The sequence below is a fragment of the Streptomyces sp. NPDC048211 genome (genome assembly GCF_043202315.1).
GTDB lineage: Bacteria > Actinomycetota > Actinomycetes > Streptomycetales > Streptomycetaceae > Streptomyces.
On record NZ_JBIDAD010000006.1, the window covers coordinates 399,596 to 456,100 of the forward strand.

Annotated in this window: 48 protein-coding genes, 3 tRNA genes and 1 pseudogene (2 of these 52 only partly in view); 25 read left to right on the forward strand and 27 right to left on the reverse strand. The window is 71.2% G+C overall.

All coding sequences use genetic code 11. From position 1 onward, the window contains the following. From serS to ACGFZA_RS24095, 8 genes are all read right to left on the reverse strand, one after another. Positions 1-665 carry the 5' portion of a serine--tRNA ligase gene (gene serS / locus ACGFZA_RS24060; protein ID WP_385277681.1) on the reverse strand. Its footprint begins 625 nt before the window's first position, so only the first 665 of its 1,290 coding nucleotides appear in the window; the start codon lies at positions 663-665; its stop codon lies beyond the left edge, outside the window. An 881-nt stretch (positions 666-1,546) separates the two neighbouring features. Next, the gene (gene pheA / locus ACGFZA_RS24065; protein ID WP_393681772.1) at positions 1,547-2,482 is read right to left on the reverse strand and encodes a prephenate dehydratase; all 936 of its coding nucleotides are present in this window, start codon (positions 2,480-2,482) and stop codon (positions 1,547-1,549) included. Between the two features lie 27 nt (positions 2,483-2,509). Beyond that, positions 2,510-3,766 (reverse strand): iron uptake transporter deferrochelatase/peroxidase subunit, encoded by a 1,257-nt coding sequence (gene efeB, locus ACGFZA_RS24070; protein WP_393681936.1) that lies wholly within the window; start codon positions 3,764-3,766, stop codon positions 2,510-2,512. Between the two features lie 92 nt (positions 3,767-3,858). Further along, a complete protein-coding gene (locus ACGFZA_RS24075) occupies positions 3,859-5,847 on the reverse strand; it encodes a copper resistance CopC/CopD family protein (RefSeq protein ID WP_393681774.1) in 1,989 nt (662 codons plus the stop codon). 14 nt (positions 5,848-5,861) lie between these two features. Beyond that, positions 5,862-6,311, reverse strand: a complete 450-nt coding sequence (locus ACGFZA_RS24080) for a copper chaperone PCu(A)C (protein ID WP_385277687.1) — start codon at positions 6,309-6,311, stop codon at positions 5,862-5,864. Then, a complete protein-coding gene (locus ACGFZA_RS24085; RefSeq protein ID WP_385277689.1) occupies positions 6,308-6,961 on the reverse strand; it encodes an SCO family protein in 654 nt (217 codons plus the stop codon). The genes ACGFZA_RS24080 and ACGFZA_RS24085 overlap by 4 nt, the downstream gene beginning before the upstream one ends. Positions 6,962-7,009: 48 nt before the next feature. Beyond that, positions 7,010-7,753, reverse strand: coding sequence for a YcnI family protein (locus tag ACGFZA_RS24090; RefSeq protein WP_385277691.1), 744 nt, complete (start codon positions 7,751-7,753; stop codon positions 7,010-7,012). A gap of 167 nt (positions 7,754-7,920) precedes the next feature. Further along, positions 7,921-8,709 (reverse strand): hypothetical protein, encoded by a 789-nt coding sequence (locus tag ACGFZA_RS24095; RefSeq protein WP_385277693.1) that lies wholly within the window; start codon positions 8,707-8,709, stop codon positions 7,921-7,923. A 257-nt stretch (positions 8,710-8,966) separates the two neighbouring features. Here ACGFZA_RS24095 and ACGFZA_RS24100 point away from each other — a divergent pair, with 257 nt between their 5' ends. After that, positions 8,967-9,584 carry an ATP-binding protein gene (locus ACGFZA_RS24100; protein ID WP_393681778.1) on the forward strand — a complete coding sequence of 206 codons (618 nt, stop codon included), beginning with the start codon at positions 8,967-8,969 and terminating at the stop codon, positions 9,582-9,584. Between the two features lie 37 nt (positions 9,585-9,621). Here the strand turns inward: ACGFZA_RS24100 and ACGFZA_RS24105 are convergent, their stop codons facing one another. Further along, positions 9,622-11,085: an aminopeptidase P family protein gene (locus ACGFZA_RS24105; RefSeq protein WP_393681780.1), complete on the reverse strand. Its 1,464-nt coding sequence runs from the start codon at positions 11,083-11,085 to the stop codon at positions 9,622-9,624. 123 nt (positions 11,086-11,208) lie between these two features. Then, the gene (locus tag ACGFZA_RS24110; protein ID WP_393681939.1) at positions 11,209-12,696 is read right to left on the reverse strand and encodes a PP2C family protein-serine/threonine phosphatase; all 1,488 of its coding nucleotides are present in this window, start codon (positions 12,694-12,696) and stop codon (positions 11,209-11,211) included. Between the two features lie 511 nt (positions 12,697-13,207). Between ACGFZA_RS24110 and ACGFZA_RS24115 the strand changes: the two genes are divergently transcribed. Beyond that, complete coding sequence (locus ACGFZA_RS24115) at positions 13,208-13,951, forward strand: bifunctional DNA primase/polymerase (protein WP_393681941.1); 744 nt, start codon at positions 13,208-13,210, stop codon at positions 13,949-13,951. 968 nt (positions 13,952-14,919) lie between these two features. Here the strand turns inward: ACGFZA_RS24115 and ACGFZA_RS24120 are convergent. The 3 genes from ACGFZA_RS24120 to ACGFZA_RS24130 all read right to left on the reverse strand — a co-directional run bounded on the left by ACGFZA_RS24120 (position 14,920) and on the right by ACGFZA_RS24130 (position 17,959). Beyond that, a complete protein-coding gene (locus ACGFZA_RS24120; protein WP_385277701.1) occupies positions 14,920-15,885 on the reverse strand; it encodes a DUF5926 family protein in 966 nt (321 codons plus the stop codon). A 470-nt stretch (positions 15,886-16,355) separates the two neighbouring features. Then, on the reverse strand, positions 16,356-17,027 hold the full coding sequence (locus tag ACGFZA_RS24125) for an ATP-binding protein (protein WP_385277702.1): 672 nt from the start codon (positions 17,025-17,027) through the stop codon (positions 16,356-16,358). Between the two features lie 86 nt (positions 17,028-17,113). Beyond that, positions 17,114-17,959, reverse strand: a complete 846-nt coding sequence (locus ACGFZA_RS24130; RefSeq protein WP_385277704.1) for a glycerophosphodiester phosphodiesterase — start codon at positions 17,957-17,959, stop codon at positions 17,114-17,116. Between the two features lie 190 nt (positions 17,960-18,149). Here ACGFZA_RS24130 and ACGFZA_RS24135 point away from each other — a divergent pair, with 190 nt between their 5' ends. After that, the gene (locus ACGFZA_RS24135) at positions 18,150-19,643 is read left to right on the forward strand and encodes a S1C family serine protease (RefSeq protein ID WP_385277706.1); all 1,494 of its coding nucleotides are present in this window, start codon (positions 18,150-18,152) and stop codon (positions 19,641-19,643) included. Positions 19,644-19,696: 53 nt separating this feature from the next. Further along, positions 19,697-19,783, forward strand: a tRNA-Ser gene (locus ACGFZA_RS24140). Between the two features lie 151 nt (positions 19,784-19,934). Here the strand turns inward: ACGFZA_RS24140 and ACGFZA_RS24145 are convergent. From ACGFZA_RS24145 to ACGFZA_RS24155, 3 genes and pseudogenes are all read right to left on the reverse strand, one after another. Then, positions 19,935-20,185: pseudogene (locus ACGFZA_RS24145) on the reverse strand (UTRA domain-containing protein); the annotation flags it as partial. A gap of 519 nt (positions 20,186-20,704) precedes the next feature. Beyond that, positions 20,705-21,163, reverse strand: coding sequence for a hypothetical protein (locus ACGFZA_RS24150; protein WP_393681784.1), 459 nt, complete (start codon positions 21,161-21,163; stop codon positions 20,705-20,707). Between the two features lie 124 nt (positions 21,164-21,287). After that, a complete protein-coding gene (locus tag ACGFZA_RS24155) occupies positions 21,288-22,154 on the reverse strand; it encodes a bifunctional DNA primase/polymerase (RefSeq protein ID WP_393681786.1) in 867 nt (288 codons plus the stop codon). Positions 22,155-22,465: 311 nt separating this feature from the next. On the opposite strand from ACGFZA_RS24155, the gene ACGFZA_RS24160 reads away from it, so the two are divergent. The 8 genes from ACGFZA_RS24160 (at position 22,466) to ACGFZA_RS24195 (ending at position 31,291) form a co-directional block, all read left to right on the forward strand. Continuing rightward, complete coding sequence (locus ACGFZA_RS24160) at positions 22,466-22,768, forward strand: hypothetical protein (RefSeq protein ID WP_385277712.1); 303 nt, start codon at positions 22,466-22,468, stop codon at positions 22,766-22,768. Between the two features lie 496 nt (positions 22,769-23,264). Then, positions 23,265-24,494, forward strand: a complete 1,230-nt coding sequence (locus ACGFZA_RS24165; RefSeq protein WP_393681788.1) for an acyl-CoA dehydrogenase family protein — start codon at positions 23,265-23,267, stop codon at positions 24,492-24,494. After that, a complete protein-coding gene (locus ACGFZA_RS24170) occupies positions 24,491-25,669 on the forward strand; it encodes an OB-fold domain-containing protein (RefSeq protein ID WP_393681791.1) in 1,179 nt (392 codons plus the stop codon). The genes ACGFZA_RS24165 and ACGFZA_RS24170 overlap by 4 nt, the downstream gene beginning before the upstream one ends. 1 nt (position 25,670) lies before the next feature. Then, entirely contained in the window at positions 25,671-26,741 is a 1,071-nt protein-coding gene (locus ACGFZA_RS24175; RefSeq protein ID WP_393681793.1) for an acyl-CoA dehydrogenase family protein, read from the forward strand. Next, positions 26,738-27,133 carry a MaoC family dehydratase gene (locus tag ACGFZA_RS24180; protein WP_385277720.1) on the forward strand — a complete coding sequence of 132 codons (396 nt, stop codon included), beginning with the start codon at positions 26,738-26,740 and terminating at the stop codon, positions 27,131-27,133. The genes ACGFZA_RS24175 and ACGFZA_RS24180 overlap by 4 nt, the downstream gene beginning before the upstream one ends. Continuing rightward, a complete protein-coding gene (locus ACGFZA_RS24185; protein WP_385277722.1) occupies positions 27,130-28,296 on the forward strand; it encodes a lipid-transfer protein in 1,167 nt (388 codons plus the stop codon). Before ACGFZA_RS24180 ends, ACGFZA_RS24185 begins: the two co-directional genes overlap by 4 nt. A 520-nt stretch (positions 28,297-28,816) precedes the next feature. Continuing rightward, entirely contained in the window at positions 28,817-29,329 is a 513-nt protein-coding gene (locus ACGFZA_RS24190) for a SigE family RNA polymerase sigma factor (RefSeq protein WP_385277744.1), read from the forward strand. A 312-nt stretch (positions 29,330-29,641) separates the two neighbouring features. Beyond that, positions 29,642-31,291: a long-chain fatty acid--CoA ligase gene (locus tag ACGFZA_RS24195; RefSeq protein WP_393681796.1), complete on the forward strand. Its 1,650-nt coding sequence runs from the start codon at positions 29,642-29,644 to the stop codon at positions 31,289-31,291. 200 nt (positions 31,292-31,491) lie between these two features. On the opposite strand, the gene ACGFZA_RS24200 is transcribed toward ACGFZA_RS24195, so the two are convergent. Beyond that, a complete protein-coding gene (locus tag ACGFZA_RS24200) occupies positions 31,492-36,009 on the reverse strand; it encodes a PAS domain-containing protein (RefSeq protein WP_393681798.1) in 4,518 nt (1,505 codons plus the stop codon). A 213-nt stretch (positions 36,010-36,222) separates the two neighbouring features. Then, positions 36,223-36,687, reverse strand: coding sequence for an SSI family serine proteinase inhibitor (locus ACGFZA_RS24205; protein WP_385282280.1), 465 nt, complete (start codon positions 36,685-36,687; stop codon positions 36,223-36,225). Positions 36,688-36,911: 224 nt separating this feature from the next. On the opposite strand from ACGFZA_RS24205, the gene ACGFZA_RS24210 reads away from it, so the two are divergent. Together ACGFZA_RS24210 and ACGFZA_RS24215 are read left to right on the forward strand one after the other, a co-directional pair. After that, positions 36,912-37,002 (forward strand) — tRNA-Ser (locus ACGFZA_RS24210). A gap of 286 nt (positions 37,003-37,288) precedes the next feature. Next, a tRNA-Arg gene (locus ACGFZA_RS24215) sits at positions 37,289-37,361 on the forward strand. Positions 37,362-37,513: 152 nt separating this feature from the next. On the opposite strand, the gene ACGFZA_RS24220 is transcribed toward ACGFZA_RS24215, so the two are convergent. After that, entirely contained in the window at positions 37,514-37,924 is a 411-nt protein-coding gene (locus tag ACGFZA_RS24220; protein ID WP_385282226.1) for a hypothetical protein, read from the reverse strand. A gap of 299 nt (positions 37,925-38,223) precedes the next feature. On the opposite strand from ACGFZA_RS24220, the gene ACGFZA_RS24225 reads away from it, so the two are divergent. Then, positions 38,224-38,661 carry a hypothetical protein gene (locus ACGFZA_RS24225; protein WP_393681801.1) on the forward strand — a complete coding sequence of 146 codons (438 nt, stop codon included), beginning with the start codon at positions 38,224-38,226 and terminating at the stop codon, positions 38,659-38,661. A 53-nt stretch (positions 38,662-38,714) separates the two neighbouring features. Here the strand turns inward: ACGFZA_RS24225 and ACGFZA_RS24230 are convergent, their stop codons facing one another. The 3 genes from ACGFZA_RS24230 to ACGFZA_RS24240 form a co-directional block, all read right to left on the reverse strand. After that, the gene (locus ACGFZA_RS24230; protein WP_385282221.1) at positions 38,715-39,155 is read right to left on the reverse strand and encodes a VOC family protein; all 441 of its coding nucleotides are present in this window, start codon (positions 39,153-39,155) and stop codon (positions 38,715-38,717) included. Positions 39,156-39,319: 164 nt separating this feature from the next. Next, positions 39,320-39,463: a hypothetical protein gene (locus ACGFZA_RS24235; RefSeq protein ID WP_385282219.1), complete on the reverse strand. Its 144-nt coding sequence runs from the start codon at positions 39,461-39,463 to the stop codon at positions 39,320-39,322. Continuing rightward, positions 39,454-39,690: a hypothetical protein gene (locus ACGFZA_RS24240; RefSeq protein ID WP_393681804.1), complete on the reverse strand. Its 237-nt coding sequence runs from the start codon at positions 39,688-39,690 to the stop codon at positions 39,454-39,456. The genes ACGFZA_RS24235 and ACGFZA_RS24240 overlap by 10 nt, the downstream gene beginning before the upstream one ends. Before the next feature lie 164 nt (positions 39,691-39,854). On the opposite strand from ACGFZA_RS24240, the gene ACGFZA_RS24245 reads away from it, so the two are divergent. The 3 genes from ACGFZA_RS24245 to ACGFZA_RS24255 all read left to right on the forward strand — a co-directional run bounded on the left by ACGFZA_RS24245 (position 39,855) and on the right by ACGFZA_RS24255 (position 41,900). Then, on the forward strand, positions 39,855-40,172 hold the full coding sequence (locus tag ACGFZA_RS24245; RefSeq protein WP_385282213.1) for a helix-turn-helix domain-containing protein: 318 nt from the start codon (positions 39,855-39,857) through the stop codon (positions 40,170-40,172). Between the two features lie 364 nt (positions 40,173-40,536). Beyond that, positions 40,537-41,625 carry a cell wall protein gene (locus tag ACGFZA_RS24250; RefSeq protein ID WP_393681806.1) on the forward strand — a complete coding sequence of 363 codons (1,089 nt, stop codon included), beginning with the start codon at positions 40,537-40,539 and terminating at the stop codon, positions 41,623-41,625. Positions 41,626-41,711: 86 nt separating this feature from the next. Further along, the gene (locus tag ACGFZA_RS24255) at positions 41,712-41,900 is read left to right on the forward strand and encodes a hypothetical protein (RefSeq protein WP_385282209.1); all 189 of its coding nucleotides are present in this window, start codon (positions 41,712-41,714) and stop codon (positions 41,898-41,900) included. A gap of 28 nt (positions 41,901-41,928) precedes the next feature. Here the strand turns inward: ACGFZA_RS24255 and ACGFZA_RS24260 are convergent, their stop codons facing one another. The 4 genes from ACGFZA_RS24260 to ACGFZA_RS24275 all read right to left on the reverse strand — a co-directional run bounded on the left by ACGFZA_RS24260 (position 41,929) and on the right by ACGFZA_RS24275 (position 46,803). Further along, positions 41,929-43,173, reverse strand: a complete 1,245-nt coding sequence (locus ACGFZA_RS24260) for an NAD(P)/FAD-dependent oxidoreductase (RefSeq protein ID WP_393681808.1) — start codon at positions 43,171-43,173, stop codon at positions 41,929-41,931. A 105-nt stretch (positions 43,174-43,278) separates the two neighbouring features. Next, entirely contained in the window at positions 43,279-44,223 is a 945-nt protein-coding gene (locus ACGFZA_RS24265; RefSeq protein ID WP_393681810.1) for an RNA polymerase sigma-70 factor, read from the reverse strand. Between the two features lie 155 nt (positions 44,224-44,378). Next, on the reverse strand, positions 44,379-45,359 hold the full coding sequence (locus ACGFZA_RS24270; RefSeq protein WP_393681812.1) for a tetratricopeptide repeat protein: 981 nt from the start codon (positions 45,357-45,359) through the stop codon (positions 44,379-44,381). 46 nt (positions 45,360-45,405) lie between these two features. Beyond that, complete coding sequence (locus tag ACGFZA_RS24275; RefSeq protein WP_393681814.1) at positions 45,406-46,803, reverse strand: FAD-binding oxidoreductase; 1,398 nt, start codon at positions 46,801-46,803, stop codon at positions 45,406-45,408. A gap of 211 nt (positions 46,804-47,014) precedes the next feature. On the opposite strand from ACGFZA_RS24275, the gene ACGFZA_RS24280 reads away from it, so the two are divergent. From ACGFZA_RS24280 to ACGFZA_RS24305, 6 genes are all read left to right on the forward strand, one after another. Beyond that, the gene (locus tag ACGFZA_RS24280) at positions 47,015-47,950 is read left to right on the forward strand and encodes a DUF2797 domain-containing protein (protein WP_393681943.1); all 936 of its coding nucleotides are present in this window, start codon (positions 47,015-47,017) and stop codon (positions 47,948-47,950) included. Positions 47,951-47,983: 33 nt separating this feature from the next. After that, complete coding sequence (locus tag ACGFZA_RS24285) at positions 47,984-48,859, forward strand: amidohydrolase family protein (protein ID WP_393681816.1); 876 nt, start codon at positions 47,984-47,986, stop codon at positions 48,857-48,859. Between the two features lie 178 nt (positions 48,860-49,037). Then, positions 49,038-49,778, forward strand: a complete 741-nt coding sequence (locus ACGFZA_RS24290; protein ID WP_393681818.1) for a response regulator transcription factor — start codon at positions 49,038-49,040, stop codon at positions 49,776-49,778. A 64-nt stretch (positions 49,779-49,842) separates the two neighbouring features. Continuing rightward, entirely contained in the window at positions 49,843-51,402 is a 1,560-nt protein-coding gene (locus ACGFZA_RS24295) for an ATP-binding protein (RefSeq protein WP_393681945.1), read from the forward strand. Between the two features lie 26 nt (positions 51,403-51,428). Then, the gene (locus tag ACGFZA_RS24300; protein ID WP_385282185.1) at positions 51,429-52,796 is read left to right on the forward strand and encodes a glycosyltransferase; all 1,368 of its coding nucleotides are present in this window, start codon (positions 51,429-51,431) and stop codon (positions 52,794-52,796) included. Beyond that, positions 52,793-54,970 (forward strand): ArnT family glycosyltransferase, encoded by a 2,178-nt coding sequence (locus tag ACGFZA_RS24305; protein WP_393681821.1) that lies wholly within the window; start codon positions 52,793-52,795, stop codon positions 54,968-54,970. Before ACGFZA_RS24300 ends, ACGFZA_RS24305 begins: the two co-directional genes overlap by 4 nt. A gap of 24 nt (positions 54,971-54,994) precedes the next feature. Here the strand turns inward: ACGFZA_RS24305 and ACGFZA_RS24310 are convergent, their stop codons facing one another. Then, positions 54,995-55,858 (reverse strand): endonuclease/exonuclease/phosphatase family protein, encoded by an 864-nt coding sequence (locus ACGFZA_RS24310; protein ID WP_385282181.1) that lies wholly within the window; start codon positions 55,856-55,858, stop codon positions 54,995-54,997. A 160-nt stretch (positions 55,859-56,018) separates the two neighbouring features. On the opposite strand from ACGFZA_RS24310, the gene ACGFZA_RS24315 reads away from it, so the two are divergent. Then, positions 56,019-56,505, forward strand: the 5' end (the start) of a protein-coding gene (locus ACGFZA_RS24315) for an MFS transporter (protein WP_393681824.1). Its footprint extends 1,040 nt past the window's final position; 487 of the gene's 1,527 nt are visible here — the first part of the coding sequence; the start codon lies at positions 56,019-56,021; its stop codon lies off the right edge, out of view.

Sequence of the window (56,505 nt, forward strand, 5' to 3'; positions counted from 1 at the left end):
TTCTCCAGGTGGTACACGTTCTCCGCGGCCTGGCCGAGGAAGCCGGTGCCCTCCATGGCGCGCGGGCGGACCAGCGCGGGAGTGAGCATCGGGATGAAGCCGGCCTCGGTTGCCTGGGCGATCGCGGCGTTGACGAGGGCGAGCTCCAGCAGCGCGCCGACGCCCGTCAGGTAGTAGAAGCGAGAACCGGACACCTTGGCGCCGCGCTCCATGTCGATCGCACCGAGCGCCTCGCCGAGCTCCAGGTGGTCCTTGGGCTCGAAGCCCTCGGCGCCGAAGTCGCGGATGGTGCCGTGCGTCTCCAGGACGACGAAGTCCTCCTCGCCGCCGACCGGCACGTCCGAGTGGACGATGTTGCCGAGCTGCAGCAACAGGCTCCTGGTCTCCTCGTCCGCCTCGTTCTGCGTCGCGTCTGCCGCCTTGACGTCGGCCTTGAGCTGCTCGGCCTTCTTCAGGAGTTCGGCGCGCTCCTCCGGGGAGGCCTTGGGGATGAGCTTGCCGAGCGACTTCTGCTCGGAACGGAGTTCGTCGAACCGGACCCCGGACGACCTGCGCCGTTCGTCGGCGGAGAGAAGGGCGTCGACGAGGCCGACGTCCTCTCCACGGGCGCGCTGGGAGGCGCGAACACGGTCGGGGTCCTCACGAAGCAGGCGAAGGTCAATCACCCCTCCAGGCTACCGGTGTCGGCTTCGGGAGTTCGAACCGATATTGCCAAGCGTGTCACTTTGCCCGAATTGCCGGTATTGGTAATGCTGGGGGCGGAATCCGCGAGGGGTGCGCGGGCGGTCGCGGCAGGAAAGAGACCCTATTCCCCTAAAAGGGGCAGAAGGACCATGCGGCTTGACACGTCGGCCTTGCCTGAAGGGGGAGTTGGTTGCCGCTTGTCCACAGGGATGGATGATCGCTCGAAGTTATCCACAGGCTGTGAGGAAGGTCTGTGGACATGAAGGAGATCATTCCGAAAGCCGCATGCCGGCTTGTGGATTCACGACTTAAACCCCCTTCGCGCACTCGTTCGGGTGGGAATTCCTCGCCCTAAAGAGTTGATCAATGGAATTGAGCTGACAAGGGGCGACCCGCCGACCTGTGGACCGATCTAGGCGAGGTGGGCAGATTTGTCGACCATGTCGCGTTGTGGTGTCGACTTGTCCCCAGGCGAAGGAGTGCACCTGTGGATAACTTTTCCGTCGAAGACAATCAGCTGATCGCATCGGGTGTCTGGGCAGTCTCCGGCCGAAGGGCGGGGCGGTTGGGCCCTCGTCGGAAGCGGCCGAAGCGGCCGAAGCGGCTGAAGCAGCCGAGTAGCGGAAGTAGCCGAAGCAGCGGAAGTAGTCGGAGCAGCCGGAGTGGCTGGAGTAGCCAAGTCGCGAGGATGGCCGAGGCGTCAGAATTGGCGGATAAGGAAGGAAAAGGCGCCAGTCGTTCCAGTCAGTCAGCCAGTCAGCCAGTCAGCCAGTCAGTCAGTCAGCCCACCAGCCCAGCAGAACGTCGGACCGCCAGACCCGCAGAGCGCCTCAGGCTCTCAAGCCCTCAGATCCTCAGACCCTCAAGCCCGGCCGTCCTGATTCCGGGCCAGCCAGTCGGAGGCCTCGGTGAACGCCGTGTCCGACGTACCCGCACGCAGGGGCCGTACGTCCGCCGGGGCCACACCGGCTCGTGGGTAGGAGCCGAGGAAGCGCACCTTCGGGCAGATGCGCTTCAGTCCCATCAGCGCCTCGCCGACCCGGCGGTCGGAGATATGGCCCTCGGCGTCCACCGCGAAGCAGTAGTTGCCGATCCCCGCGCCCGTCGGCCGGGACTGGATCAGCATCAGGTTCACCCCGCGTACCGCGAACTCCTGGAGCAGTTCGAGCAGTGCGCCGGGGCGGTCGTCCCCCAGCCAGATGACCACGGAGGTCTTGTCCGCACCGGTCGGTGCGGCCGGCCGGGCCGGGCGGCCCACCAGTACGAAGCGGGTCTGGGCGTTCTCGGCGTCGTGGATCTCGGTCACCAGAGGTTCGAGCCCGTACGTCGCCGCGGCGAACTCACCGGCGAAGGCGGCGTCGTACCGCCCCTCCTGCACGAGCCGTGCACCGTCCGCGTTGGATGCCGCCGACTCCCATACGGCCTGGGGGAGATGGGCTGCCATCCAGTTGCGTACCTGCGGCTGTGCGGCCGGGTGCGCGGTGACCGTCTTGACGTCGGACAGCTTGGTGCCGGGACGCACGAGCAGCGCGAAGGTGATGGAGAGGAGCACTTCGCGGTAGATCATCAGCGGTTCGCCGCTGGTCAGCTGGTCGAGCGTGGTGGTGATGCCGCCCTCGACGGAGTTCTCGATCGGTACGAGCGCCGCGGCGGCCGTGCCGTTGCGCACCGCGTCCAGCGCTGCTGGTACGGAGACCATCGGGACGAGTTCGCGGGTGGCGGCTTCCGGGAGCGTACGGAGGGCGACCTCGGTGAAGGTGCCCTCAGGGCCGAGATAGGCGTAGCGCGTGGCGGACATACCGTCACCCTAATGCGCCGGGTCGGCTCAGGACTCCAGGAGCCGCTGACCCACGTACTCCCCGTGCGCCGCACCGCCCGGCACCGCGAACAGGCCGCTCGCCTCGTGGCGGAGGAACGGGGACAGGGCGTCGCCCCGGTCGAGTTTGCGCTGTACGGGTACGAAGCCGCGCAGCGGATCCGCCTGCCAGCAGATGAACAGCAGACCGGCGTCCGGAGTGCCGTCCGAGGAGATGCCGTCGTGGTACGAGAACGGACGCCGCAGCATGGCCGCGCCGCTGTTGCGCTCGGGGGAGGAGATCCTGGCGTGGGCGTTGTCGGGGATCAGTAGTTTCCCGTCGGGGCCCGCCTTGTCGAGGTCCATCTCGGTGGTTTCGGTGCCGCCGCTGAGCGGAGCGCCGTCCGCCTTGCGCCGGCCGATGACCCGTTCCTGACGCTCCACCGGGAGCTTCTCCCAGTCGTCGAGCAGCATCCTGATCCGCCGGACGACGGCGTAGGAGCCACCGGCCAGCCAGTCGTACGCGGCGTTCTTGGCGCCCGCCGCAACGAAGACACGCTGGTCGAAGTCACTGTCGGCCGGTTTCGGGTTCCCGGTGCCGTCGATCTGGCCCATGAGGTTGCGGGCGGTCATCGGTGTCGCGGTGGCGCCGGGCGTGCGGTTGAAGCCGTCCATCTGCCAGCGCACGGTGGCCGTCGAAGCGGCCTCCTTCTGCAGGGCCCGCAACGCGTGGAAGGCGACGAGTGCGTCGTCGGCGCCGATCTGCACCCAGAGGTCGCCGTTGGACCGTCCGGCGTCGAGGTGATCGGCGGAGAACGGCGGCAGGGGATCGAGCCCCGGTGGACGGTGATCCGTCAGGCCCGTCCGTTCGAAGAAGGTGGCGCCGAAACCGAAGGTGACGGTCAGCGAGGACGGCCCGGCGTCCAGGGCGATGCCGGTGTCGTGCCCCGTACCGTCCGCCGCACCGCCGGCGGGATCACCGACCATCAGCCGCTGTGCCGCGGCCGACCACCGGCGCATCAGGGACGCCGCCTCCTTCCGCCCGGCTCCGGGCTTCAGGTCGAAGGCGACGAGATGGCCGCGGGCCTGAAGCGGAGTGGTGATCCCCGGTTGATGTTTCCCGTGAAACATCACCTCGGTGGAGCCGACCGAGGACAGCGCCGCCGGTGCCTCGTCCCGGGTCGCGGCATAGCCGGTGGCGCCGCCGGCCGCGCCGAGGACGAGGCCGGTGGCCCCGGCCGCTCCCGCGGTGCCGATCAGCCGCCGCCGGGAGATCGGGCCGGTCACGGGTGTGACGGTGTCACCGGTGCGCTTGTTCCTGCTGCCCGCGCTGTTCGACGTGGTTGCGCTGTTCGTCTTCTTCTTGCTCACGGTCCTGCTCAGCCGATCTTCACGTTCTTGTCGACCGTGGTCTGGTCGATGTCCGAGGTCCGCACGGTGACCGCGACGTTCCAGTTGCCCGCGATCGGGATCTGGATACCGGTGGCGGTCCAGTGGCCCTCGGTCAGCCGGACGGGGAGGGCCGGGAGGGGCCCGATGTCCTTGGACTTCAGGGTGAAGGCGAGCTTCACCTCGGGGACGTCCATGGCCTTTCCGTCGATGCCGTCGATCCAGAGGTGCACCACGTTGGCTCCGGTACGCCCGGGGTCGAGGTCCATCCGGACCGTGCCCTTGCCGTTCTTGCCGCCGGTGTCGAAGGGCAGCGTGAGGTTGACGGGGCCGCTTGCCACGGGCGCGGCGGCCGGTGCCGACGAGCGCGCCGCCTCCTCCTCGGTTCGGCCGGGTTCGGTCGAGGTGAGGATGGTGGTCACCGCCAGCAGAGCCACCGCGACGCCCACTTCGGCCAGCACCGAGCGGCGCAGGCCGGACCGGTCGGGGTCGGCGTCACGTATCCGCTTCTTCACCGCGGTCGCCATGGCGGCCTGCTGCCGGGCGAGCTGGGCGGCCCGAGCGGGGTTCTCGGAATCAGACGTCTGCGGAGCTCCCGCGGTGCGGTCCTGCTCGTCCTTCTCCGGGCCTGCGGCTTCCTCCTTCTCGTCCTCCTCCGTGTCTGCGGGGTCGTTCGCACGGTCCGTGCCCGGTCCCCCTGCCAGCCGGGCGGTCCACCGGCGCGAGATCCCGGCGATGCCGACGAGGACGGCGACGAGCCCCACCTTCACGAGCAGCAGTTGTCCGTACCCCGTGCCGGTGAGCGCGGACCAGGAGCCGACCTGGCGCCAGGACTGGTAGATCCCGGTCGCGGTGAGCACGAGCACGCTGGTGAAGGCGATCCTGGAGAAGCGCCGCACCGCGGCGGCCGTGATGTCGGGGGTGCGGTACAGCGCGACCAGCAGGGCCGTGAGCCCGCCCAGCCAGGCGGCGACGGCCAGCAGATGGAGTACGTCGACCGGCATGGCGATGCCCGGCTGGATTCCGGTCGACGCGTGTTCGGCCAGCGCCCAGGTCCCGGCGATTCCGGCGGCGACGACCGTACCTCCGATGGCGAGCCCGAAGGTGAGGTCCTTCTTCTCCCGTTCGTCCTCGCGCTTGGCGTACGTCCCGAACAGCACCGCGATGAACAGCGCGCTGGCGCCGAGCAGCAGCAGTCGTGAGACGAGCGCGGCGCCCGGCTTGGTGTCCAGGACAGCCTTCAGACCGTCGAGGTCGAAGGCGTCGCCGAGCTTCCCGGAGCCGGTGTACGGGCTGCGCAGCAGCAGCATCGCGATCGTTGCCGCGGTGAGGGTCATCCAGCCGCGGACGACGAGGCGCTGCAAAGGGCGGGCGCTCGCCCCGCGTTGCCAGCAGGCCAGGACGAACGCCGCGCCTCCGGCGAGCACGATGAAGCCGGCGTACGCGGCGTAGCGGGCGATGCCGTAGAGCGTGCCGACGAGGCCGCCGCCGGCCTCGTTGTCCGGGAGGGCGACAGTGGTCTCGGAGGGAGCGCCGATGGAGAAGGTGAAGGCTCCGGAGACCGGATGGCTGTCGGCGGATACGGCCTGCCAGGCGACGGTGTACGTACCGTCCGGCAGCCCGGCGTGCAGGGAGACGCCGTACTTCACGGTGGAGCCGCTGTGCAGATCGCGCGGGGCGTCCTCGGTGTCCGCGCGTTTGCCGTCCGGGTCCAGGACCCGGATGGATCCCTCTCCCATGGCGACCTGTTCGGAGAAGGTGAGGGTGACGGCCTCGGGCGCGGTGCCGACCACCGCCCCGTCCTGTGGATCGCTCCCGGTGAGCGCGGCATGCGCCGACGCGGGACCCGCGACGGCCAGCAGCAGACCGAACACCACGCCGGCCAGGGCGGCGAGGAACCCGGCGACGGCGAGCGGCCGTCGCCGGGCGGGTGCGGATATGGACGGGGGCGGTCCGAAGGGCGGGGCGGTGGCTGTCATGGTCTGTCAGTCCCTCACTGCTTCTTCGGGTTGTGGGTGGTCTCCTTCACGGGAAGATCGACCTTGATGGGGCCGGCCTTCTCGAAGTGCAGTTCCACGGACACCTTCTCGCCCTGCTTGGGCTGCTGCTTGAGGTTCGCGAACATGATGTGGTTTCCACCGCGTTCCAGGTCCAGCTCACCGCCCGCGGGTACGTCGAAGGACGTCACCATGCGCATGGCCTGGTTCTTCGTCTCGTGGATGGTGACCTCGTCCGAGAGCGGACTGGTGACCGAGGTGAGCCGGTCGGAACTGCCGCCGTTGTTGCGGACGACGAGGAAGCCGGCGGCCATGTCGCTGACGGGCTGCGGCATGAACGCGCCGATGACCTTCAGCTCGGGCTTGCCGTCCGAGGACGAGCACCCGGCCAGCGTCAGACCCGTGGAGAGGGCCAGGACGCCGGCCAGGGTGGTGCGGCCGTTCACGGGTTCTCCCCCTTGACGATCTTGGGGAGGTCCTTGGTGTAGTCGTCGGGCGTGGTGTCCTCGCTGTACAGCACGTACCCCTTGTCGGTCTTCGGGGAGAACGCGATGACCTGGGAGCCGTGCATCGACACGATCGTGCCGTCCTTCTCCTTCTTCGGCGCGTCGATGCCGATGCCGATCTGCCGGGCGCCCGCCTGGATGGTCGGGAAGTCACCGGTGAGACCGATGAAGGAGGCGTCCTGGGACTTGAGCCACGTGCCCAGCGACTTCGGGGTGTCCCGCTCCGGGTCGGTGGTGACGAAGACGACCTGGAGCTTCTCCTGGTCGGCCTTGGGGAGGGACTTCTTGGCGATCGCGATGTTGCTCATGATGAGCGGGCAGACATCGGGGCAGTTCGTGTAGCCGAAGTAGATGAGCGTCGGCTTGCCCTTGGTCTGCTCGCGCAGGTCGTACTTCTTGCCGTGGGTGTCGGTCAGGACGAGGTTCGGCTTGGTGAACGGCTGGTCGAGCACCGTCGCGGCCTGGGTCTTCGCCTCCACCGACACGTCGGCGATGGGCTTCTTGCTGTCGTTGTCACTGCCGCCGCAGGCGGACAGGGTGAGTGCGGCCGCGGCGACGAGCGCCGCGGCCAGCACAGACTTCTTAACCATGGAGCACTGATTCCTGATGGGTCGGTGTACGGGTGGGGCTTTGGGGGATCAGGCGTGACGCCGACGGCCGGCCAGGAAGCCGAAGGCGACGCCCGCGACGCCGATGACGATGCCGACGATGCCGAGCACCCGGGCCGTGGTGTCACTGGAGGAGGACGCCGAGGCCGTCGTCTGCTCGTCCTTCGCGTGGTCGGCCGTGGCGTTCTTGTCGGCGGAGTCCGAGCCGGAGGCTGCGGTGGCGCCGTGAGCGTCGTCGGTGGCCGCGGTCAGCTTGAGGACCGGTGCGGGGCTCTCGGGCTCCTCCGCTCCGTCCTTCTGCTCCTCGATCCAGCGCACGACCTCCTTGTTGTCGTACGTCTGGATGGCCTTGAAGACCAGCTGGTCGGCGTCCTCGGGGAGCTGGCCGACCGAGAGCGGGAACTGCTGGAAGCGGCCGGGCTCGATCTTGCCGCCGTCCGCGGTCCAGGTGACCTTCGAGACGGCCTCGTTGATCTTCTTGCCGTGCATGTCGAGCGGCTTGGCCAGCTTGCTCGTGGTGACGTCGATCTTCCAGCCGGGTACGGGCTGCGGCATGACGGACGCCAGCGGGTGATCGGTCGGGAAGTTGACTTCGAGCTTGGTCGTCGCGGCGTCGTCGCGCTCGTTGGGGACCTTGAAGTTGATGACGGCGTAACCGCCCTTGGCGGCCTCGCCCTGCGGCTGGACGCTGACGTGGGCGGAGGCCGTACCGGCGAGGATCAGCACGGTGGACGCGGCGACGCCGCCGACGAGTGCGATGCGGGAAACGTTCATGGCAGGGATCACTCCACAGATGCACGAAGGAAGGGTGCTCCGGCGCGCGGGTGCGCGCCGGTTTCGCGACACCTCTTCCTCACGAGCGGCGTGCGCATGACGACCCGTACCGGCACCGCAGGGGTGCGTGGTGTGGGTCGAGCGGGCATCGCGTGGAGGGCGTCGCGTCAGGCTGCGAGGGTGAGTACGCAGGGCGGCCCGCGCCTGATCACCATGTGCTGCAAGGGATCCCCGGTGGCCGGGGGCGGTGCGTCCACGGCGGTACGGGGGATACGCGGCCCGGTCGTCGGTCCGCCGGGAAGTCCGGCGCGCAGCGCGGCCACGAGGAAGAGCGCGGCGCGCAACGCCCGGAGCCGGGCCCCGGCCGCCACCTGCTGGGCGCCGTGGAGCGACAGCCGGGCGAGGCGGAACAGGGCGATCTCGCCCCGCCGCAGCAGCCAGCCCGCGGCCAGCGCGGCCAGCAGATGGGCGAGCACCATGGGAAGGTCCGGCAGCATCCCGGCCGTGTCAGCGGAGGCGGCGGCCGTCAGGTGCTGATGTTCGGTCACCGAGGCCGGGTCGATGCCCGCGGTGGTGACGATGCGGTGGGCGTCGGCGGCGTTCAGCCGGTCGGGTCCGGCCCCGCAGACGAGGCTCGCCGCGAACCGGATCAGCGCGTCCTCGCCGGCCGGAACCCGGGGCGAGGCGGTGTGCGTTCCCATACCGAAGAGCGTGTGCAGGACGAGCTGTCCGCCGGCCAGCGCCGCGGCGATGGACGCCAGTGAGCGTTCGCGTCCGGCGAGGGGGGCCGTCACCGCAAGGATCCCGAGAAATCCGGCGAGCAGTGTCCACCAGGGGACGGTCGCGCAGGCGGCCATCGCGTGCCCGGCTGCGGACAACGCGACGCAGACCGCGGCGAACACCGCGGCCCTCAGCAGCCGCATACCGGCTCCGGCGCGTCCCACAGACGTAGTCATGGCCGAGACATCATCCCACTGCACCCCCGGTCCCCGTACGGCAGGTCCGGAAGGTCGTCTTCCGCCCGAATGGGCGGGAGGCGGGTTGTTCGGACCGGTTACGGACGGGGCAGAACGGTTCTGTGGGCCGGGGATGCACAGGTGTGGCGAGCGCGGGTATCCGCCGAATGAGCGGTCTCACATCCCGTCCGTGCTTACGAATGGCATCGGGCGGCAATACGTATCGGTATGTCGAGCCGCAGCCAGGAGGCTGGAGCATGAGCATCTGGTGGTCACTCCATTTGCGGCGCGAAGCTGCGAGCGTTCCGCTCGCCCGTCGGTTCCTGCTCGGCACGATGGAATCCGCGGGCGTGGACCCGGACGTCTCCTTCGACCTGTCGCTCGCCCTGAGCGAAGCCTGTGCCAACGCCGTTGAACACGGCGGGGCTCGTGGCGGCGCGGGCGATGCCACGGAGGACTGGGATGCCTGGGAGGAGCCGTCCGGTGCCGCCTGCGGGCAGTACCGGGTCACCGCGTATCTGGACGGCGAGAAGTGCCGTATCGAAGTCGCCGATTCCGGACCGGGCTTCCCCGCCAGGCGCGTACTTCGCACCGCCGCACAGCAGCACGAAGCACAGCAGCCGCACGAATCGCCTCAGCAACATGAACGGCACCAGCCGTACGGGGCGACGCCGCCGCATGACACGAGGCAGCCGCGCGGACCGCAGTACGCCGAACACCCGCCGCTCACCGCGGAGGACGGGCGGGGTCTCTGCCTGATCGAGCAGCTCTCCGATCACGTCCACTTCGGCAACCGGCCGGGCCACGGCGGAGCGGTGGTGAGCTTCGACAAGGTCCTGAAATGGCGGGAGGGCGCCCTGCTCATGGTGTCTTGAGCGGGGCGCCCTCCGGCGCGTGCGGCGAGGCGGACGGTCAGCCCTTGAGGCGGGCCATCCACGCCTCGACCTCGTCGGCCTGCCGCGGCAGCTTGTCCGAGAGGTTCCGGTTGCCGTCCTCGGTGACGAGGATGTCGTCCTCGATCCGGACGCCGATGCCGCGGTACTCCTCGGGAACGGTCAGGTCGTCGGCCTGGAAGTAGAGACCGGGCTCCACGGTGAGGCACACACCGGGCTCCAGCGTCCCGTTGACGTACGACTCGGTCCGCGCGGCGGCGCAGTCGTGGACGTCCATGCCGAGCATGTGACCGGTGCCGTGCAGTGTCCAGCGGCGCTGGAGGCCCAGCTCCAGGACCTTGTCCACGGACAGGTCGCCGAACAGACCCCACTCGACGAGCTTCTCGGTGAGCACGCGCTGCGCGGCGTCGTGGAAGTCGCGGAAGTCCGCTCCGGGCTTCACCGCGGCGATGCCCGCCTCCTGCGCCTCGTACACCGCGTCGTAGATCTTCCGCTGCAGCGGCGTGAACGTGCCGTTGATGGGAAGCGTGCGGGTCACATCGGCGGTGTAGAGGTCATTGGTCTCCACGCCGGCGTCGAGCAGAAGCAGCTCGCCGGAGCGCACCGCACCGTCGTTGCGTACCCAGTGCAGGGTGGTGGCGTGCGGACCTGCGGCACAGATCGAGCCGTAGCCGATGTCGTTGCCCTCGATGCGGGCGCGGAGGAAGAAGGTTCCCTCGATGTAGCGCTCGCTCGTCGCCTCGGCCTTGTCGAGGACCTTCACGACGTCCTCGAAGCCGCGCGCGGTGATGTCGCAGGCCTTCTCCAGCTCCGCGATCTCGAAGGCGTCCTTGACCAGGCGCGCCTCGGAGAGGAAGACCCGCAGCTCCTCGTCGCGCTCCGCGGTGACCTTGTCGGTCAGCGCGGCCTCGATGCCGGCGTCGTGACCGCGGACGTTACGGACCGGGCCGGTGGCCTCGGTCAGGGCGGCGGGCAGCTCGCGGACGTCCTTCGCCGGGATGCCGAGCAGCTGCTCGGCCTCGGTCAGGGAGTGCCGGCGGCCCACCCACAGCTCGCCCTGGCCGTCGAGCCAGAACTCGCCGTTCTCCCGGTCGGAGCGCGGCAGCAGGTAGACGGTCGCCTCGTGGCCCTCGCCCTTCGGCTCCAGGACGAGGACGCCGTCCTGCGTCTGGTCGCCCGTGAGGTACGCGTACTCGGTGGAGGCGCGGAAGGCGTACTCGGTGTCATTGGACCGGGTCTTCAGCCGGCCGGCCGGGATGACCAGCCGCTCGCCGGGGAAGCGCGCCGACAGCGCGGCGCGGCGGTCCGCGGTGTGCGGGGCCTGGGCGACCGGCTCCAGGCCGTGCAGCTCGGTGTCGGCCCAGCCGGACTTCATGCTCGCGGCGAGCTCATCGGAGACGCCCGGGTACAGGCCGTTCTTCCGCTGCTTGACCGGTTCGGTCTCTTCGGTCTCCGGGTTCTCCGGGGTGAGCTCCTCAGACACGACTTGTCTCTCCTTGATACGACACTGGACCCCCTCCATCGTACGGGCGTACGGAAGGGGGCCCAGGGCCGGAAGGCCTCTTACACAGGGTGGTGTGCCCGGCACCGGTGGGTGCGGGACGGCTCAGTCGAAACGGGCCGCGAGCAGGACCACGTCCTCGGTGCTGTCGCCCTGGTCGATCCCGTCGGGCAGCATGGTGCGCACCACGTGGTCGGCGACCGATCCGGCGTCGTGGCGCAGGGCCTTCGGGACGCTCGCCGCCGCCGAGTGCAGCCGTGCGAACGCCCGGTCCATCGAGTCCCCGGCGCGGCGCAGCAGACCGTCGGTGTACAGCAGGACCGTCTCGCCGGGTGCCGGCACGATCTCCACGCTCGGCGCCTCCCAGCAGGACAGCATGCCCAGCGGGGCGGAGAGGGTGGTCTCGACGTACTCGGTGCGCCGGTCGCCGACGATCAGCGGCGGTGTGTGCCCGGCACCGGCCAGCAGGACCTTGTGGCGGGCGGGCTCGCAGTAGGCGAAGAGCGCGGTCGCGGAACGGGCCGGTTCGGTCAGCCGCATCAGGAGTTCGAGGTCGGAGAGCACGGCGACCGGGTCCTCGCCCTCCATCACCGCGTACGCCCGCAGGCCCGCGCGCAGTCGTCCCATGGCGGCCAGGGCGCTGGGACCGGAACCGCCGACCGAGCCCACGGAGAGGCCGAGCGCACCCTCCGGCAGGGCCAGCGCGTCGTACCAGTCGCTGCCGCTCTGCGGTGCGGCGTGATGGCGTACGGCCAGTTGCACGCCGGGCACGCGGGGCAGCCGGCTGGGCAGGAGTTCCTCGGTGATGGTGGCGACGTCGGTCCTGGCCCGCTCCAGTTCCAGCAGCCGGGCCAGATGCTCGGCGGCGTACCCGGTGTACAGGCCGGCGAGATGGCGCTGACGCTCCAGCGGCTCGGCGGGTTCGTCGTAGAGCCAGACCGCGGCGGCGAGCCGCCCGGTGCGCTCGGTGGTGATCGGCAGCGCGTAGCTGGCGGCGTAGCCGAGGCGGGCGGCGACCTCGCGCCTGCGGGGGTCCAGGCTGGTGTCGCCGAGCAGATCGGGGGTGGTCAGCGGACCGTCGGCGTTGGGCAGACCTTCCAGGATGCGGCCGTAGGACGTGGCACTCCGTGGCACCGTCTCGATCTGGCCGAGCTCCGCGTGGGCCAGCCCGAGACCGATGGTGCTGACGGGGCCGCGGCGGTCGGACGGTTCGAAGGCGATCAGTCCGCGACGGGCCCCGACCAGGGCGGCCCCGGCGTCCAGCAGCTCGTGCAGGGCGTCGTCGAGGGTGTTGGTTCTGGACAGCCGCTCGGTGAGCTCGTGCAGGGTCGTGAGGTCCGAGACCCAGCCCGCGAGACGGTCCTGGATGAAGGCGCCGGGCGCGGCCGGTACCTCGGAGAGAGGCCCGGCAGTGTGCGCCGAAACCGGAACTGTGGGATCGATTCCAGCCACTTTCGGCAGGTGTGGGGCGCTCATGGTCGCCGGCTTTCCGACTGGTTTGTTTCGTCGAATAGCATCGCAAACCCCCATGTCATTCTGCGCCGCTATCAGTGCATCCACATGTACACGTACAAGTAAGGCGATGTCCAGCATTGTCCCCACGGGATTTGTGGTGTCCAAGGGGTAAGTAACTTGGCCAAAAAGTGCACCCTGTGGCGGTCATTTGCGGTCGACTGGGTCTGCTCGACCGGGGGTTGCCCCCGGGTGAAGTCCCAGGGGCGGCGTCATTCCGGGCTTGCTGGGTACGTAAATCGGTAGATGACCAGAGGTGGTCCCGATCACCTCCGGAACCTGACAGCGGGCCCGGACGTCCTCACCTGTGACGGCCACGCCCCCTCCCGCAGTGGTGAGGCCGTACGACGGACGGCAGGCGCGGCAAGCGCCCTGCACCTCGCCATGATTTCGACTGGAACCGGCTCGATTCGGCTCAGCACAGCTCACGCTCGGTACCGAAGACCAACCCGTACCGAAGGCTCGACGAGCATGTACACACAGTGAAGTTCCGCACACGTGATGTGACGCGCGCGTGGTGTGATGTGGACCCTCGGCGTTCAACGGAAAGGAACGAGCGCTCATGCGCGAGATCCTCGGAAGGCGACGCAGGATGCGGTTCGGACGCAAGGATGGGGCCGCGCGTCTCGATGCGGCCCTGACCTGCGCCACCGCATGGCAGTGGCCTGTACTCCCAGGAGCGGGCCTCCGGGCGGCAGGCAGTCGTGGTGAGCGTGGCCGCGGCTGCGCCTGTCCCGATCCCGAGTGCGCCGTGCCCGGCGCCCACCCCTTCGATCCCGGACTGCTCGCTGCCACCACCGACGCCCGGATGGTGCGCTGGTGGTGGACGAACCGGCCCACCGCGCCGGTTCTGCTGGCCACGGGAGGGCGTGCGCCGTGCGCGTTGAGCCTGCCCGCTGTGGCCGGTGCCCGCGCACTGGCCGAGCTCGACCGGATGGGCATCCGGCTGGGCCCCGTGGTGGCGACGCCGACCCGGTGGGCGCTGCTGGTCGCTCCGTACACCCTCGAACGGCTCGGTGAGCTGCTGCACGCCCAGGACTGGGTGCCCAGTTCGCTGCGGTTCCACGGTGAGGGCGGCTATCTCGTTCTGCCGCCGTCCGAGATCGGTACGGGGCAGGTGCGCTGGGAGCGGGCGCCGGAGCGGGACCTCCGGGCGGACGGGGATGCGCGACCGGGCAGGGTCGCGCGGGTGGACAGGGGTTCCCTGCCGGGTCCCGGTGGTGGAGTTCAGGGCGGGTCGGCGGCGCCGTGGCTGCCGGATGTCGGTGCGGTGCTGGACGCGCTGGTCGAGGCGAGCAACAGCGCCCCGGACGGCGGCAGCCGGCTCGCGTACTGACCGGCGGACTCCCGGCGGTGACAGGCAGGTCCGGACCGGCGGCTCCCAGGGGGCGGACCGCCTTCCGGGCCGATGCGCCGGTTCGCTTCGATGCACCGGGCCGAAGGGCTGGTTCGCTTCGACGCGCCGGTTGGCTTCGACGGGCCGAGCAGGGGGGCGGCCGTAGTTGCCGTGCCCTCGGTGCGGTGCTGGATATGCCGTGCGATCGGAAGCCGGATACGTCGGGAATGCCGGGTCGGGTGTATCCGCGGACGACGGTGCGGGGTGCAAGCAGGCCGCTTCCGTTCTTGATCCGTATCTGTTCTTCCCGATTCGTCTTCATTACCCAGCGCTGTCGGATCTCTGACGCTTCCCTTCCGGATGCGGTGATCGACGCGGGTGTTTCGGTCATCCGGTGAGGGCTGATTCGGTCATGCAAAGTCTGCCGGTGCAAAGTCCGCCGGTGGTCGGCTTTCTGATGTCCCTTCGGAATCCCTTGGGTATCCGTTCGAACCTACTTCGAAGATCTCTTCGGGAGCTCTTCCGTGCGGTATTCGGCGAGAGGGGCGACCGGTCACTTCTGTCCGATACCGAGCGGTCCGGTGATCGCGTGCCGCTGTTGTCGGCGTCGGGTCAACCGGGCTCCCCCGGCGACAGATTGACGCAGCGCCACTGCGGAAGCCGTCACGGGGTGCCTGAAGGGCGGCAGCGGTGGGGTGGGCCGGATGTCAGGCCGAGGGGCTCGTCCAGGGAGCAGGCGCAGGGCGTGTGCGCGGCTCGTGTGCCGCCCGGTGCGCCGTGCGCGCCGGGCCAGGACATGAGGATGCCCGATCGCTGGCGACGGGGGATGCACCAGCGACCGGGCTTCTAGAACGGTAACAAGAGATCTGCCGTTCGCAAATTCGATCTCGGGTATTCGGACAGCGATTTACCTGTGAGTACGGCGAGTTGTGACGGGCGTCACCGTACGGTCCGGGGGACGGTCACTGTCAGCTGAGGGTCACTTGGCGGTTGGTGAGCCCGCCACGCGCCCGCCGCTCGTCGGCCGTGAGGGGCGCATCCGAGGCGAGCGCCGTCGCGAGGCGCTCCGCGAACGCGGCGGCGGGCTTCTCGCACTCCTCGGCACCCATCGCGCTCGGCAGGTCCCAGACCGGGACCATGAGGCCGTGCGCACGGAAGGAGCCGACCAGCCGGGTCCCCTCCCCGAGCGAGGAGGCACCGGCGGCGTGCAGCCGCGCGAGTGCGTCGAGGAGCTGCTCCTCCGGGTGCGGCATGACCCAGCGCAGGTGGTTCTTCTCCGGCGTCTCGCACCAGTAGGCGGCGTCCACCCCGGAGAGGAGGACGGTCGGGATCGCCGCGTCGTTGGCGCGCTCCAGGGAGGCGGCCACCTCGGCCGTGGCGTTCTCCGCGTCCGGCACCCAGAACTCGAAGCCCGGGTGCACGACCGGCTTGAACGGCGCGTCGGCGTCCAGGACGTCCTGGAGCCGCGGCCCTTCGGCCGGTACGCGCCTGGCGGCGACGGGCGAGCCGGGCTCGGCCTCCAGTGCTCGCTGGAGGGTGTCGGCGAGGTCGCGGCTGAGGTCGCCGGAGGAGGTGTCGTTCTGCAGGGCGAGCAGGACCGAGCCGTCGTCGCGGCGCAGTGCGGGCCACGCCATCGGGAGGACGGTCGCGAGCGTCACGGACGGCACGCCCTCGGGCAGTCCGCCCTTCAGCGTCAGTTCGACGGTGGCAGCGGGCACCAGCTCGCGCAGCGCGACCCAGTCGCATTCGCCGGCCAGTCCCTCGAAGGGGCGCTGGACGAGCTCGGCCACCGCGTGGGCTGCGGCGCGGCCGTGGCAGGCCTTGTATCGGCGGCCAGAACCGCACGGGCAGGGCTCACGAGCCCCGACCACCGGGATCTCGCCGTCCGTGAGCTGCTGCTTCCCGGCCTTGGTCTGAGGGCGCTTCTTCGCCATGGTGGGCTTTCTCCCGATTGCGACAGTGCGGTCTGGGCCGCGAGCCTAGCCGCCCGTGCGCCGCCCGTGCGCCGCCCGTGCGCTGTCCGGGGCCGCCCGGGGGTGTGGCCGGCCCGGGAACGGCGGACATGGTTCCGTCGCGCGGCTCCGAAGTGCCCGCTGTCTCTCGGAACGGAGGGCGGTACGGGACGCCCGGGCGCGGCCCCCAGACCGCGCCTGCCGGTCCTGCGCGCAGGACGGAGGGCCTGTCAGAGGCGGTTCCCCGGGGGCCCGGATACCGGGGTGCTCCTTGCCCGGCTTCAGTCCCCGCAGGGTGCGCCGCCGCGCTTCAGCCCGCGTCGGGTGCGCCGCCCCGTCTCGGTCCGCCGGGTACGGGGCCCGGCCTCATTCCGCGCGGGATGCACAGCCCGCTTCAGCCCGCGTCGGGTGCGCCGCCCCGCCTCAGCCCGCGCCGGGTACGCGGCCCGGCTTCAGCCCACGTCGTCGAACGCACCGGCGAAATCCAGTCCGTCGAGGCCCGTCGCACCGGTCACCGCCGAGCCGCCGCCCGGCAGCCCCAGACCACTCGGTGCCCGTCCGTTGCCCCGGCCTCCAGGCCGTTCGTCCGGTCGGCTGTGCCCCTCGTTGAGTAGCACCCAGACCGTCACCTCGCCGGACGAGTCGTCCCGCACGCCCCACTCCTCGGCGAGAGCGCTGATGATGTTGAGCCCCCGGCCGCCACGAGCGGTCACCGACGGAGTGGCCGGAACCGGCCTGGTCGGACCGCCTCCGTCCGTTACTTCGACGGTCAGCCCACCCGTTCTGTCGACGCGCCATGCGGCGCGCACGTCGCCGTCTCCCACCTCGGTGTGCCGGCCCAGCGGCCTGCCGTGCCGGCAGGCGTTGCTGAGCAGTTCGGAAAGGATCAATACAGCATCGTCGACGACCGAATCCGACACCCCGTGGCTGCGCAACTGCTCACGCATCCGGTGCCGTGCCTGACCCACGCCCGCAGGGCCATGGGGTACGGCCATGCTCGACGACGTGGGCACTTCTTGTGCCACCACCAACGCCACCCCCGAGACCTCCTTTGCCCCACGCCACGGAGTGGATGCCCCCCTGGACTGGACCGGAAACCGGCCAATGGGTCGCGAGTGACGCACTCGTAACGATCGGGTACGCGTCGAATGCGCCGGTGTACTCCCCGTAATCGACGGTGCGGGCGGGCCCTTCCCGTCGTGGACAGGTCCTAAGCGCGCCCCAGCTGTGCCAGAACCTGCTTCGGCCGATTGGTGATGATGGCCTCTACGCCGAGCCGGACGCAGAGCTCGACGTCCTCCGGCTCGTTGACCGTCCAGACGTGCGCCCGATGACCGGCGCGGTGCAGGCGGTCGATGTATCCGGGGTGACTGCGTACGATCCGCATCCCCGGTCCCGCGATGAGGGCACCTGCCGGCAGCCGTCCATCACGCAGCCGAGGCGAGACGAACTGCATCAGGTAGACGGTGGGCAGCTCCGGTGCGGCGTCCTGGATGCGGTGCAGTGAACGGGCCGAGAAGCTCATGATGCGGACCGGTGAGGGGCCGTCGGACGGTGGCACATCGAGATCGAAACGCTTCAGCAGCTGCAGCAGCCGCTCCTCGACCTGGCCCGCCCAACGTGTCGGGTGCTTGGTCTCGATGGCCAGCTGGAGGGGGCGGCCGGCGGCTCTGGTCTCGACGAGGAGCTCCAGGAGCCGCTCCAGGGTGAGTACGGAGGTGAGCTCGCCCGGCACCGGATCCCAGTCCGGGGACTCCGCCTCCTCGCGGTCCTTCCACGAGCCGAAGTCGAGGGCCGCGAGCTCGTTCAGCTCCAGGGCGGAGACGGCGCCGCGGCCGTTGGAGGTGCGGTTCACCCGGCGGTCGTGTACGCATACGAGATGGCCGTCGGCAGTGAGCCGTACGTCGCACTCCAGGGCGTCGGCGCCGTCCTCGATAGCCTTCCGGTACGCGGCCAGCGTGTGCTCGGGGGCGTCGTCGGACGCGCCCCGGTGTGCGATGACCTGGATGGGATGCTGGCTGGGGCGCTGCTGCCGTGCTTGGGTCACCCGCGTCATGGTGTCATCGGGAGACCATGGGTGCGTGCACCTTGTCGTGCGAGACCGTTTTGTCCGGTGTAAAGGACTGTGCGCAGATGCACAGGTCCTGCTTACAGTGGCCTGACGTGCTGTGGGAAAAGCTGACTCCAGACACGTACACAGCGGATCTCTTGCCGAATCATGATGTGGAACCGAGGAGTAAAGAGCTGTGAGCACAGAGAACGAGGGCAACGAGGGCACCGCGGCCGGGGCCGCCCCGTCCGTTCCGTCCGCACCTCCAGTGCCGGCCGACGCTCCCCAGGGACCTCCCGAGAGCGCGCCCGCCGCTGCTGCGCACCCGGACGCGACAGCCACACAGCAGCAGCCGGCCTCCCCCGCCCAGGATCCGGCGACGGCCCCCATGGCCCCGGTTCCGGCGGCCGCGCCGCAGTACGCGCCCCCGCCCGCTCCGCAGTCCGCTGCCGACGCCGGCTGGCCCCCGCCCCCGCCGGCGGTTCCGGCGTACGCGCAGGCGCACGGGGGGCAGGGCGGCGGCCCCGCGTGGGGCCCGCCCGGCCAGGTGCAGACGCCCGACGCGCCGCGCAAGCGGGGCGCGGGCGGCCTGGTGGCCGCGGTGGTCGTGGCGGCGCTCGTCGCGGGCGGCGTCGGCGGTGCCCTCGGCTTCTGGGCGGCGGACAGCAACAACGGCTCCGACTCCGCCGGTTCGACGACGGTCGCCGCGTCGGGCACTCCGCAGGACCTCAAGCGCGACCCGGGCACGGTCGCGGGCGTCGCGGCCAAGGCGCTCCCCAGCGTCGTCACGATCGACGCGCAGGGCGGTGACGGGGAGGGCGGTACCGGCACCGGCTTCGTGTACGACAAGGAAGGCCACATCCTCACGAACAACCACGTGGTGGCTTCCGCGGCGGACAGCGGCCAGCTCACGGCGACGTTCTCCAACGGCAAGAAGTACGACGCCGAGGTGGTCGGCCGGGCCCAGGGCTATGACGTCGCCGTCCTGAAGCTGAAGAACCCGCCGCAGGGACTCACCCCGCTGCCCCTGGGCAACTCCGACCAGGTGGCGGTGGGCGATTCGACGATCGCGATCGGCGCCCCGTTCGGCCTGTCCAACACGGTCACCACGGGCATCATCAGCGCGAAGAACCGCCCGGTCGCGTCCGGCGACGGCTCCGGCGGCAGCAACTCGTACATGAGCGCGCTGCAGACCGACGCCTCGATCAACCCGGGCAACTCCGGCGGCCCGCTGCTGAGCTCCGCGGGCGCGGTCATCGGCATCAACTCGGCGATTCAGTCGACCGGAAGCACCGGTCAGAGCCAGGCCGGTTCCATCGGCCTCGGCTTCGCGATCCCGATCAACCAGGCGAAGAACGTCGCCCAGCAGCTGATCAAGACCGGTCAGCCGGTCTACCCGGTCATCGGCGCGACGGTGACGATGGACGAGAAGACCGGTGGCGCGGTCATCTCGGACCAGGGCGCGGGCGGCACCGAGGCGGTCTCCAAGGACGGCCCCGCGGCCCGGGCCGGCCTCAAGGCGGGCGACGTCATCACGAAGTTCAACGACACCGTCGTCGACAGTGGCCCGACCCTGATCGGCGAGATCTGGACCCACAAGCCGGGTGACAAGGTCAAGCTGACCTACAAGCGTGACGGCAAGACGTCCACGGTGGAAGTCACCCTGGGCGAGCGCAAGGGTGACAGCTGACCGGCTAGGCTGTCCTCCGCGTCGAAGCGGCCCTTCGTGGGCCGTTGGCGCGGGGTGGGTTGCCCGAGCGGCCTAAGGGAACGGTCTTGAAAACCGTCGTGGCAGCGATGTCACCGTGGGTTCAAATCCCACACCCACCGCAGATCAACGGCCCCCGACCAGTACATATGGGCGGGGGCCTTTGCCATACCCGTTCCCAACCGGGCGCCGCTGTTCTCCCTGGGTTCCCGGTCAATCGGGCACGGACGGGGCACGGGAGGGCACGGCTTTGGAGCTGCGGGGGTCAGCTCTTCAGCGGCTGATCGGGGCTCGTAGACGATCTCGTAGGGCGCTGCGGGCACCACGATGTCCGCTGTCACCACGGGGCGGCCCTCGTCGCTGTAGTACGTCCGCCGGATGAGCGTCACGAGTGCGGCTTTCTGGATGCCGAGTAGCGATGTCTCCTCGGCGGTCGCGTGCCTCGGTTCGGGCTGCTCCACCGAGTGGCTGATGGTGACTCCGATCGCGGCCATGCGGTTCACGGCTCCCGCCCTGGCCAGGGGCAGGCAGCCGAGCCCATTGGCTACTGCGGCTCTCATTACCCAGCAGGGGCAAATGCGGACATGCCTCGCCTGGGAACACCATCGGCTGGTTCATGTTCGGGGCACCGACATCAGCCGATAGGGTCGTGGCCATGGGGGATGGGAAGACTCGTAAGTGCGTTTGGTGCAGGAGGCAGTTCACACGGCGTTCGATGTGGCGGGCGAAGCGCTACTGCAAGAGGTGGCACCAATGCGTGCACTACGGCGCAATACTGCTGGGCGCCTTGTTCTCCTGAACGATCAGGCAGTGCACTGACCGGCAGAGTAGGCGCAGAGCTCGCCAGCGGGCTCTTTTGAAAACCGTCGTGGCAGCGATGTCACCGTGGGTTCGCATCCCACACCCACCGCAGGCGAACGGCCCCTGCCCGGGTGAACGGTCAGGGGCCTTTCTCATGCGCCCTGCCCGGGCCGCGGAGCCGCCCCGGTGGTTCCCGTCCGATCGGGTGCGGAAGCGGCACGCGCTACGCGGTCACCCGGCGTTCAATCGCACCGTGCGACGGCGTCGGGTTGCAGCCGCAGCTCCTGGACCTGATAGCAATCCGAGTAGGTGGTGGCGACGATCGCGCCGCACGTACAGGCCAGGTTGGGTCCCCATTCGCCGTCCATCCCGCAGCAGTGGCCGCGGTGCATCGCGATGTCCGGGTGCTCCTTCAAGCCGAGGCTGTCGCCGGGGTGGAGCACGATGGTGCCGGTCGGACCCGACTCCACCAGGAAGCCGGACTGCTCATCCAGGACGTACGGAGGGCCCGACGGATCGGGGTCGACCGCGAACGTCCCCGGTGGCATCCGCACGACGGGTGCGGCGCAGTGCCCGTCGGCATCCGGGGTCGATGCCTGAGGCCGGTGCCACCCTGCGTCCACATCAGGGTCCGGCAGGGGCCGCTCGGCGACGGCCGGTGTCACCGAGCGGTGGCAGCTGCGGCACTGGAAATCCGTCATCAAGGCTCCTCGTTCCCTAGCTTCCCGGCCAGTGTCGGCGAAGGCACCGCCCACACGCGACCACATGGTCGGGTGGCGGCTCTGTGGAGGAGCTGTCACCCGACGAGTGAAGGCGGGGGGCCGTTCAGCGGGTGGTCGTGAGGCGGGCGGCGGAGGCGATGGTGGCGCGGGCCTCGTGTTCGGGGAGGCCGGTGCGGACGGCGGCTTGGGTGAGGGCTTCGGCCAGCGCGTCGCCGAAGCCGTGTTCGTAGGCGCGGCAGGCCGCCCAGAAGAGCCTCGTGTTGCGCTGCCCCGCATCCGCCGCCAGGACGAACCGGATCAGGCCCCGACCCCGGTCGTCGGGGTGGGTTCGGTGCCGGTGGGGGCGTGCCGGGGGTGTCAGCAGGTGGAGGAGGGCGCTCGGACAGGGCGCGGGCGGCAGGGTGCCGGTACCGGGTACGAGGCGGTAGGTGCCGTGGGAGGTGACCGAGCCAGGGCCGACCAGGTAGCCGCCGGTGCCGCGGATGTCGATGCCGGGGGCGAGGCGGCCGGCGGAGTTGGGCACGGGTACGTCGGGCGGGCCGGACAGCCAGATGTGGCGGCCGCCGGAGGGGGTGAGCACCGTGACGGTCGGCGGAATGGTGAACAGGTGCTGAAGGGCGAGGTGTTGCAGGGCCGCCACCGAGTCGTTCCGGCCGGTGGTGTCGATGTCGAGGTCGACACCGATGAGGTGGTGCGGGGCGCGTCCGCACGCGATGCCGTAACCGGTGGCCCAGGGCGCGGCGGCGAAGAGGGCGCGTACGGCTGCGGGGTCCGTGGTGGCGTCGTGGACGCCGTGTCCGGGCTGGCCGCAAGCGCCCCGGCAGCCGGACGGCTGGGGCTCGTCGCGGTGCGGGGAGCGCAGGGCGGGGAGCTTGGTGGCGGACAGCGGGATGACGGGGAGCCCGTGCTCCGCGGCGGAGAGCGCGTGGGCCAGGGCCAGGGTGGCGGTTCGCCGATCGGTGGTGGCCATGGTTCTATGTTCGTACGAATGTTCGAATAAAGGAAGAGGGGAGGGTGTGAGGGTGGTCGCCGCGCGGCGGTGGCGGAACGCTTCTTCTGTTGTGGGGCGCGTGGCCTTCCCGTGCGCTGGGGGCGACCTGGGGGTTCGAGGGGTACGAGGTTTATTTTCGCTTCCTCATGCTTGCGGGGGAATCGGAATGCATGAGCGGTTCGCCGGTGTGGTGCTGGGCAACTTTGATCTTGCGACGTCGTGACCATCACCGGGGCGGTCGGCCAACTGGCCCGGATTCAGCGTTACTTCCGGTTCCTGGAGGAATAGACATGGCAAGCATCCGTACCGCTCGTGTCCTCGCCGCTGTTGCCGCGTTGCCTCTTGCTGCCGCCCTCCTCGGTGGTGTGGCCCAGGCCGACAACGGGTCGTTCGCGAACGACGGATCGAATGCGGGCGTGGCCACGATCGGAGGAAGTGGGGACAACTTCGGTAATTCGTCAACCTCGCAGCAGCAGGCCACCGGCTCCGGAGCGTCCAACCAGAGCAACTCCGCCCAGGTGAACGGTTCGGCGTTCACGGCTATCGACCAGTCCAGCCACGATGTGGTGGTGAACTTCAGCCCCCTCTGGTGAGCCGCTGCCTCTCGCGGTCCGGTCGGGGGGCCGGACCGCGGTGGGGGGATGACGGCCTGCGTGCAGCCACTGCGGTGGTGGCACGCGGGTCGTTCGATCTCCAGGCCCGGCCGGAGGGTGAGGTCTCAAGGGTCCGCCGGGGGGCGGGGTGGACGCAATGTCGAGCAGGGCGGGCGAGGAGTGAGGTGATGGCCGGAGTCGAGCAGGGGTGGGCGGGGAGTGAAGTGGGGGCGGATCAAACAGGGATGGCAGCCCGGGGAATCGAGAGGCTGCGTGTCAGGGCAGGTCAGGGCAGGCAATCGAGGAGGGCGGAGGGGGGTCGGGCGGGGAGCTGAGGGGGCAGGGGCGAGCGAGGCGGGGAATTGAGGTGGGCGCGGAATCGAGGTGTGAAGGGAATCTTGGCGGGTCGGGCTGTCCGGTGCCTTGACAGTCGTGCGGAATCTGACGGACAGTCAGAAACCCTGATCCGCATGCCCGTTCCCGGGAGGCAGCCGCCGTGCATCTGGCCCCGACCGAGCGCCAGCAGGAGCTGCGCGCCGAACTACGCGCCTATTTCGGCGATGTGATGCCCGGCGGTGGTGGGCATGCAGGCCCTACCGCTCAGGGGGCCGCCGCCCAGGGCCCTGACGCTCAGGGGTCGGCCGCCCAGGGGGCCGCCGCCCAGGACGCGCAGCGGCGGTTGCTGCGTCGTATCGGGGCCGACGGGATGCTCGGTCTCGGCTGGCCCGTCGAGTACGGGGGGCAGGGGCGTGGTGCGGACGAACAGTTCGTGTTCTTCGACGAGGCCTACCGGGCCGGCGCCCCGGTCTCCATGGTCACGCTCAACACGGTCGGCCCCACGCTCATGAAGTACGGGACCGAGGCGCAGAGGGCGTACTTCCTGCCGCGCATCCTGGCCGGCGAGCTCGTCTTCGCCATTGGTTACAGCGAGCCCGAGGCCGGTACCGACCTTGCCGCCCTGCGCACCAGGGCCGTACGCGACGGCGACTCCTGGGTCATCAACGGGCAGAAGATCTTCACCAGCAACGCCCAGAACGCGGACTGGATCTGGCTTGCCTGCCGCACGGATCCGGATGTGCCCAAGCACCGTGGCATCTCGATCGTGCTCGTCCCGACGGACGCGCCCGGTTTCTCGTGGACGCCCATCGAGACCGTGGGCGGGCTGACCACGACCGCCACGTACTACGACGGCGTGCGCGTACCCGCGACCGCGCTGGTGGGCGAGGAGAACGGCGGCTGGGGGCTGATCACCAACCAGCTGAACCATGAACGGGTGGCGCTCGCCGCGATAGGCATGCAGGCCGAGGACTTCTACGAGACGGCGCTCGCGTTCGCCCGCACCCGCGACCCCGTGACGGGGCGGCGGCCGGCCGATGAGCCGTGGGTCCGCTCGCGGCTGGCGGAGGCGCATGCCCGGCTTGCGGCTACCCGCCTGCTCAACTGGCGCCTGGTGGGGGCTGTGGGGGCGGGGGCGCTGGCTCCCGGCGACGCGAGCGGCGTGAAGTTCGCCGGAACCGAAAGCGCCATAGAGGTGTATCGGATGTGCCAGGAGATCACGGGAGACACCGGATTGATCCGGGGCGGCTCGCCCGGCGCCTTCGGGGACGGGGAGCTGGAGCGCATGAACAGGGCGGCGCAGATCAACACCTTCGGGGGCGGGGTGAGCGAGGTGCAGCGGGAGATCGTCGCGACCATGCGGCTCGGTATGAAGAGGGGGAAGCGGTGACGACCGGGCAGGACGTGCGGGACGAGTTGTACGAGCGGCTCAGGGGGTATGAGGGCAGGGCGGCGGCCACGTCGGGGGTCGGCAAGGACGTGGTCAACGAGGCGATGATCAGGCACTGGTGCGAGGCGATGGGGGACACGCACCCCGCCTACACCGGACCCGGCGCCGTCGCCCCGCCGACGATGCTCCAGGCGTGGACGATGGGTGGGCTGTCGGGGCACACGGACCGGAGCGGCCCCTACGACGAGCTGTTCGGCCTTCTCGACGGGGCCGGGTACACCTCCGTGGTCGCGACCGACTGCGAGCAGGAGTATCTGCGCCCCCTTCGGCCCGGTGACCGGATCACGTTCGACGCGGTGATCGAGGCGGTGTCGGAGCGCAAGACGACGAAGCTGGGGACGGGCTACTTCGTCACCACGCGCATGGACGTCCGGGCGCAGGGCGAGCCCGCCGGGACGCACCGCTTCCGCATCCTCAAGTACCGCCCGGCGAAGGCGATGCCACGGCGGAATCCGGAGCCGGAGCCGGAGCGGAATCCCCAGCCGAGGCCGGAGTTGCCATCGGAGCCGGAGCGGAATCCCCAGCCGAGGCTGGAGTCGCCATCGGAGCCGGAGCGGAAGCCGGAGCGGAAGCCGGAGCGGAAGCCGCAGCCGAGGCCGGAGTCGGAGCCGGAGCCGAGGCCGGAGCGAGACCCGGAATCAAAGCCAGGGCGGAAGCCGGAGCCGGAGCGGAGGTCGGGGGCAGAACAACCACCGGGGAGGAAGCTCCGGTCCCGGCCGGTGGTCAACCGGGACAACGCCGGATTCTGGGAGGGTGTCGCCGCCCACCGGCTGCTGATCCAGCGCTGCACTGCCTGCGAAACCCTGCGCTTCCCCTGGCTGCCCGGATGCAACGCCTGCGGGGCGCCCGGCTGGGACACGGTGGAGGCGTCGGGCGAGGGCACCGTCTTCAGCCATGTCGTGATGCACCACCCTCCCTTTCCCGCCTTCAGCGAGGACGGCGAGGGTGGGCCCTACGCGGTGGCGCTGATCGAGCTCGCGGAAGGGGTCCGCATGGTCAGCAATGTCGTCGGGGTGCCGTGCGACAAGGTGCGGGCGGGCATGGCGGTGCGGCTGGAGTTCCTGCGTACGGACCCCGAGCTGGTTCTGCCGGTCTTCCGGGGAAGTGAGGGCTGACATGGATTTCACGCCGAGCGAGGAGCAGGCCGCGGCGCAAGGGCTCGCCGCCCGGATCTTCGGCGATCTGTCGACGCACGACCGCCTGGTCGCGGCCGGCAGCGCTACGGACGCCGAGCTCTGGAAGGAGCTCTGCGCGGCCGGACTGCCCGGTGCGGTCGAGGAGACCGGGCTGCTCGGGCTGGTGCTGCTGGCGGAGGAGCAGGGCAGGACGACCGCGCAGGTCCCCTTCGTGGCGAGCTGTGTGTACGGGCTCCTGGCCGTCGCCGGGCACGGTACGGACGAGCAGCGCGGGCGTCTGCTGCCGCCGTTGCGGGACGGGACGGCTGTGGTGGCCGGGGCGTTACCGGCCCGCGGCACCGTGCGGGCGGAGCCCGGCGGCGGGCCGGTCGGCGCCCTGCCCCCTGCTGCGGGCGGGCGGCTGAGTGGCGGCGTCCCTCTGGTGCCGTGGCTGCGGGACGCCACTCATGTCCTGGTCGCGGACGAGGAGCGGAGTCTGTGGATCGTACGGATCACCGACCCCGGGGTGGTGACCGAACCCGTGGAGACGACAGCCCCGTGGTCGGCCGGTCGGCTGGTGCTGGACGCGGCGCCCGCGGAGCGGCTGGGCGGGCCGGAGGCGTACGAGGAGGTGCTGGCCACCGCCCGGACGGCGTTCGCCGGAGTGCAGGCGGGCGTGTGCGCGGGCTCGCTGGCGCGCGCGGTCGCACACACCGCCACACGTGAGCAGTTCGGGCGACCGCTGTCGACCAACCAGGCCGTGCTGCTGCGCGCCGCCGACGCGTACATGGACACCGAGGCGATACGCGTCACGGCATACGAAGCGGCATGGCGGCGCGACGAGGGACTGTCCCACGGGGCGCAGGCGCTCAACGCCGCATGGTGGGCGTCGGAGGCCGGAAGGCGGGTCGTCCACGCGGGCCAGCATCTGCACGGCGGAACCGGAGCCGACCTCGACCATCCCGTGCACCGCCACTTCCTCTGGGGGCGTCAGCTCGACGCTTATCTCGGCGGCAGCGGCACGGTTCTTCAGGAACTCGGCGAACTACTGGTGAAGGAGGGACCGGAGTGAAGACCGGTGAGGAACTGGCGCCTCTGGAGATCGCGGTGACCCGCACCCTGATCGTGGCGGGCGCGATCGCCTCCCGCGACTACCAGGACGTGCACCACGACGCGGAGCTCGCACGGGAGAAGGGGTCGCCGGACATCTTCATGAACATCCTGACGACCAACGGCCTGGTCGGGCGTTACGTCACCGACCACTTCGGGCCTTCGGCCGTGCTCAGGCGGGTCGCCATCAGGCTCGGCGCCCCCAACTATCCCGGCGACACCATGGTGCTGAGCGGCACGGTCACCTCGGTGGCCGACGACGGGACGGCCGAGGTGGCCGTCGTCGGCGTCAACGGGATCGGCAGGCATGTGACGGGCACTGTGACCGTCGGTGTCCTGGAGGAGTCCGTATGAGCGTGCGCAGGGCCGATTCGCTCGGCGGGAAGGCGGCGGTGGCCGGGATCGGGGCGACCGAGTTCTCCAAGGACTCCGGGCGCAGCGAACTCAAACTGGCCGTCGAGGCGGTGCACGCGGCACTCGACGACGCGGGGCTCACACCCGCCGACGTCGATGGACTCGTCACCTTCACCATGGACACCAGCCCCGAGATCACCGTCGCGCAGGCGGCCGGCATCGGTGAGCTGTCGTTCTTCTCGCGGATCCACTACGGCGGCGGCGCGGCCTGCGCCACGGTCCAGCAGGCGGCTCTCGCCGTCGCCGCCGGGGTGGCCGACGTGGTCGTCTGCTACCGGGCGTTCAACGAGCGGTCGGGGCGCCGCTTCGGATCCGGGGTCCAACAGCGGGAGCCCACGGCCGAGGGGACCGCGCTCGGCTGGAACCTGCCCTTCGGGCTGCTCACGCCCGCCTCCTGGGTGGCCATGGCGGCCCAGCGCTATCTGCACACGTACGGGCTGACGCCCGAGGTCTTCGGCCATGTCGCGGTCACCGACCGGCGCCATGCTGCCAACAACCCGGCGGCGTACTTCTACGGGAAGCCGATCACGCTCGCCGACCATGCCGCCTCCCGGTGGATCGTCGAACCCCTGCGGCTGCTCGACTGCTGTCAGGAGACGGACGGCGGGCAGGCGATCGTCGTCACCAGCGCCGAACGGGCCCGCGACCTGCGGCAGCCGCCCGCGGTGATCGTCGCCGCAGCCCAGGGCGCCGGGCGGTCGCAGGAGCAGATGACGAGCTTCTACCGGGACGATCTGACCGGGCTGCCGGAGATGGGCGTCGTCGCCCGCCAGCTGTGGCGCAACTCCGGCCTGGCCCCGGCCGACATCGACGTGGCGATCCTGTACGACCATTTCACCCCCTTCGTGCTGATGCAGCTGGAGGAGTTCGGCTTTTGCGGACCGGGTGAGGCCGCTGACTTCGTGGCTGCCGACACGCTGCCCCTGAACACCCACGGGGGTCAGCTGGGGGAGGCCTATCTGCACGGGATGAACGGCATCGCGGAGGCGGTCCGGCAGATCCGGGGGACGTCGGTGAACCAGATATCCGGAGCGGCCACCTCCCTGGTCACGGCCGGCACGGGGGTGCCTACCTCGGGCCTCGTGCTGGGCCGCTCGCGGTGAGCGCCCGGTGAGCGCCCGGTGAGCGCCAAGTGAACGCCCGGACCAGGCCGGCGTCGGAACGGCGTCGGGCGGGGGCGAGCCGGGGACGGAGCGGGGACGGAGCGGGGGTGTAGCGAGGACGGAAAGGGATGGAACGAGGCGCGGGGCCGGCTCCGCGTCCTCGGGGGCGACCCTGAGTACGGGAGGACGACCCCTCCACCTTCAGGAGGTCGAGGGGGCGTCGGACCTACACCCTGAGGCGGACGTCGTTTCGGGACCTGGGGGCGATCCCTCCGGCGGCGCCCGCTCCTAGCGTGGAGTTATGACCATGCCAGTCTGCACGGGCGCCTCCAGGGGAGCCGCTGCCACCGCCCCGGACGCGCAGCGCAGCCCGCACGCGTCGACGCACACCGGGCACCCGCCGCGCGGGCAGCACGCGGCGCCCGCCGCGCATCCCTCGCGCCCGTCACTCGCCCCGTACGCCGTCCCACGCCCCCAGGCCGCCGCCCGCCCCCAGGCTGCCTCGCGATCGCCGTACGGTGTGCGCGCGCCGTACGTCCCGTACCCGTCGTTCACGTCCTTCGTGAAGGCCCGCGGACCGGTGCTGCTGCGTGCCGCACGCTCGCTCACCGCGAATCCCAGCGATGCCGAGGACCTGCTCCAGACCGCGCTGACGAAGACGTACGTCGCCTGGGAGCGGATCGAGGACCACCGGGCACTCGACGGCTACGTCCGCAGGGCCCTGCTGAACACCCGTACCTCGCAGTGGCGCAAGCGCAAGGTCGACGAGTTCGCCTGCGACGAGCTGCCCGAGCAGGAGACCGTGCCCGGCCCTGACCCGGCCGAGCAGCAGACGCTGCACGACGCCATGTGGCGTGCCGTGCTGAAGCTTCCCGACCGCCAGCGGGCCATGGTCGTCCTGCGCTACTACGAGGACCTCAGCGAGGCGCAGACCGCCGAGGTGCTGGGGGTGTCCGTCGGCACGGTCAAGAGCGCCGTGTCCCGGGCGCTCGGCAAACTGCGCCAGGATCCGGAGCTGGCGCCCGTGCGGTGAGCCGTCGCGGATCCGTGCGGGGCGTTGACCTCGTGCGGTGAGCCGTCGCGGATCCGTGGGGCAACCCGGCCCCCTGCCCCAGTCGTCTGCCCGGCCTTCTGCCCCTGCCCCCTGCCCCAGCCGCCTGCCCCTGCCCCAGCCGCCTGCCCCGACCCGTGCCCAGTCCTGTGGAAAGGTTCCGCGCCCTGTCCGGCTGGTGTGAATTTGCCGGACGACACCGATTCGTTCCTCCGGAAGTAGTGACATACCAAGCGGTATGTGCGCAGAATCAGCGGACCCTTACTGCCGCGTAGCGCCCACCGGGAGGACGCCGTGCTCAGCACCATGCAGGACGTACCGCTGACTGTCACCCGCATCCTGACCCATGGGATGACCATCCACGGGAAGTCGCAGGTCACGACCTGGACCGGAGAGCCCGAGCCGCACCGGCGCAGCTTCGCCGAGATCGGCCGGCGGGCCACCCAGCTCGCCCACGCCCTGCACGACGAGCTCGGCATCGACGGAGACCAGAGGGTCGCGACCCTCATGTGGAACAACTCCGAACACGTGGAGGCGTACCTCGCCATCCCGTCGATGGGCGCCGTGCTCCACACCCTCAACCTCCGGCTTCCCGCCGAGCAGCTGGTCTGGGTCGTCAAGCACGCCGACGACAAGGTCGTCATCGTCAACGGTTCGCTGCTCCCGCTCCTCGCCCCGCTGCTCCCCCAGCTGACGTCGCTGGAGCACGTGGTCGTCTCGGGTCCCGGTGACCGCTCCGCTCTGGACGGTGCCGCAGTGCGGGTGCACGAGTACGAGGAGCTGATCGCCGGCCGCCCCACCAGCTACGACTGGCCCGAGCTGGACGAACGTCAGGCCGCCGCCATGTGCTACACCTCCGGCACCACGGGGGACCCCAAGGGCGTCGTCTACTCCCACCGGTCGATCTACCTGCACTCCATGCAGGTCAACATGTCCGAGTCGATGGGGCTGACGGACAAGGACACCACCTTGGTGGTCGTCCCGCAGTTCCACGTCAACGCCTGGGGTCTGCCGCACGCCACGTTCATGTCCGGCGTCAACATGCTGATGCCCGACCGCTTCCTGCAGCCCGCCCCGCTCGCGGAGATGATCGAGCGCGAGCGGCCGAACCACGCCGCGGCCGTCCCGACGATCTGGCAGGGGCTGCTGGCCGAGGTCACGGCCAACCCCCGCGACCTCACCTCGATGACCAACGTCACCATCGGCGGCGCCGCCTGTCCGCCCTCCCTCATGGAGGCGTACGACAAGCTGGGCGTCCGCCTCTGCCAAGCCTGGGGCATGACGGAGACCTCGCCGCTCGGCACCATGGCCAACCCGCCCGCCGGGCTGACCGAGGAGCAGGAATGGCCGTACCGCATCACGCAGGGCCGCTTCCCGGCCGGCGTCGAGGCGCGGCTGGTCGGCCCGGCCGGAGAGCACCTGCCGTGGGACGGCGAGTCGGCCGGTGAGCTGGAGGTGCGCGGCGCCTGGATCGCCGGTGCCTACTACGGCGGCGCCGACGGTGAGGCGCTGCGGCCCGAGGACAAGTTCAGCGAGGACGGCTGGCTGAAGACCGGCGATGTCGGTGTGATCAGCGACGAGGGCTTCCTCACGCTGACGGACCGGGCCAAGGACGTCATCAAGTCCGGTGGTGAATGGATCTCCAGCGTGGAGCTGGAGAACGCGCTGATGGCGCACCCGGATGTCGCAGAGGCCGCGGTCGTGGCCGTCCCGGACGACAAGTGGGGCGAGCGTCCGCTCGCGACCGTCGTCCTCAAGGAGGGCGCCACCGCCGACTACGAGGCGCTGAGGGCGTTCCTCGCCGAGTCGGGCATCGCCAAGTGGCAGCTGCCGGAGCGCTGGTCGGTCATCGCGTCCGTGCCGAAGACGAGCGTCGGGAAGTTCGACAAGAAGGTCATCCGCAAGCAGTACGCGGCGGGCGAGCTGGACATCACGCAGCTCTGAGCCTGCGCCTGCGCCCGGTTCGGGCACGGGCACCGGCACGGGCACCGGAGCGGTACGAAGCGGCGAGGGCGGTACGGGAGTGATCCCGTACCGCCCTCGCCGTGTCCGTGTCCTGTCCGCGTCTGCGACCTGTCCGTGTCCTGTCCGCGTCCTGTCCGCATGCGCATCCGCATCCGGGTCCGCGCCGCCGTCGTCGCGGGTCAGTTCGTGCCGATCTTCGCGAGCAGGTCGACGATGCGGGACTGCACCTCGTCGCTCGTCGAACGCTCGGCCAGGAAGAGGACCGTCTCCCCCGAGCTCAGCTTCGGCAGCTCCGAGCGGTTGATGTCGGCCGAGGTGTAGACGACCAGCGGGGTGCGGTTCAACTGTCCGTTGGCGCGCAGCCAGTCGACGATCCCGGCGCGGCGGCGGCGTACCTGCATCAGGTCCATCACCACCAGGTTCGGCCGCATCCGGGTCGCGAGCGAGACCGCCTCGCTGTCCGTCGCGGCGCAGGCGACCTGCATGCCCCGCCGCTCCAGTGTCTGCGTCAGCGCGAGAGCGATCTCCTCGTGCTCCTCGATCAGCAGGACGCGGGGCGGATGCTGTTCGCTGTCGCGCGGGGCGAGTGCCTTCAGGAGTACGGCGGGGTCGGCACCGTACGCCGCCTCCCGCGAGGCCTGCCCCAGACCGGCGGTCACCAGGACCGGCACCTCGGCCGCCACCGCCGCCTGGCGCAGCGACTGCAGGGCCTTGCGGGTGATGGGGCCGGTCAGCGGGTCCACGAAGAGCGCCGCGGGGAACGCCGCGATCTGCGCGTCGACCTCCTCGCGCGAGTGCACGATCACCGGCCGGTAGCCGCGGTCGCTCAGCGCCTGCTGGGTGGAGACGTCGGGGGCCGGCCAGACGAGGAGCCGGCGCGGGTTGTCCAGCGGTTCCGGGGGCAGTTCGTCGTCGACGGGCTGCGGGGAGGGGCGGTTGGCGACCTCGACGGCGCCGCCGGGCCCGTCCAGCGGCTCCGGTCCCTCGGCTGCCCCCTCGTCGGGCGCCCCTATGGCGTACGCGCGGCCTTCGGCCGCCGGGGTGGCGAGCAACTGCCCCGAGCCCTGGCCCTGCACGGTGCCACCGGTGCCACCGGGTCCGCTCTGCGGGGCGGGCGGCTGCGGCGGGGTGACGGCCGGTGCGGTGGCCGCCGGCAGCGCGGCGCGCTCACCCCGGTCGCCCTCGGGCGGTGCGGCGAGCTTGCGGCGCCGGCCCGCTCCGCCACCGCCGCCGAGCGTCTGGTTCTGCTGGTGGGCGATGTGCTGGGCGAACGGCACTCCTTGGCCCAGCGTCCGCACGCTGAACGCACGCCCCTGCGTCGAGTCCGAGGAGCCGGGCATGGGCGCTTCGGCGGGCAGCGGCTGCCGCCGCGCGTCGGGACCGGGCGAGAGCCTGCGGGGACGGCTCTCGTCGTGGTGGGCCGGGTCCGGGGGGCCGACCGGGCCCGCAAGGCCGTCAGCGCCCTCGGAGGCGGAGCCGCGGGCGTTCCCGGCCGTGGTCGTACCGGTGGTGTGCGAGGTCCGGCCGGTGACGGCCGGCCGGGGGGCGTCGTCGGGCCCTTCCTGGACGGCGGGACCCTGACCCGATGCGTCGTCCGTCCCCCAGCCGCCGGGCTGCACGGGCGGCAAGGGCTGATCGGTCGGACCGGCCGGCCCGCTCTGCCCGGGCAGTCCGAACGGCGCTGCCTGCTCCTCCTGCAAAGACTGCGGGGACTGTGAGGGCTGAGAGGGCTGAGAGGGCTGCGGAGACTGAGGCGCGTCGGCGTGCCGGGCCCGGCGTCGTCCGGTCGGGATCGGGTGCGCCTGCGGCGGGGTGTGGTCGTGCTCCGGCGCGCCGGACGCCGCGTCATGGCGCCCGGGCAGCGAGGCATCGGCTTCACCGGCGGTGGGCGGCACCCGGTCGGCGTCGGCGGGCGGGAGCGCGAACGGGACGCGCGGGCCCGCCTCGGCCTGGGCAGCCCGGTCCAGGGCGGCCGACAGGGCGCGACGGGCACGCCGGCCGGTCGGCTGCTGCGCCGGCGCACCGGCGGGCGCCTGTCCGGACACCGCCTGCTCGGACACCGCCTGTCCGGACACCGCCTGCTCGGACACCGCCTGTCCGGACACAGCCTGCTCGGCCACCGACTGCCCGGACACAGCCTGCTCGGCCACCGACTGCCCGGACACCGGCTGCCCGTGTGCCGCCTGCCCGTGTGCTGCCTGTCCGGGCGTCGGCAGCTCGCGCGGCGCCTGCCCCGACTGCTGGTGCGTTGCCTGACCGTGGGTCCGGGCGATGTCGTCGTGGCCGGGGAAAGCCGCGGGATCCGCGACCTCCACGGCGGTTCCGGCAGTGCCGGCAGTGCCGGAGGTGGCGGAGTTCCCGGCGGCCGGAAGCGCCAGTTGGTTCTCGCCGCTCCGGTGCGCCCGGTGCCCGCCCGCCGGCACCGGCATCGGTGCCTCGGCCGGATTCTGCGGCGGAACTCCCTGCGGCGGCACGGTCTGACCGCGCTGCGGGCGGCCACCGGCCCCCTGTGCCCCCTCGGCGGCCGTCACCACGGACCCCTCCGAAGGCGCGGACGACGCGGCCGCGGGCAGCGCGAGGGCCTGCCCCGGCCCCTGCTGTCCGGCACCGGCCGGGTCGCCGCTCTCCGCCGGGCTGGGCCGGCCGCGCCTGCGCCCGGAGCCCCCGCCCTGTGCGGCCGGAGCGGGTTCGTGCGGGCCCGCCGCGTCGGGTGCGGCTCCGTCGACGGACCCGGGTACGGGACCCGTCCCGGCCTCACGGCGCGCACGCCGGCGCCCGGTCGGTTCGGCTGCCCCGGTACCGGCCACGGCGGACGCGTCGGCCACCCCGAGCTCACCGGCGCCGTCGGAGCCCTCGGAGCCGCCCACCGGGCTCTCCAGGAAGGCATCCGTGGAGCCCCTGCGCGCCCGGCGCCGCCCCCTGCCGCCCTCGGTGACCCCGGCATCGCCCGATGCCCCGGAATCACCCTGGACATCAGGGACCGGGACCGGAGGAGCTACGGCCGCCTCGGGCGGCATCGGCGGCATCACGGTTCCCGAACCCGCGCCGAGCGGGACTTCGAGTACGTACGCGCTGCCGCTCATCCCCGGCATCTCATGCGTCTGGAGCACACCGCCGTGCGCCCGCACGATCCCGCGCACGATCGGCTCGTGCACCGGGTCTCCCCCGGCGAACGGTCCGCGCACCTCGATCCGTACGACGTCACCGCGCTGTGCCGCGGCGACGACGACCGTCGAGTCGACGTAGCCGCCGCCCGGCACCAGCCGGGCCCTGCCGGTCGAGTCGACGCCGGCGACGTCCGCGACCAGATGCGCGAGCGCGGTCACGAGCCGCCCCGCGTCGACCTCGGCCTCGATCGGTGGCGCGTGCACGGCGAACTGCGCCCGGCCCGGCCCGATCAGCTCGACAGCGGCGTCGATCCCGGCCGTGACCACGCCGTCGAGCAGCACGTTCGTCTTGACGAGCGCCTCGGAGCCGCCGTCCAGGCGCTGGTAGCTCAGCACGTTGTCGACGAGCGTCGTCATGCGCGCGTAGCCGGCGGCCAGGTGGTGCAGGATCTGGTTCGCCTCGGGCCACAGCTGGCCCGCGGGGTCGGCGGCGAGCGTGGACAGCTCGCCGCGCAGTTCCTGGAGCGGCCCGCGCAGCGACTCGCCGAGCACGGCGGTCAGCTGGGTGTGCCGGGCGGTCAGGTCCGCCAGCCGCTCGGCCTGCTCCTCCAGCTCGGAGGCGTACCGCTCGGTGCGGTCCGCCAGTTCGGCCGCGTGCTGTTCCGTCAGTCCGGTGACTTCGGCGGTGTGCCGCGCGGTGAGGTCCTTGAGCTCCGCGGTGTGGCTCGCGGTCAGCTCCTCGACCTCGCCCCTGCGCTTCTTGTCGAGCTCCTCGTACGGGCGGCGGTCGGTGAACGTCATGACCGCGCCGACCAGCTGGTCGCCGTCCCGCACGGGCGCGGTGGTCAGGTCGACGGGCACCTGCGCACCGCTCTTGGACCACAGGACCTGCCCGCGCACCCGGTGCTTACGCCCCGATTTGAGGGTGTCGGCCAGGGGCGACTCCTCGTACGGGAACGGCTCACCCTCGGCCCGTGAGTGCAGGATCAGCGGATGCAGTTCCTGGCCGCCCAGGTCGGTGGCGCGGAAGCCGAGGATCTGTGCGGCGGCGGGATTGACCAGCACGACACGGCCGTCCGTGTCCGTGCCGACGACACCTTCGGACGCGGCCCGCAGGATCATCTCGGTCTGCCGCTGCGACCGGGCCAGCTCGGCCTCGGTGTCGACCGTGCCCGACAGGTCGCGTACGACGAGCATCAGCAGCTCGTCACCCGTATAGCTGCCGCTGTAGGAGGCCTGGACGTCGTTGTACGCCGCCTGCCCGTCCTCCAGGCTGGCGCTCGTCACCTCGACGGGATACTCGTTGCCGTCGGTGCGCCGCGCGGTCATCCGCGTGGGCTTGGTCCGGCCCCGCTCGTCCGCAGCCTCCGGCCTCCGCATCGACCCCGGGATCAGCTTGGAGTCGAACTCCGGCAGCAGATCGAGCAGTCCGCGACCGACGAGCGCGGTGCCCGGCGTCTCGAACATTTCGAGGGCGATGGTGTTGGCGTTGACGACCGTACCGTTGCAGTTGACGAGCAGAAGCCCGTCCGGAAGGGCATCGAGTATGGCTGCGAGGCGAGCAGCGCCTCGGGATGGCCTGCTGCTCACGACGACGCTTCCTCCCTGATTACTGCACCTTGCCGACAGCGGGCCCCATCTTGCCCCTCGGGCCTCAGGCTGTCACTGGAGGAGTCTAAAGGCTGGGGAGGGGCAAGGGGCGGCGGATGAGGGGGAGCTCTCACCAAGGTTCTGTGCATACGGTGTACGACTCTGGCCCATTACGTGCCCCTCAGACCGCCCCGAATCCGGCGCAGCCGCAGCTCACCGGACGTTCGGGAGCACTGGCCGCAGGCTGTTCCAGCGCCCGATCTCGCACCCGTTGGTCCGCTCGAACGTGGAGTCGATGCTTCGCCCCTGCCACGTTCCGGTGATCCGGGCGGTGGCTCCTCCGCCGAACTGCTGGGTGCACATCGCGTCCCGGGGCACGGGCGCGAAGGGGTCCGCGCTCTCGCCCGGCAGCTGCGCCAGCCGGTCGCACGCCTGCTGCGCCACCGGGTGGCTGCCGCCCGCCGGCTCGCACTCCAGCTCGTACGTGCCGTCGGCCTCCGGGTTCCCCGATCCGGCGACGACCACGGTGAGGTGCGTGCCGTCGTCGTCGTTCTGCAGGACGGGCAGCGGCAACGACAGCGGCAGCGGAAGAGGACCGGCCGCGGCCGTCGCCGCGGGCGCGGCGGCGGACAGCGCGGCCAGCGACACGACGGCGGTGAGGGCGAGACGACGCATCATGCGGGCTCCTGTGGTCGTACGTGTCGCCGGCACCGGCAGGCGACGAAGAGGAACGAAGGGCGGGCGCCCCGCCATGACTAACGCTCCGCACGCCACGGCGTTGCGCAACCGCAGGCGCTTTGCCCTCGCGGCCGACTGCCTAGTACCGTAGGCGGCGATTGGTGACGCAGCGCTCAGCTGTGTCATCATCTGCACGCACCACCCGCGCTCGCGTGGGGTGTGCTGGAGGCGTCGCCTAGTCCGGTCTATGGCGCCGCACTGCTAATGCGGTTTGGGTCTTAAAGCCCATCGAGGGTTCAAATCCCTCCGCCTCCGCTTGATTCCGAAGCCCCGTGCCACCGGCACGGGGCTTCGGTCGTTCCCGGGCAGGGGCAGGGGCAGGGGCAGGGGCAGGGGCAGGGGCAGGGGCAGGGGCAGGGGCGGCAGGGGTGGGTCCGGAGAGGGCCGGGACTGGGCTGCGACTGGGCCGATCGGGGGTGTCTCGAACCGGTGATCCCGCAGCTCAGCAGCGGTGCGGCTAATGGATTTCGCGTCACGGCGCAGGTCATGTAATGTTGTTCTCGCAACGCCGACGGGGCAGAAAAAAGCCCGGAACGCACAAGCACTCGTAGCTTAACGGATAGAGCATCTGACTACGGATCAGAAGGTTGCAGGTTCGAATCCTGCCGAGTGCACAGCAGGCCAGAGGCCCTCAGGAGAAATCCTGAGGGCCTCTCGCGTTGTCCGTGGAGTAAGGGAATGGGGTGCAGTACCCGTGTCAGCCGGTACCGCCCTTCGAGTCGGGCGGCCGGCCGATCGCGTCGTCGCATCGCTGCGACGACGCGCTTCACGTGGGCTGTCGAGTTGAGTCGGCTCTTCCTCTCACGGAAGCGATCACGGCGGAGACGGCGCCCGTCACGACGAGACTCCCCAGCATCACCATCACCACGCCGACCATGAACAGGCCGCTGGAGTCGTCCGACCAGTCGTAACAAGCCGCAGCGGTCAGGCCGGCCGTGACGCCGAGCACGGCGCCTGCGAAGTAGCGCCGGGATGCCGCCCAGTACACCGGCGCCAGCAGAGTCAGCACCAGCCCGATCACCTGCCACGCCTCGTACGGGCCGGTCTCCGAGCCATCGGGGTGCACGTCGCGGTGCTGGTCCCAGCCCAGCCAGGCAGCCCACAGCGCTAGCGAGATCGCAGCCGTCACGAGGATCGCCAGCAGCTGGGGAACGAGTTTCAGAGGTCGGTTTGGCATGGCTCAAGTGTTCCGGCCGCCCCTGGGACCGAACCAGGGTGCACGTACTCACCTCGGCATGAGTAACGCGGCTGCGGATCACACGTCCCTCGTGCCACAACCGGACCGGACCGGGTGGAGACTCGCGGGCGGCGGCGGATGGCGGCGGACCTCACGGGCAGCGGGCAGCGGGCAGCAGCGGCCACGGAGAGGGGAGCGTCGCAAACGCGTCTGTGATGTGTCATGACTGTGTCACCGACGCCGCCTCGGCGCCTTGGGTCCCCCAGCATGTTCCTACTCGGATCACGCCAGGGGGGACCATGCGCATCCGCAACACCGCCGCGGCCATCACCGCCGTACTTGCCTTCGCCGCCGTCGGCTGCAGCAGCGACAACGGCACCGACAGCAAGGCCGACACCCCGGGGAGCAGCGCACCCGAGGCATCCAGCCAATCCAGCCAATCCAGCCACGCAGACGACCGGGGCACCGCCACAGACACCGGCCTGCCGCCCGAGCCCACCGGCGTCAAGCGGGACGCCGTCCTCGCTGTCGTCCTGGACGTCAACAGCAACCTCGTGCACGACGAGGACAAGGCCATCGACGCGGCCCGCAACCAGTGTGCGGCCCTCAACGGCGGTGCCATGAACCCGGATCACGCTGCCGCGCAGCGGTTCTCCTACGACGGCATCACGCTGACCGACGACGACGGGGGTCACCTCAACACCGGGCTGCGCAAGACGCTCTGTCCCGGATCCTGACCAGCCGGCAGCGCGGGCCCGGCGCGGCGCCTGTGCGGCCCCGTTCCTCGTCCTCAGCGCAGTTGCTCGGCCAGTCCGACGATGATGCCCTCCGGTCCGCGGACGTAGCAGAGCAGGTAGACGTCCTCGAACCGGGCGATCTCGCCGAGAAGTTCGGCGCCGTGTGGGCGCAGGCGGGCGACGGTGTCTTCGATGTCGTCGACGGCGAACATGACGCGGTGGGTACCGAGGATGTTGTGGGGCCGGTTACGCGGGCCGTCGCCGGTCGCCTCGGGGCTCCGGTACTTCGCCAGTTCGAGCCGGCTGTTGCCGTCCGGGGTCCGGACCATCGCGATGTCGCAGCGGACACCGTCGAGTCCGGTGCACTGGTCGGCGACCAGGCCCTCGACCGTCGTCCTGCCCTCCAGCTCCATGCCGAGCTCCACGAAGAACGCGACGGCGGCGTCCAGGTCATCGACGACGATGCCTACGTTGTCCATCCGCTGAATCGCCATGCCGGCTTCTCCTTCTCTCTTCTTCCTCGTACGGGCAGTGGTGGCCCTTGACGCCCCTGGGACGGAGCCGGTGGCACGTTCTCGACATCCCCGGATCGCCGGACTTCGAAGAGTCCGTGCCGCTCCTCGGGCGAGATTCGTCCGGATGGGCGTGCCGGCAGGGCTCACCCTCGACGTGAGCGTGGCGGGAGGCAGTACGCCGCGTGCACGGTGATCGTGCCGCCCGGCCCTGATGCTCCGTGGATCGTGACGCGTTCCTCGGCACCGGCGGCGATCGGCTCGCCGCAGCGGTCGCAGATCAGAGGCATGCCTGCTCCTTCGGGCAGGGCAGGCAGCTGCGGGGAAACCAGTGGACCGCTGATCCGTGCGCCTCGGTCAGTTGCGGGCCGAGGTCGCGGACGGCCCCGGTACGCAGGGGCGTACCGCAGAAGACGCAGTGCACGCCCCGCTGCTGCTGGGCGGAGAGCGTGATGACCGGAGGCAGCGTGACGAGCCGCCTGTCGAGGGCGGGGTCCGGGGTGGAAGGATGGCGCATGGTCGGTCTCCTGGTGATCTCAGGGTTCTGACTGGCCCCGGCCATATGGAGGTACGAACTCCGGTCCGGGGCCTTTCTGTTGCTGGTGGCGTCGCCACTTGACGGCAAATTTATGGGACCCCCATAATGCAAGTCAAGCGGCATGCCCGATTCGAAGGAACGGGATGGCCGAGACAGGGAGCGAAGGGCCGGTCGAGAGGGAGGAGGTGCAACGTGTCTTTGATGGCCTGGACGCCGTCGAGTCGATGGAGGACTCGCTAGAGAAGGCGCAGATCATCAGCCGCCTGCTCAGAGATCAGACCGAGCGCACCAAGAGACTGAAAGAGCATCGCCGGAGGATCGTGCTGAACCTGCGGTCGCAGAAGGTGACGTATCGAGAGATCGCCGAAAACCTGGGGGTCTCGATCGGAACCGTGCAGGACATCGAGCGGGGCTATTCCGGGTCAGGGAAGAACCGTCCCAAGAAGAGCACCGAGACCTAGGCCGAGCAGCAGAACGGCCGAGCGGTGTAGAGACCGCCCGGCCGTAGTGACCAGCGGGTGATCACCCCGCCGATCCGAAATCCACCCTGAAGAGAAGGATTCGCGTTCGATCGTAGGGCCCGTACCCGCGTGGTGACCACTCCCGCGCCCTGAGCCGTCCGGAACGGCCCCGTTTCCCGCGATCTCCTCGGCCCCATCGGCCGCCCCTCACCCACGGACTGTGATGCGCCAACCAATCGGCGCGGCTTCGTGCTGCGCTTCTCCGGCATGCCCGGATCCGGCATGGACCCCCGTTCCCCGCCCTCTCCAGGAGCTCGACGCGACTGCATCCCGGAGCGCCCGGCCGAGTGCCTGGCTGCGGGCTGTGGTGTGGCTCGTCGAGTCGGGCCTGCACGGCCGGGCAGGGTCGACGACGCTGGCCGTCGCGCGGGATCTGGCCGGGCGGATGGACTACCGGCTCGGCTTCGTGCTGTACGACCTGGAGGGGACCGCCGCCCGGTGCGGGGTGTCGGTGGCGACGGTGAAACGGCACGTCCGGGTGTTACGGGAGCTGGGGGCCCTGGTGTGGCGGCGGCATGGGACGAAGCGGAATCTGCACCTGCCCGGACGCCGTTACGCGGGTACGGCGACGGTCTACGCGGCGACGATTCCGGCCGTGTACGACGCCGCGATGGGGCACCGCCTGGAGGGCGCAGGCTATGGGGCGCGGGTGTGCGGGGTGACGGATGCGGGCCGGGAGCGCGCCGTGGGGGACGTACGGGCGAGATCCCGGACCGTGGACAAACTGCTTGCGGGAAAACGCAGTTCAGGCGATCGTGCGCCCCATTCTTCCGGGCCCGACCACGACGTACGCAGGGCTGGGATGAGGGGGAAGGTGAACTACACCTCGCGCGGGCGCGTGTCGTCCGAGCGTGCGGTGCGGCGGTCGCCGTTACGGGTTGCGCGGGACATCGCCGTCGCCCGGCAGGTGCGGCCGCTCGTCGCCTGGACCCAGCACGAGGGGCTCCGCCGCCTCGCTTACGCCCTGCGCCCGCTCATCGACCGGGGCCTCGACGCCCGGGACATCGCGGCCGAGCTGACCGGATTGGCCGTCGGCTGGCGGCCGGTACGCCCGGCGGCGTGGATCACCGCAGCGCTGGCACGTGACCGTGAGGAGGCTGCGGCCCATGGGCGTACAGACCCGTCCGAGGCATTCCACCGGGCCATGGCCGACGTGGGGGAGCCGTGGGCCGTGGTGGGCGCCGACGGACCGTCGTACGGCATCGAAGGGCTGACCCGCGAAGAAGTCGTCCAGCTGCGCTCGGCGGCCGCTTCGGACCCGGGGCTGGTGCTTGCCGCGCTGGAGAACCTCGGCGGGCGGGATACCCGCCGTCTCTACACGAACCGGCTCGTGGACGAGGTGCTGCTGTACGAGTTCACCGGGGCGCGTCCGGTTGCCGTCCGGCGCGAATGAACCGCCCCGGAGCGCGGCGTTTCCGGTGGCTGCGACAGCCGGTACGGTGCCGCCGGTAGAGAAGTGAACGGGGGCGGTGATGCGGCGTGAGCCGACGACGGTATGTGGCCAGAGGGGTGCCGGGTGGGTACCGCATCTGGGACAACAGGGGCGGCCGTTGGTGGGGCGATCACTATGAGCTCTGCCCCGATGATCTTCTCGCGGCGCTGAACAGGGGCGCCGGCTACGCGCAGATCACCGCTCTGCTCAAGAAGTACCGGGCACAGAAGCGATGAGCCGCTGTGCCCGGGGGCCTCGCGTCCGTCAGGCTTCGGCGCCGGCGACCGCGGCCTTCTGGGGCTGCTGCTCGGTCCGGACGACCGGTCGGCGCCGGGTCGGGAGGCCGAGGGTGGGGTGGGCGACGCCCCAGGCCGCGCCCTTGCAGACCAGCTCCTTGTAGACGGCGGCCAGTCGGCCGGTCAGGGCCGCACTCACCGCGCGGTCGTCGGCGGTGACGTACTGGATGAGGCCTTCCCTGCGGCCCAGCGAGATGCACTGGTTGAAGTAGCGGAGCGCGGTCGTCGGCAGCTTCGTGCCCGTCAGGCGGGCCGCGATGGCGTCGGCGGCCTGCCATGCGGTGGGGACGCCCGAGGCGCAGGACATCCGGAGCGGTTTGTCGCCGGGGCCCGCCACCAGGGCCGCGTCGCCGATGGCGTACACGTCGGGGTGCGAGAGCGAACGCATGGTCGCGTCGACCACGATCTGGCCGGTGCCGGAGACCTCCAGTGTGGTGGCCTCGGCGATCGGGTGGACCGCGAAGCCGGCGGTCCAGACGGTGACGGAGGCGGGGATGGTGGTGCCGTCCGCGGTCGTCACGTGGCCGGGCGCCACCTCGGTGACGGCGGTGTGCTCGTGCACGGTGATGCCGAGCTTGTCGAAGACCTTCCGCAGGTGCCCGCGGCCCTTGGGGGAGAGCGTGTCGCCGAGTCCGCCCCGGACGGCGAGGGCGATGTCGAGGTCCGGGCGGGCCTCGGCGAACTCGGTCGCGGCCTCCAGGCCGGTGAGGCCGCCGCCGATGACGAGGACCCGCTGACCCGCGTCCAGGCCGGCGAGGCGTTCGCGCAGCCGGAGTGCGCCGGGGCGGCCGGCGATCTCGTGGGCGTGTTCGGCGCTGCCGGGGACGCCCTGGCTGTTCCAGCCGCTGCCGAGGGCGTACACGAGGGTGTCGTACGGCAGTTCCTCGGCGCCGTCCCCCGGGCCGTCACCCGCGCCGCCCTCCCCGCCGTTCGCGTCCACGACGGTGACGTGCTTGCGGTCGGCGTCGATGCCGGTCACCTTCGCGTACTTCAGTGCGACGCCGGTGCCCGCGAACATCTCGCTGAAGGGCCTGCTGGTCAGCTCCTGGCCGACCGCCAGCTGGTGCATCCGGACGCGCTCGACGAAGTCGGGTTCGGCGTTGACGAGAGTGATGGCGACGTCCTCGCGACGCAGCCGCTTGGCGAGGCGGCCGGCGGCGATGGCTCCCGAGTATCCGGCGCCGAGGACGATGATGCGGTGCTGCTGCTGCATTTCCCTGCTCCTGTCTCGCGCGGTTTCCGCCCCTTGAACCGGGCAGCCCGCCGTTTCCTGACAGGTGGGGAGTGTGAGCCGCATCACAACGCGGTCGCAGTGCGGTCAGAACGCGCTGAACAGGGGTTCTCCGTGGTCGGACGCCGCCCAGCGCCGGGTCGCGCGTTCGAGTTTGTCGGGGTTGACCTGGTTGCGGAACGCGGCGATGCCCTCGGCGGTGATCTCCAGGCACATCACGCCGATGACCCGGCCGTCGAGGACCGCCACGACGGCGGGGAGGCCGTTGGCGGTCGTGACGTGGACCTCGGGAGAGCCGCCGGCGATGTCGCGCTTGGCCTTGCTGGGTTTGAACAGGCCGCGCATGAACTTCGCGACCGCGAGGGCACCCTCGAACGCCTTGGCGCGGGCCGGGACCTTGCCGCCGCCGTCGCCGATCGCGACGGCGTCCTCGGTGAGCAGCCGCACGAGCGGCTCGGTCCGGCCGGTGGTGGCGGCCGTGAGGAACTCCTCGACGATCCGCCGGGCGGCCGCCTCGTCGATCTCGCTGCGGGTCCTGCCGTGTGCGATGTGCTTCTTGGCCCGGTGGAAGACCTGCTGGGCGGCGGCCTCGGAGATGTCGAGGATCTCGGCGATCTCCCGGTGCGGGTAGCCGAAGGCCTCCCGCAGGACGTACACCGCCCGCTCGTTGGGCGAGAGCCGCTCCATGAGGGTGAGAACCGCGTACGAGACCGAGTCGCGCTGCTCCGCGGTGTCGGCGGGCCCGAGCATCGGGTCCCCGGCGAGCAGTGGCTCTGGGAGCCACTGGCCCACGTACATCTCGCGCCGGGCGCGGGCCGAGGTGAGCTGGTTGAGGCACAGGTTGGTGAGGGCCTTCGTCAGCCAGGCCTCGGGGACCTCGATCCGGTCCACGTCGGTGGCCTGCCAGCGCAGGAACGTGTCCTGCACGGCGTCCTCGGCCTCGCTCGCGGACCCGAGGAGGCGGTAGGCGATGGCCTCCAGGCGGGGCCTGGAGGCCTCGAACCGCTCCACGTCCTGCACGGTCAGGGGCATGGCCCGGATCCTAACGCCCGCGGGCGGGACGGGCGGTAGGGCGTGGTGGCGCGGCACGGCGTCGGTCCTCGCGCCCTCGGCGTACCGCCGGTCCTGAGCGGTGTGCCGTCGGTTCCGGCGGCGCGTACCGCCGGTCCTGAGAGGTGTGCGGTCCGTCAGTTCCGGGTGCCCCGGACCTCGGCCACGAGGTCCGGGGGCAGTCCCGGGCCCGCGCACGCGTAACCGATCAGCAGGCCCCGGTAGGAGGTGTCCGGGAGCTCCGGTGCCAGGGCGGCCAGGGCCCGCAGGTCGTCGGACGAGCCGGACAGACGCGTGCGGTAGGCCGCCGCCGCCACGCGCAGGGAGATCTGCTGCGGTTCGTGCCGCAGGCCCTGTTGGGCCATGGCCTCAGCCGCGGCGAAGTCGCCCTGTTCGGCACGCACGTCGCCGAGGTCCAGGTGGAGGGACCAGTTGCGGGGGTCCAGGGTCAGGGCGTCCTCGAAGGCCGCCGCGGCCCGGTCCAGGTCCCCTGCGGCACGCCAGGTGTTCGCTCGCGCCACCTCGGTCCACATGACCCGTTCGACGGCATCGGCGCGGTCGCACAGGGCGAAGGAGAGCCCGTAGCGGCCGCAGGCCCGTGGCAGCCGGGCCATGGCGGCCAGCGACTCCGGCACCGGACTGCGCCGGGAGACCCGGTCGATGGCATGGCACCAGGGCGCGAACCGCTCACGCATCGCGTCGCTGTCCAGGTCGTGGCCGTAGTCCAGGGCCCGCAGACAAGCCTCGGCCAGAGCCCCGGCGCTCACCGTCTCCAGGAAACGCGCATCGCCGAACCACGGGGCAGCGCCCCACGGTACGCCGGGCCTCACCCCGGTGACCGAGCCCAGGGCCATCACCGCGTTGTCCATGTCCCCTTCCAGGAACAGGAGATACGCCTGTGCCGGCACCGTGCCCAAGGAGCCGTCCGCTTCGAGCCCCGCCTTCAGCTCCGCCTGCCGGGCCTGCCGCAGATCGGCGAGGGCCGCATAGGGCTCCGGGGCGGCGGGCGCGGACGCCATGGACCCCACCAGCAACTTCACGGCGCCCACGGGATCTCCGCCGCAGTGCGCCAGGACACCGGCGAGAGTGACGCCCGCGGCCACCGACTGATTCGACATGGCCGGAGAATAACCACGGCCGGGCCGGGGGAGCGATGGGGGTTCTTCACGCCGCGGCCGGCGCGATGTTCTGGTTGGCGCGGAAGAAGTTGTCCGGGTCGTAGGTGCGCTTGACCGCGGCCAGCCGGTCGTACGTGCCGCGGTAGGTCGACCGGACGCGGTCCGGGGCCTCGCCCTCGCCGAGGAAGTTGATGTACGCGCCGCCCATCGAGTGCGGGTGCAGCTCCGTCCAGTAGTCCACGCACCACTGCCGGATCACCTCGGCGTTGGCGGGATCGGGGTCGATGCCGGCGATGACGCCGGACCACACGGCGTCCCGGTAGGCCCAGGCGGTTTCGTCGGGACCGACGCGGTGGGCCGCTCCGTCCACCGGGTACAGGTGCATCGTCGACAGGCCGGTCGGGAGGTTGCGGCCGTACTTCGCGTGCACCTCGATCGCCTCGTCGGAGACGGCGTCGAAGAAGTCGCCACGCCAGTACCACTGCAGCCCCTTGGGGATCAGGCCGTCGAACATGGTCTGGAGGATGGGGTACGGCATGGGGCTGGTGAAGTGGAAGGCCGGGGGCGCCGGGTCGTTGACCGCCGAGAGCCTTTCCTCCAGGCGGCCTTCCGCCAGGTCGCCCGTGTAGCACCAGACGACGCCGCACATCTTCTGCCCGTGGATCTCCTCCGGGAACGGAGGCGCGGGCGGCACGGCCAGGAGGGCGAAGAAGCCGTAGAGGTCGTCCGGTGCGGCGGGCAGGAAGTCGCGGTACCAGCGCAGTACCTCGGCCGTGCGCTCGACCGGCCACACGGTCACCGCCACGCCGACCGTGTCCACCGGGTGGAGGTCGTAGGCGAACGAGGTGACCACGCCGAAGTTGCCGCCGCCGCCCCGCAGGGCCCAGAACAGGTCGGGGTGTTCCGTCGGGGAGGCGGTGACGAAGGTGCCGTCCGCCAGGACGACGTCCGCGGCGAGCAGGCTGTCGATCGTGAGGCCGTGGGCGCGGGTCAGATAACCGTGCCCGCCGCCCAGCGTGAGGCCGCCCACGCCCGTGGTCGACATGATTCCGGCCGGTACGCCGAGGCCGAAGGTGTGGGTGGCGTGGTCCAGATCGCCGAGTTGGCCGCCGCCCGCCACCTGCGCCGTGCGCGCCTCGGGGTCCACGCGTACCCCGCGCATGGGGGACAGGTCCAGGGTCAGACCTCCCTCGACCAGGCACAGGCCCGGCCCGCTGTGGCCGCCGCCGCGTACGGCCAGTTCGATGCCCGCGTCCTGGGCGAAAGCGAGGGTGGCCCGTACGTCCGCCACATCCGTGCACCGGGCGACGGCCGCGGGGCGCCGGTCGATCATGGCGTTGTACAGGCTGCGTGTCTCGTCGTACTCCGCGTCCCCCGGCGTGACGACAGATCCCCGCAACGTCGTGCGCAGGCTGTCGAGAGCAGTGCCGTCGATGCTGGTCATGGTGGAACACCTCTGAAGGATCCTGGGATCGACCCGCCACCTTCCAGTGTGACGCAGATCACAATGAGGGGCCATGTGTGGGAGCATGACGGGTTCGTATCCGCCCCGCCCCGCCCCGCCCCACCCCGACCCGACGCCCCGCCCCGAGGCCCCCGCCCTGCCGCCCGTAGCCACCGTCCGTATCCACGTCCAGAAGTCCGGGAGTCCGCGCATGGATTGGCAGTGCACCGGCCTTCGCTGGCCCGAGGGGTCCGACGGGCCCGTGCTCGGGTGGCGGAAGGGCCCGCAGGTGCGGGGGAGCGCCCTGGCGTACGGGACCGAGCTCGGGTTCCGGGCCTCGGGCAGGCGGACCTGCATCGGGGCGCGGGGGAACGCCTGCCCGGTGGCGGCGCCCGTTCCGGAGCGGAGTGCGGGTGCGCGCTGTGCGGAGTGCGGGCGGCTGGACCGGGCGCATTCGGTGGCCGCCGACACGATTCCCGACGATCCGCGTACGTACCGCGTGTATCTCGCCTGGTTCGGGGCCGGGATGGTGAAGGTCGGGATCACCGCCGAGGAGCGGGGGGCGGCCCGGCTGCGGGAGCAGGGGGCGGTCGTCTTCAGCTGGCTGGGGCGGGGGCCGTTGATGGCGGCGCGGCGGGCCGAGGAGGTGCTGCGGACCGCGCTCGGAGTGCCGGACCGGATTCCGTACGCGCGCAAGCGGGCGGTGCGCGGGGAACTTCCGGGGCCGGCGGAGCGGGCCGGTGAGGTGGCGGAGCTGTACGGGCGGGCGGTGGCGCTCGACGCGGGCGGCCGGCCCGAGGCGCTGGAGCGGCTGCCGTTCGAGGCCGTCGACCATGCGGGGCTCTTCGGGATCGACCGGCCGGCCGTGACGGTGGACGACGGGGAGGCCGCGGCGGGTGGTGGCGGGGTGGTGCGTGCGGTGACCGGGCTGGTGGACGGCGGCGTGGTCGCCGGGCGGCTCGTCGCGGCGGCCGGGCCGGATCTGCATCTGGACACGGGGAGGGCGGACACGGGGGCGGGCGGGGTCGTCGTCGTGGACACCCGGCTGATGACCGGCTGGGACCTGACGGCGGCGGGTGCGGGCACCGGCGTGAGCGTGCCGACCGTCGTCGTAGGGGGCGGCGCTTCGCAGGGCGGCCTGTTCTGAGATCGTCGGAGACTCCCGAAGGAGGAGCGCCTGATGAGTGACGATCGCGACGACGTGGTGCGGTTCTGGGAACGGCTCGGGCTGCCCGGGCTCATCGACGTCCATACGCACTTCATGCCGGAGCAGGTGCTGCGCAAGGTCTGGGCGTACTTCGACGCGGTCGGTCCGCGGATCGGGCGGGAGTGGCCGATCGCCTACCGGCACGAGGAGGAGGAGCGGCTCGCGCTGCTCCGGTCGTTCGGCGTACTCCGGTTCACCTCGATGCTCTACCCGCACAAGGCGGGCATGGCGGCCTGGCTGAACGGCTGGGCGGCCGACTTCGCGGCCCGGGTGCCCGACTGCCTGCACACCGCGACCTTCTTCCCCGAGGAGGGCGTCGAGAAGTACGCGGCGGAGGCCGTCGAGGCAGGGGCCCGGGTGTTCAAGTCGCACATCCAGGTCGGGGACTACGACCCGAACGACCCGCTGCTGGAGCCCGTCTGGGGGCTGCTCGCCGAGGCCGGCATCCCGGTGGTCATCCACTGCGGGTCCGGGCCCGCGCCCGGCAGGTACACGGGGCCGGAACCCGTCGCCCGGCTGCTCGCCCGGCACCCCCGGCTGCGGCTGGTCGTGGCGCACATGGGGATGCCGGAGTACGCGGAGTTCCTGGCGCTCGCCGAGACGTACCGGGAGGTGCGGCTCGACACGACGATGACGTTCACCGACTTCACGGAGGAGATCATCCCGTTTCCGGTGGCGGAGCGCGGGCGGCTCGCGGCGCTCGGGGACCGGATCCTGCTGGGGACGGACTTCCCGAACATCCCGTATCCGTACGCCCACCAGCTGCACGCACTGGAGCGGCTGGGGCTCGGGGACGACTGGCTGCGCGCGGTCTGCCACGACAACGCGGACGCCCTCTTCGCCCGCTGAGAGGCGATCCGAGGCAGCCCGGGGCGGTCCGAGGCACCCCGGGACGGCCCTCTGAAGCGACGCGGCCCCGTCCGGCCCGCCCGAACCGACGCGGCAGCCGGGCCTCCCCGCTCGCTTTCTCAGGGAATTCACAGAATCGGGAAAGAACTCTCTCAGGGGCGTCTCAGAGGGTTGAGGCATGACGATGACGACCTCGCCCCAGGGGCGTACCGAACTGCTCAGGCCGGACCGGACCCCCGTCCGGGTGCTGGTCGTGGACGACGAGGCTCCGCTGGCCGAGCTGCTCTCCATGGCGCTTCGCTACGAGGGCTGGGAGGTCCGCAGCGCGGGGGACGGTGCCGGTGCGCTGCGTACGGCCCGGGACTTCCGGCCGGACGCGGTGATCCTCGATGTGATGCTTCCCGACATGGACGGGCTCGCCGTGCTCAGCAGGCTGCGCCGGGAGCTCTCCGAGGTGCCCGTGCTCTTCCTGACCGCCCGGGACTCCGTGGAGGACCGGATCGCCGGGCTCACGGCCGGCGGCGACGACTACGTCACCAAGCCGTTCAGCCTGGAGGAGGTCGTCGCCCGGCTGCGCGGGCTGATCCGCAGGTCCGGCACGGCGGCGGTCCGCAGCGAGTCGACGCTCGTCGTCGGCGACCTGATGCTGGACGAGGACAGCCACGAGGTGAGCCGGGGCGGAGCCAACATCCACCTCACCGCGACCGAGTTCGAGCTGCTGCGCTTCCTGATGCGCAACCCGCGCCGGGTGCTGAGCAAGGCGCAGATCCTGGACCGGGTCTGGAACTACGACTTCGGCGGTCAGGCCAACGTCGTCGAGCTCTACATCTCGTACCTGCGCAAGAAGATCGACGCGGGCCGGACTCCGATGATCCACACCCGGCGCGGGGCGGGATACCTCATCAAGCCCGGTGAGTAGCCGCGTGAAACGGCTGACGAAGAGGCCGTGGACGCTGCGGACCCGGCTGGCCGTCTCCTCGGTGATGCTGATCGCGGTCGTCGCGGCCGTGATCGGCACGGTCACCGCCATCGCCTTCCACACCTACATGTACGGCAAGCTCGACGGCCAGCTGCGCGAACTCACCATGCGGGCCGACCGGATGCCGGGTACGCCCGCGCCCGGGGGGCCCAAGGACAAGGACCCGCTGGGCTTCGTCGGCATGGGCGGCGGCCAGCCCCTCAAGACGTTCGGCGCGCTCACCGCGGGCGGCGACGTCACCGATTCGGCCGTGGCCAAGGGCGGCGGTGCCGAGGCCTCGGAGAACACCGAGGCGCTGACCGGTGCGCAGACGGCCGCGCTGGAGGCGGCCCACGTCCCCGCGGACGGTGAGGCGCACGACGTCGAACTGCCCGGACTGGGCGGCTACCGCGTGCAGGCCACGGCCCCCGCGAGCGACGGCACGACCGTCCTGGTCGGCATCCCGACCTCGGAGGTGAGCGGCGCCCTCAACACCCTGATCCTCGTCGAGGTCTGCGTCACCGGCGCCGGACTGATCGCCGCCGGGATCGCGGGCGCCGCCATGGTCACGGTCGCCCTGCGGCCGCTGCGCCGGGTCGCCGCCACCGCGACGCGCGTCTCCGAACTCCCGCTCCACAGTGGCGAGGTCGCCCTCCTCGAACGCGTTCCGGACGCCGAGGCCGATCCGCGTACCGAGGTCGGCCAGGTCGGCGCCGCCCTCAACCGGATGCTGGGCCACGTCGGTTCGGCCCTGGACGCGCGGCAGAAGAGCGAGATGCGGGTGCGCCAGTTCGTCGCCGACGCCAGCCACGAGCTGCGCACCCCCCTCGCCTCGATCCGCGGGTACGCCGAGCTCACCCGGCGCGGGCGGGAGAACACCGGCCCCGACACCCGCCACGCACTGGGACGGATCGAGTCCGAGGCGCAGCGCATGACGGGCATGGTGGAGGATCTGCTGCTGCTCGCCCGGCTGGACGCGGGCCGGCCGCTCAGTTACGAGAGCACCGATCTCTCCCCGCTCGTCATAGACGCGGTGAGTGACGCACGCGTCGCGGGCCGGGCGGCCACCAGTGACGCACGCGTCGCGGGCCGGGCGGCCACGGTGGACGGGGCGGGCCCCCTCCACCACTGGCGGCTGGAACTTCCCGAGGTGCCCGCGACCGTACGTGCCGACCCGACCAGGCTTCAGCAGGTGCTGGTCAACCTGCTGGCCAACGCCCGTACGCACACCCCGCCCGGGACCACGGTCACGGCGCGCGTGCTCGCGGAGGCCGGACATCCCTGGGTGACGCTGGAGATCCGGGACAACGGGCCCGGCATCCCTCCGGAGCTGCTGCCGCACGTCTTCGAACGGTTCGCCCGCGGAGACGCCTCGCGGTCCCGGCACGCCGGGTCGACGGGGCTCGGGCTCGCCATCGTGCAGGCCGTCGTCGTCGCGCACGGCGGCGTCGTCGAGGTGCGTTCGGTGCCCGGGGACACGGTGTTCGCCGTTCATCTGCCGGCGGATCCCGGGCATCCGGGAGAAGCGCGCGAGAGCGTTCCTTCCTCCTCACAGTCCAACCACAGGCGCACCACACGGGTGTGACAGCGCGGTTGGCGAGTGTCGATGTCATGCGAACCGACACTCCTTGGAGCACCTTGCCGGCCCGGGACCACCTCCTGGCCGGCGCGGGCGATGCGGCAGGTGCCCCCGTACTCGATGTGGTGGTCCCCGTCTACAACGAGGAGAAGGACCTGGAGCCGTGTGTACTGCGGCTGCACGACCATCTCGCGCGCACCTTCCCCTACGCCTTCCGGATCACCGTCGCGGACAACGCGAGCACCGACCGGACCCCCGAGGTGGCGCGGCGGCTGGCCCGCTCGCTGCCCGGGGTGGTCTCGTACCGGCTGGAGGAGAAGGGCCGCGGGCGGGCGCTGCGTACCGTCTGGTCGCACTCCGACGCCCCGGTCCTCGCCTACATGGACGTGGACCTGTCCACCGACCTCAACGCGCTGCTCCCGCTGGTCGCCCCGCTGATCTCCGGGCATTCGGACCTGGCCATCGGCTCGCGTCTCGCGCGCAGTTCGCGGGTGGTGCGGGGGACGAAGCGGGAGTTCATCTCGCGGGCCTACAACATCATCCTGCGCTCGTCGCTGGCCGCCCGGTTCAGCGACGCCCAGTGCGGGTTCAAGGCGATCCGGCGCGAGGTCGCGCAGCGGCTGCTGCCGATGGTCGAGGACACCGGCTGGTTCTTCGACACCGAGATGCTGGTGCTCGCCGAGCGGGCCGGGCTGCGCATCCACGAGGTGCCGGTCGACTGGGTCGACGACCCGGACTCGACGGTCCACATCGTGCGGACCGCCACCGAGGACCTGAAAGGGGTGTGGCGGGTGGGCCGGGCGCTGGCCGTCGGCGCGCTGCCGCTGGACCGTCTCGCGCGGCCCTTCGGCGACGACCCGCGCGACCGCGGGATCGGCGGGGTGCCGCGCGGACTGGCCCGGCAGCTGGTCGGGTTCTGCGCCGTGGGAGCCCTCTCGACGCTCGCCTACCTGGTCCTGTACTCGCTCTTCCGGCAGGGCGTCGGACCGCAGATCGCCAACGGCGGCGCGCTGCTCGTATCGGCCGTGGCCAACACGGCGGCGAACCGCAGGCTCACCTTCGGTGTACGCGGCCGGGGCGGGGCCGTACGCCACCAGGCGCAGGGCCTCGTGGTCTTCGCCATCGGCCTGGTGCTGACCAGCGGTTCGCTCGCCGCCCTCGGAGCGGCGTCGGGTTCGCCCTCGCACGGCACCGAACTCGCCGTGCTGATCGCGGCCAACCTCGCGGCGACGGTGCTGCGGTTCCTGCTCTTCCGCGCCTGGGTCTTCCCGGACCGCGACCGGGGCGGTGACGCGGCCCGCCCCGCGCACGCCCCCGCGGTACCGGTGGACGCGGCGGCGTCCCGCCAGGCCGTCGTACCGGCCGACGACACCCACCACGAACTGAGGAACGTCCGATGACCACGCTCGACCACCTCCCGGCCCCGCCCCACGCGGCGGGCTCGCCGAGCCACGGACGGACGGGCGGCTCGCTGCCGCACCGCGCGTGGCGCGGCCGGGCCGAGGACCCCCGCTGGGTGCGCCCGGCCTTCCTGTCCCTGCTGCTGGTCATCACGCTGGCGTACCTGTGGAACCTCAGCTCCTCCGGCTACGCGAACTCCTTCTACTCCGCCGCCGTCCAGGCCGGCAGCCAGAGCTGGAAGGCGTTCTTCTTCGGTTCGCTGGACTCGGCGAACGCCATCACCGTGGACAAGCCCCCGGCCACCCTGTGGCCGATGGCCCTGTCGGTGCGGATCTTCGGCCTGCACTCCTGGGCGATCCTCGCCCCGCAGGTGCTGATGGCCGCGGCCACGGCAGGGGTGCTCTACGCCTCCGTACGCCGCCGGTTCAGCGCCGCCGCCGGGCTGATCACCATGGCGGTGTTCGCGCTCACGCCCGTCGCCGCGCTGATGTTCCGGTTCAACAACCCGGACGCGCTGCTCGCGCTGCTGATGACCGTCACCGTCTACTGCGTGCTGCGCGCGATGGAGAACGGCCGGACCACGTGGCTGGTCTGGGCGGGCGTCGCCGTCGGTCTGGCGTTCCTGTCCAAGACCCTCCAGGCGTTCCTGATCCTGCCACCGCTCGCGGTGCTGTACGCGGTGTTCGCGCCGGTCTCCGTACGCAAGCGGTTCGGCCAGCTGGGCCTCTCGGCCCTGGCGATGACGGTCGCCGGCGGCTGGTGGGTCGCGATCGTCGAACTGTGGCCCGCCTCCTCGCGCCCGTACATCGGCGGCTCGCAGAACAACTCGTTCCTGGAGCTGACCTTCGGCTACAACGGGCTCGGCCGGATCAACGGCGAGGAGACCGGCAGTGTCGGCGGCGGCGGGGGCGGTGGAGCCGGCGGTCAGTGGGGCGAGACCGGCATCGGCCGCATGTTCAACTCCGAGATCGGCAGCCAGATCTCCTGGCTGCTGCCCGCCGCGCTGATCCTGCTGGTCGCCGGTGTCTGGCTGACCTGGAGGGCGAAGCGGACGGACACGGCCCGGGCGGCCTTCCTCGCCTGGGGCAGCTCGCTGCTGATGACCGCGGGCGTGTTCAGCTTCATGGCCGGCATCTTCCACCAGTACTACACGGTGGCCCTGGCCCCCTACCTCGCGGCGCTGATCGGCATGGGGTCCACGGTCCTGTGGGAGGAGCGGTCCCGCTGGTGGGCGGGTGCCACGCTCGGTGTCACGGTGGCGGTGACGGCCTACTGGTCGTACGTGCTCCTGGGGCGGACCCCGGACTACCAGCCGTGGCTGCGGCCGACGGTGCTCGTCGCCGGGATCATCGGCGCGCTGGGCCTGCTGCTCGCGTCCCGGCTGGGGCGTCAACTGGCGCTCGCCGCCGTGGGGCTGGGCTTCGCCGCGTCACTGGCCGGGCCGGCCGCGTACACCGTGAGCACGCTGAACACCGGGCACCAGGGTTCGATCGTCACCGCGGGTCCGTCCTCCGGCGGAATGGGCGGCCCCGGCGGGGGCGGCGGCGGTGGCCGTGGTCCCGGCGGCGGTGGCGGCATGCAGCCGCCCGGGCAGGGCACCCAGCAGGGAGGGGGAGGCCGGCAGGGCACCCAGCAGGGCGGCGGTATGGGGCAGCCCCCGACCGGTGGCGGGGGCGGGCAGCCTCCGACCGGCAGCCGGCCGGGTCAGGGCGGTACCGGCACGGCGCAGCAGGGGCAGCAGCCCGGCGCCATGCCCGGCACGGGCGAAGGCGCCCGGGGCGGCGGCGGTGGCATGGGCGGTCTGCTCAACGGCGCGACCGTCGACGCCGCGGCGAAGAAGCTCCTCGCGGCGAACGCGGACGACTTCACCTGGGCCGCTGCGGCCATCGGCTCGCAGAACGCCGCCAGTTACCAGCTCGCCACCGGCGATCCGGTGATGGCGATCGGCGGCTTCAACGGGAGCGACCCGTCCCCGACGCTCTCCCAGTTCAAGAAGTACGTCGAGGACGGCCGGATCCACTACTTCATCTCCAGCGGCACCGGCGGCGGTGGTGGCATGGGCGGCGGCAGCGGCACCTCGTCGCAGATCTCCGCCTGGGTGGAGAAGAGCTTCAAGAAGGTGACCGCCGGCAGCGCGACCTTCTACGACCTGACGCAGCCGACGAGCAGCTGAGGCCGGGGCCGGGACCCGGGAGGTTCAGCGCCGCAGCAACAGGTCGGCGACAACGGGGCGGTGGTCCGAGGCGAGTGTCTCGGCCACCGCCGCTTCGCGTACCCGCACGGTGTCCTTCGAGACCGCCACGTAGTCGATCCGCTGGACCGGGTTCAGCGCCGGGTAGGTGGGGCCGCCGGGCTCCACATCGGTGAGCGTCTCCCACAGCGGGGACAGCTCCGGCGCGGCCGGTGCCGCGTTGAAGTCGCCGAGCAGGATCTGGTGGACCGGCCGCCGCTCCGACTGCTGGTCCTGCGCCATGATCCGGCGGGTGTCGGCCACCTGGGCGATCCGGACGGACGGGTCACCGCGGTAGTCGAGGTGCGTCGCGTACACGTGCACGGGCACCCCTCTCACCCGCAGCACCACCTCGCCGAAGCCGGGCGCGGGCGCCGGGACCGGGTTCGGGTCCTGGGTGGAGAGCCGGGTGATGTCGTGGTTCTCCGCGCTCACGATCCGGTACCGGGACAGCACCGCGACGCCGAACTCGCGTCTCGGGGCGCCCGCCGTCACCGGATCGAGGCTGTAGATCGGGGCGAACGACACCTGCATGCCGAGGCGTTCGGCCAGCTCGGCCGCGAGGTCGCGGCCCTGGCTGCGGTCGCCCCAGTGGACGTCGACCTCCTGGAGTCCGATCACGTCCGCGTCCAGCGAGCGGAGCTCGGCCACCTGCCGGTCGAGATCGAAGACGTTGTCCATGCCGGCCCCCGCATGGATGTTGTACGTGGCGACGCGCAGGGGCACCAACTGCCCCGGACCGTGCCCCGAAGCCGCCGCGGGCGGCGCGAGAGCCGCCCCCAACAGGCCTGCGGTCAGAAGGACTTCCACCGTACGACGACGCAGTGACATACCACTCCAGCCCTTGTCGGATCAGCGACCGCACCGTACCGCGGGAAAGTCGGTTGTACGTGGCTCATGCACGGCTATACGGTGTACAGCGTCTTCCTGTACACCGTATAAGTCCGTTCCCGTCCCCCGCACCGTTCCTGACAACGCCCCGGGAGTCCGCATGACGGCGACCGCCGCCGAGCAGAACCACCTCACACCGCCGCCGAGCCACCCGCAGCGCTGGCTGATCCTCGGCGTCATCTGCCTCGCGCAGCTCACCGTGCTGCTCGACAACACCGTCCTCAACGTCGCGATCCCCTCCCTCACCCGCGAGCTGGACGCCTCCACCGCCGATGTTCAGTGGATGATCAACGCCTACTCGCTCGTGCAGTCGGGCCTGCTGCTGACCGCCGGCAGCTCCGCCGACCGCTACGGCCGCAAGAAGATGCTGATCGCGGGGCTCGCCCTGTTCGGCATCGGCTCACTGGTGGCCGGGCTCGCCCAGTCGTCCGCGCAACTGATCGCCGCCCGGGCCGGCATGGGCATCGGCGGGGCGCTGCTGATGACCACCACGCTCGCCGTCGTCGTCCAGATCTTCGACGAGACCGAGCGGGTGAAGGCGATCGGCATCTGGTCGACCGTCAGCTCGCTCGGCTTCGCCGTCGGGC

Bases quoted from the DNA above. Each gene is read 5' to 3' on its own strand.
- pheA (WP_393681772.1), bottom strand. From the start codon at position 2,482: ATGTCCGCCACGCGCTACGCCTATCTCGGCCCTGAGGGCACCTTCACC.
- ACGFZA_RS24075 (WP_393681774.1), bottom strand. From the start codon at position 5,847: ATGACAGCCACCGCCCCGCCCTTCGGACCGCCCCCGTCCATATCCGCA.
- ACGFZA_RS24085 (WP_385277689.1), bottom strand. From the start codon at position 6,961: ATGGTTAAGAAGTCTGTGCTGGCCGCGGCGCTCGTCGCCGCGGCCGCA.
- ACGFZA_RS24090 (WP_385277691.1), bottom strand. From the start codon at position 7,753: ATGAACGTTTCCCGCATCGCACTCGTCGGCGGCGTCGCCGCGTCCACC.
- ACGFZA_RS24095 (WP_385277693.1), bottom strand. From the start codon at position 8,709: ATGACTACGTCTGTGGGACGCGCCGGAGCCGGTATGCGGCTGCTGAGG.
- ACGFZA_RS24100 (WP_393681778.1), top strand. From the start codon at position 8,967: ATGAGCATCTGGTGGTCACTCCATTTGCGGCGCGAAGCTGCGAGCGTT.
- ACGFZA_RS24110 (WP_393681939.1), bottom strand. From the start codon at position 12,696: ATGCTGGACATCGCCTTACTTGTACGTGTACATGTGGATGCACTGATA.
- ACGFZA_RS24115 (WP_393681941.1), top strand. From the start codon at position 13,208: ATGCGGTTCGGACGCAAGGATGGGGCCGCGCGTCTCGATGCGGCCCTG.
- ACGFZA_RS24120 (WP_385277701.1), bottom strand. From the start codon at position 15,885: ATGGCGAAGAAGCGCCCTCAGACCAAGGCCGGGAAGCAGCAGCTCACG.
- ACGFZA_RS24130 (WP_385277704.1), bottom strand. From the start codon at position 17,959: ATGACGCGGGTGACCCAAGCACGGCAGCAGCGCCCCAGCCAGCATCCC.
- ACGFZA_RS24150 (WP_393681784.1), bottom strand. From the start codon at position 21,163: ATGACGGATTTCCAGTGCCGCAGCTGCCACCGCTCGGTGACACCGGCC.
- ACGFZA_RS24155 (WP_393681786.1), bottom strand. From the start codon at position 22,154: ATGGCCACCACCGATCGGCGAACCGCCACCCTGGCCCTGGCCCACGCG.
- ACGFZA_RS24160 (WP_385277712.1), top strand. From the start codon at position 22,466: ATGGCAAGCATCCGTACCGCTCGTGTCCTCGCCGCTGTTGCCGCGTTG.
- ACGFZA_RS24175 (WP_393681793.1), top strand. From the start codon at position 25,671: ATGGATTTCACGCCGAGCGAGGAGCAGGCCGCGGCGCAAGGGCTCGCC.
- ACGFZA_RS24185 (WP_385277722.1), top strand. From the start codon at position 27,130: ATGAGCGTGCGCAGGGCCGATTCGCTCGGCGGGAAGGCGGCGGTGGCC.
- ACGFZA_RS24205 (WP_385282280.1), bottom strand. From the start codon at position 36,687: ATGATGCGTCGTCTCGCCCTCACCGCCGTCGTGTCGCTGGCCGCGCTG.
- ACGFZA_RS24220 (WP_385282226.1), bottom strand. From the start codon at position 37,924: ATGCCAAACCGACCTCTGAAACTCGTTCCCCAGCTGCTGGCGATCCTC.
- ACGFZA_RS24225 (WP_393681801.1), top strand. From the start codon at position 38,224: ATGCGCATCCGCAACACCGCCGCGGCCATCACCGCCGTACTTGCCTTC.
- ACGFZA_RS24230 (WP_385282221.1), bottom strand. From the start codon at position 39,155: ATGGCGATTCAGCGGATGGACAACGTAGGCATCGTCGTCGATGACCTG.
- ACGFZA_RS24235 (WP_385282219.1), bottom strand. From the start codon at position 39,463: ATGCCTCTGATCTGCGACCGCTGCGGCGAGCCGATCGCCGCCGGTGCC.
- ACGFZA_RS24240 (WP_393681804.1), bottom strand. From the start codon at position 39,690: ATGCGCCATCCTTCCACCCCGGACCCCGCCCTCGACAGGCGGCTCGTC.
- ACGFZA_RS24245 (WP_385282213.1), top strand. From the start codon at position 39,855: ATGGCCGAGACAGGGAGCGAAGGGCCGGTCGAGAGGGAGGAGGTGCAA.
- ACGFZA_RS24260 (WP_393681808.1), bottom strand. From the start codon at position 43,173: ATGCAGCAGCAGCACCGCATCATCGTCCTCGGCGCCGGATACTCGGGA.
- ACGFZA_RS24265 (WP_393681810.1), bottom strand. From the start codon at position 44,223: ATGCCCCTGACCGTGCAGGACGTGGAGCGGTTCGAGGCCTCCAGGCCC.
- ACGFZA_RS24270 (WP_393681812.1), bottom strand. From the start codon at position 45,359: ATGTCGAATCAGTCGGTGGCCGCGGGCGTCACTCTCGCCGGTGTCCTG.
- ACGFZA_RS24275 (WP_393681814.1), bottom strand. From the start codon at position 46,803: ATGACCAGCATCGACGGCACTGCTCTCGACAGCCTGCGCACGACGTTG.
- ACGFZA_RS24280 (WP_393681943.1), top strand. From the start codon at position 47,015: ATGGATTGGCAGTGCACCGGCCTTCGCTGGCCCGAGGGGTCCGACGGG.
- ACGFZA_RS24285 (WP_393681816.1), top strand. From the start codon at position 47,984: ATGAGTGACGATCGCGACGACGTGGTGCGGTTCTGGGAACGGCTCGGG.
- ACGFZA_RS24290 (WP_393681818.1), top strand. From the start codon at position 49,038: ATGACGATGACGACCTCGCCCCAGGGGCGTACCGAACTGCTCAGGCCG.
- ACGFZA_RS24295 (WP_393681945.1), top strand. From the start codon at position 49,843: ATGCTGATCGCGGTCGTCGCGGCCGTGATCGGCACGGTCACCGCCATC.
- ACGFZA_RS24300 (WP_385282185.1), top strand. From the start codon at position 51,429: ATGCGAACCGACACTCCTTGGAGCACCTTGCCGGCCCGGGACCACCTC.
- ACGFZA_RS24305 (WP_393681821.1), top strand. From the start codon at position 52,793: ATGACCACGCTCGACCACCTCCCGGCCCCGCCCCACGCGGCGGGCTCG.
- ACGFZA_RS24310 (WP_385282181.1), bottom strand. From the start codon at position 55,858: ATGTCACTGCGTCGTCGTACGGTGGAAGTCCTTCTGACCGCAGGCCTG.